The organism is Marinobacter sp. RI1 (assembly GCF_041155085.1).
Lineage (GTDB): Bacteria > Pseudomonadota > Gammaproteobacteria > Pseudomonadales > Oleiphilaceae > Marinobacter > Marinobacter nauticus.
In genome coordinates this window covers 456968-514362 of the sequence record NZ_AP031605.1, presented here as the reverse complement: position 1 = coordinate 514362, position 57395 = coordinate 456968, and the positions used below count along the sequence as shown (strand labels likewise).

Genomic DNA, 57395 nt, shown 5'->3' with positions numbered 1-57395 from the left:
AAAAACTGGCCGCCCGCGATGATTTCCACAATCTGAGCGAATCCCAGCGCAAGTCCATCGACAACATCCTGCGGGATTTCCGGCTCGGTGGTGTGGATCTGCCCGAGGACAAGAAAAAGCGTTACGCGGAACTGTCCCGGGAGCTGGCGGAACTGTCCAACAAGTTCAGCGATAACGTGCTGGACGCCACCCAGCACTGGTACAAACACATCACCGATGTGGACGAGCTGTCCGGTCTGCCCGAAACGGCCATTGAAGGCGCCAGGCAGGCGGCCCGGCAGAAGGAGCTGGACGGTTATGTGATTACCCTGGATTTCCCCAGTTTCTATCCGGTGATGACCTACGGTGACAACCGCAGCCTGCGCCGGGAAGTGTACGAGGCGTTTGTGACCCGGGCGTCAGATCAGGGCCCGGATGCGGCGAAGTGGGATAATACCCCGGTGATGGCTGAGATTCTCAAGCGTCGCCATGCCCTCGCCCAGTTGCTCGGATTCGACAACTACGCCGAGCGTTCGTTGGCCACCAAGATGGCCCGCAGTGTCGATGAGGTGATGGAGTTCCTGAATCAGTTGGCGGCGAAATCCAAGCCCCAGGCGGAGAAGGAGTTCGCCGAGCTGAAGGCTTTTGTGAAAGACGAATACGGCGTCGAGGATCTTCAGGCCTGGGATGTGGGTTATTTCAGCGAGAAGCTGCGCCAGAAGCGTTATGACATTTCTCCGGAAACCCTGCGCCCCTGGTTCCCGGTGGACAAGGTAGTGCCGGGCCTGTTCCGGGTGACAGAGAAGCTGTTTGATGTTCAGATCGAAGCCCATCCGGAGGTGGAAACCTGGCACGAGAATGCCCAAGCCTACTGTATCAGTCGCCACGGCGAGCCGATTGCCTGGTTCTACCTGGATCTCTATGCCCGCCAGGGCAAACGCGGTGGTGCCTGGATGGCGGACTGCCGGGTGCGCTGGCGCGATTTGCGCGGCCGGTTGCAGTTGCCAGTGGCGTTCCTGACCTGCAACTTCACGCCACCGGTGGACGGCAAGCCGGCATTGCTGACTCACGACGAAGTCACCACCCTGTTCCACGAATTCGGTCATGGTCTGCATCACATGCTGACCCAGGTCGAGGTGATGGATGTGTCGGGTATTAACGGTGTGGCCTGGGATGCGGTGGAGTTGCCCAGCCAGTTCCTGGAGAACTGGTGCTGGAATCCGGAGTCGCTGGCGCTGATTGCCAGTCACCATGAAACCGGAGAACCGCTGCCGGAAGATCTGCTGCAGAAACTGTTGGCGGCCAAGAACTTCCAGTCCGGGATGGCCATGGTGCGGCAGCTGGAGTTCTCGCTGTTCGATTTCCGGTTGCACGCGGAATTCGGCGAGCAGGCGCCGACCAATCCGCTCGACATGCACCGGACAGTGCGGGAAGAGATTGCCGTGGTTCAGGCGCCGGAGTTCAATCGTTTTCCGAATGCTTTCTCCCACATTTTCGCCGGGGGCTACGCGGCGGGCTATTACAGCTACAAGTGGGCGGAAGTGCTGGCGGCCGATGCGTTCTCGCTGTTTGAGGAGAATGGTATTTTTGATCCGGAAACCGGCAAGGCCTTCCTGCACAACATTCTGGAGAAAGGCGGCTCGCAGGAGCCCATGGAGCTGTTCAAGGCGTTCCGGGGCCGGGAGCCCGAGGTGGATGCCTTGCTGAAGCAGACCGGCATTACGGACGAAGCGGCCTGATACAAACACGCCCGGTGGTCGTACTGGCCATCGGGTGACTTATCTGGAGTTGAATTATGGCGAGTCCGAAACGCTTTATCGCCGGCGCTGTCTGTCCCCGTTGTGCGGAGATGGACAAGATCATGATGTTTACCGATGACCACGGTGAGCAGGTGCGCGAATGCGTGGCATGCGGGTTTACCGATGCCATGTCCGATCAGGAGCAGCCGGCGGCACCGGAGATCGAGACCCGGGTGAACAAGCGCGACAACAAGGATGATCACACGGTAAAACAGGTGGTGTTCTTCAAGTCCGGTTCAGAAGACTGATCCCCCGGCTTGCCTGGCCGTCTTTGGCCGGCGGCAAACCGAGGGTGTTGCCGGTGCCTCAGAGCACCATGGCGGCCAGCCAGCCGAAGGCCAGCAGTGGCAGGTTGTAGTGCAGGAACGTGGGCACCACGGTATCCCAGATGTGGTTGTGCTGGCCATCCACATTCAGGCCGGCGGTGGGGCCAAGGGTGGAGTCTGATGCCGGAGAGCCGGCATCGCCCAGAGCACCCGCCGTGCCCACCAGGGCTACGATGGCCAAGGGGCTGAAGCCCAGTTGCAGGGCCAGTGGCACATACAGGGCGGCGATAATGGGGATGGTGGAGAATGATGACCCGATGCCCATGGTAATCAACAGGCCCACCACCAGCATCAGCAATGCTGCCAGCGCCTTGTTCTCGCCTATGGCGGCGACCGAACCTTCCACCAGAGTGGCGATTTCGCCGGTTTCCCGCATGACTTCCGCAAAGCCGTTGGCGGCAATCATGATGAAGCCGATCATGGCCAGCATTTTCATGCCTTCTGTGAACAGGTCGTCGGCTTCTTTCCACTTCACTACGCCAGAGACATTGAAAAGCACGAAGCCGGCCAGGGCGCCCAGGATCATGGAGCCCAGCCAGAGTTGCACCACGAACGCTACGGCAATGGCGACCAGCGCCATCACCAGCGTTCTGGGGCTGTATTTCACATCCACACGCTCGGTCTGTTCGATACGCTTGAGGTCATAGCCGCGACCGCCCCGGTAGCTGAAGAAGACCGCAACCAGCAGGCCAAGGAGCATGCCCAGTGCCGGCAGCGCCATGGCAGACATGACGTTCAGGTTGCTGGCGTCTACCCCGTTGTCGGCCACGTTGGCCAGCAGGATTTCGTTCAGATAGATGCCGCCGAAGCCTACCGGCAGGAACATGTAGGGCGTGATCAGGCCGAAGGTCAGCACGCAGGCCACCAGCCGGCGATCCATGTGCAGTTTCGCCATCACGTACAGCAGTGGCGGCACCACCAGCGGAATGAAGGCGATGTGAATCGGCAGGATATTCTGGGATGACATGGCAATGGCCAGCAGCAGGCCGATGATCATGAACCGGATGCCGGTGGCAGCGCCCCCTTCATCCTGCCGGCCGACCATGGCCAGTGCCTTGTCGGCCAGGGCATGGGCCAGACCGGATTTGCCGATGGCGACGGCAAACGCACCCAGGGTGGCATAGGACAAGGCCACGGTGGCACCACCGCCCAGGCCGGTATTGAAGGCATTGATGGTATCTTCAAGGGACATGCCTGCCACCAGGCCACCGGAAATGGCGCCGATGATCAGGGCAACAACAACGTGAATGCGGCACAGGCTCAGTACGAGCATGATCAGTACCGCGGCAACTACGGCATTCATGGCAAACTCCGGGTAGGAATCCAGGGAATACCGACACCTTTTGGGCGCCGGCCGCACGAAAAGTGCGCTAATGTGCAGGAAATGGCCGCCGCAGTCAAAACGGTTGTGTAACCGTTACTCGTCCTCAACCCGCATGAAACGGGGAACCTGTTCGCCGGCCACATCGACGGTTTCCAGAAACATGGGGAGCGGGCGAACCCATAGACTATGGTCGCCGTACAGGCAGCGATAGACCACCAGCGGCTCTTCGGTTTCGCTGTGGCGGGCCACGCCGATCACGTCGTAGTCCTTGCCTTTGTAGTGCCGGTAGCGGCCGGGCTGAACCGTGTGTCTGCGTTCGGGCATGTCTTCCTCTCTGGTGGTAGCGGGGCTTTACCCCTTAATTTCGTCGGACTTGAGCGGGATATCCGTCTACACTGTTTGTGAAGCACGGTTGGTTATGGTGTTTCCCATCAGAACACAACAGTGTAGTTCAAGCACCTCGGGCCGGAAATTACAGACAATAATGAACGGGCGCATTTCCCGCAGAACAGGCATATTCCTTACCTTGCTGCTGTGCTTGGCCTTCAATGCTGCCCATGCCGAGCCGGTATCCTTCCAATGGTTGTCGGTACCTCAGGGGGCCAGGGATGTCGAGGCGGTCCGCGCCATCGGCCCTGACCAGTGGCAGACGGTTCCCGCCGGCCAGACCCTGAACCGGGGATTCAGTGACGACGAATTCTGGTTGCAGGTACGGGTACCGGCGCAACCCGCCAACCGGGTTCTGGAAGTGGGTTATCCCCTGCTCGATGAAGTGTCGGTGTATTGGGAACTGGATGGCCGGATTATCGAATCCCATCACACCGGGGATACCCGGCCGTTCGACAGCCGGCCAATTGTGCACCGCAATTTCGTCTTTCTGGTGCCGTCCAATACCGAGCCGGTCACCGCCTGGATTCGTGTGCAGACCCAGGGCTCCGTTCAGGTTCCCGTCGCGGTCACACCGTCCGCCGAATTTCTTGCTAACGAACAGATTTCCTATGGCTGGCAGACCATGTTCCTGGGGATCGTGGTCGCCCTGGCCCTGTATAACCTGTTTCTGTTCCTGATTGTCCGCCACCAGACCTACCTCTGGTATGTGCTGACGGTTGTCTGTTCCGGTGCTGTGCAGCTCAACTTCAATGGCCTGCTGTTCCAGTGGTTCTGGCCAGACGTGCCGTGGATCAACCGTTACTTCACTGTGCCCGTGGTCAGTGCCGCGCTGATTGCGGCCATCGTTTTTACCATGAAATTCCTGTTGGTCAAGAGTTACTCGCGCTGGGGTTATCGGGTCCTCCAGACACTACTGGCGGTCAATCTGTTGGGCCTGATCTACGGTTTCGTTGGCTCTTACCAGGTGGGTATTATCTGGATAAGTAGCCTGGCTGCGTTCGCGACCCCTGTGGCCTGGCTCATTGGTATCAATGTCTGGCGCAGGGGCCAGATCCTGGGCGGCTTTTATGTACTTGCCTGGACGCCCTTGCTGCTGGGGCATCTGGTGCTGGCGGTCAGCAAGCTGGGCTGGATTCCGCGCAGTCCGTTTACCGAGCTGGCGCCCCAGGCCGGGGTGGCGGTTGAGGTGATTCTGCTGTCGTTTGCCCTGGCCTACCGGATCAACATGGAGCGCCGGCGCCGGCAACAGGCCCAGGAGCATGCCCTGGACGTTCAGCGCCAGGCCAACCTGACCCTGGAATCCCGGGTTCGGGAACGTACCGAGGAACTGGAGCAGGCAAACGAGCAGTTACGGGCCATCAGCCTGACCGACGGCCTGACTCACGTCGCCAACCGGCGCCGGTTTGATGAGAAACTGGAAACCGAGTGGAACCGGGCGTTGCGTCACGAGCATGAACTGAGCCTGATTCTGCTGGATATTGACCACTTCAAGCAGGTGAACGACCGCTTCGGCCATCTGGTGGGAGACGATTGCCTGGTGGCGCTGGCCGCAATTCTGTCCGATGAAGTCCAGCGCTCTGGAGACCTGGTGGCTCGTTACGGCGGTGAGGAGTTCGCCATTCTGCTGCCTACCACAGATGTGGCCGGCGCGCAGCAAGTGGCGGAACGGATGCGGCTGTCGGTCGCCCGAACGCCGGTCAACAGCGGCGAGCACATGTCGCCGGTCAGCCTGACCATCAGTCTCGGTGTGGCGACACTGACCCCCAACCGGCAATCCGATTGTCAGGAACTGATTCGCCGCGCCGATGAGGCGCTCTATGCCGCCAAGTCTGATGGGCGCAATCGGGTGGTGGTCTGGCACCCGAAAGCGGTTGCTCCCACCACCGGCTGACCTCAGTTCTTGAGCTTGTACCGACCCGGCCCCAGGAAAATCAGCGCCAGTGCGGTGAACAGGAAGAAGCCCTGAAGTTCCAGCGCCCAGCCGCCATTGCTGCTCAGGGTCAACAGCTGATGGCCATGCACCAGGGCGATGGCGACGATCATGTTGAAGACAATGATCAGGGCGCCAATCCGGGTCTGGTATCCGAGAATCACCATCAGCGGTGCAATCACTTCCCCGATATAGACGCCGTAGGCCAGGATCGTGGGCAGGCCATGGCTGGCCAGCTGGCCTTCGATAAAGCCAATGCCATTGAGCAGTTTGGCGATGCCGTGGAACAGCAGTAACCCGCCCAGTGTCAGCCGTACAATCAGTTTTCCCAGATCGGCATTATCCAGCACGTTTGGCCTCCTCAGTGTTGTTCGGGAGGGCAAGAATACTGTTTTTCCGGAGGCAATTCAGTGACGTGTTGTTATTAAACTCAGCACGACGGCCCGAGGGCGAAGCGGATGTGGTTCCGCTCCAGCAGGTTTTCCCAGTACTGTCGCATCCAGTCCCAGGCCTGGTTATTGACCTGGTCGATGAAGGGTTCCAGGTCCAGGTCGTAATAATCCGGGGTGCCGGCAATCTGGAGTACGGTAACGGTAATGGCATCGTCCAGCTCATTGGCGAAGGGTTCACCAATGAGCTCGTGCACCAAGAGGTTGGCCCGGGTGGCTTCCAGGTCAATCAGTTCGCTGGCGCGGGTAGAGCGGTTGTTATCGTGCATTTCTTCCATCAACCGGTGGCACAGGTAGGCGCGTATGAGCAGCCCGTCCAGGCCATCGTAGCGCACCAGCAGTACTGAGGGCTGGGTGAAGTAGCGGGTAGCGGCATCAATGAAGGGTTGGAACAGTTCGGTTATGCCGGCTTCCCGGGCACAGGCGTCAACACATTCCACCAGCCTGGGCGCCATTTCAATGTATTCCACCGCGAACTGGAACAGGGACGTTGCCGGTTGATAGCCATCCACCACCACCGAACCCGGCAGCCGGGCAGCTTTCTCTTTCATCTGGCGTAAGAAGGCGCCGGATCGTGCTTCCTGGCGCCTTGCCTGATCGATGATTTCAAGGACGGCCTGTGGTGTCATTTCAGGAGATGCCGAAGTCTGAACAATGTGAGGTCGCAAGGCGCCTCCCGTTCTATCAAGGAGTAACCGGAGGCAGGAAAGCAGGGGCTGGCTACCGCAACATGCCTGCCGTTTCTGACTAGTGTAGCCAAGATTTGTTGCCTTGCTGCCTGTACTGGCAAATTTAACGGTTACGGTGTGTATAGCAGGCTTCAGCGGGCATCAAACCACCGGTCCTCGCGGGTATAGCGCCAGCACAACCAGCCCATGCTTCCGGCTCGCGCCAGCATCAGCGTAATGAGCGCAAACCAGAGCCCGTGGTTGCCCCACCCGGTGGTCAGCCACCAGACCGGCAGAAACACAGCCAGCGCTGAAAACAGCATGGTGTTCTGCATTTCCCGGGTGCGGGTGGCGCCGATGAACACACCGTCAAGCAGAAAACCCCAGACCGAGGCAAATGGCAGCAGCCAGAGCCAGGGCAGGTATTGCCAGGCGGTAGTTCGCACCTCCTCCAGACCGGTCAGCAGGCTGATTAGCCAGCGGCCGCCGAGCACGAACGCAACGGTCAGCAGCAACGCACCCCAGATCGACCAGCGCAGGGCGCTCAGGAAGACCATGCGGAACCGGCGCCGGCTGTTCTGGCCAATGGCCTCACCCACCAAAGCTTCGGCAGCATTGGCGAATCCGTCCAGGGCATTGGAAATCACCAGCAAAAAGGTGATCAGCACGGCGTTGGCGGCCAGGATGATATCCCCCTGCCGGGCACCCTGAGCGGTGAAAAACGCCAGTACCAGCAGCAGGGCAATGGTGCGAACCATGATGTAACGGTTCACCTGCAGAATGGTCAGGTAGTCTGCCAACTGTCCGAACAGCGCGCGGGTCAGTCGCTGGCCTTCGGGCATCCTCCGAAGCACGATGGCAAACCCGATCAGGGCAGCACCGTATTCGGCCATCACGGTGGCCATGGCCACGCCCCGGCTGTTCCAGCCCAGTACCGTAACGAAGAACACGTCCAGCACAATGTTGATGCCGTTGGCGATGATCAGCATCACCATGGGGCCGCGGGGGAACTGGGTACCGATCAGCCAGCCCACCAGGGTGTACTGGCACAGCACCGCGGGCGCACTCCAGATACGGATAGCCGCGTATTCTGCGGCCAGAGCGGCCACCTCAGGGCTGGGATTCATCAGCTTCAGACCGATTCGGATCAACGGTTGGTGAAACAGGATCAGTAATAGCCCGATGCCGATGGCCAGCAGGATTGAACGTAATAGCAGCGCGACCTGAGCAAAGGCATCCCGTTTGCCCCAGGCCTGCGCCGCCAGTCCGGTGGTGCCCATGCGCATGAAACCGAAAGTCCAGTACAGGATGCTGAACAGGTTGGCGCCCACGGCAACCGCGCCCAGGTATTCCGGACTGTGCAGATGGCCGAGCACGGCGGTGTCCACCAGGCCCAGCAGGGGCACGGTGAGATTGGTCAGCATCAGTGGCCAGGCCAGTGCCCACAGGCGTCGGTCAATGATGCCGGGCGCACGCTGCTTATTCTTTATGCTTCTCAAAACTCTGCACTTATCTTATTTGGATTTAAGGATTTTTTAGTCTTTTTTTGATCTGTGTCTATACTCAATTTTGATGTATCCATAAGCAGGCTTTCACTCGGGGATTTCCGACGGTTGCGAGTGCCATCGGTAAATTTCGGAGGGATGACGCAAAATCCGACAAGAATAACACTCTGTGGAGACACAGTATGCGCGTGCATGCCAAGCGGGCAGTAGCCCTAGCCGCTGGTCTGTTGTCACCGGCTGTGGTCGTGGCCGACTGGACCATGAACATGACGCCCGGTGTAACCGGCACCAGTAATCAGATTTTCAGCCTTCACATGACCATTCTCTGGATCTGCGTCGCCATCGGTGTGGTGGTGTTCGGGGTCATGTTCTGGTCCATTTTCGCCCATCGCAAATCCCAGGGCGCCAAACCGGCCAATTTCCATGAGAACACGGTGGTCGAAATTCTCTGGACCATTATTCCCTTTGCCATTCTCGTGGCCATGGCCATTCCCGCCACGGCAACGCTGGTGGAGATGTACGACACCACCGAATCCGAAGTGGATATCAAGATTACCGGCTATCAGTGGCGCTGGCAGTATGAGTACATCAATGAAGATTTCGGTTATTTCTCCAGCCTGTCCACACCCCGGGACCAGATCGAGAACCGCCAGGCCAAGGGTGAAAACTACCTCCTGGAAGTGGACAACCCGCTGGTGATTCCAGTCGGCAAGAAAGTGCGTTTTCTGTTGACCGCCAATGATGTAATCCACTCCTGGTGGGTGCCGGAGTTTGGCGTGAAGAAAGATGCCATCCCCGGTTTTATCAATGAAACCTGGACCCGGGTGGATGAGCCGGGCATTTACCGTGGCCAGTGCACCGAGCTGTGTGGCAAGGACCACGGCTTCATGCCGGTGGTGGTCGAGGCGGTGCCGGAAGAGGAATACAACGCCTGGGTGGCGGAGCAGCGCGAGGCAGCCGAGAAAGAACGCCAGCTGACCCAGAAAGACTGGACTCTGGAAGAATTGATGGCGCGTGGTGAGAAGGCTTATGCCACAGCCTGTGCGGCCTGCCACCAGGCGGATGGCAGCGGGGCCCCCCCGGCGTTCCCCGCGCTCAAGGGTAGCCCGATTGCGACCGGGGATATGACGGCTCACATCGACATTGTGGTGAACGGCAAGTCCGGGACGGCGATGCAGGCGTTCGGCAACCAGCTGAGCGAAGTTGACCTGGCCGCGGTGATTACCTATGAGCGTAATGCCTGGGGTAACAACACCGGCGATATGGTCACGCCCAAGGAAATTTTTGATTACAAGAACCAGCAGTAATCAACGCCAGATAACAACAATCACCAGCCACATCAGAAGGCGGTAACGGGGGTTTTCATGAGTGCGGTTGCAGATACCCACAGCCAGGAACATCACCACGGCCCGGCCAAAGGCATCAGCCGCTGGCTGCTGACCACAAACCACAAAGACATCGGGTCCATGTACCTGATGTTCAGTTTTGCCATGTTCCTGCTCGGCGGCAGCATGGCCATGGTCATCCGGGCCGAACTGTTCCAGCCCGGCCTGCAGATTGTGCAGCCGGAGTTCTTTAACCAGATGACCACCATGCACGGTCTGATCATGGTGTTCGGGGCGGTCATGCCGGCTTTTGTCGGGTTAGCCAACTGGATGCTGCCCTTGATGATCGGCGCGCCGGACATGGCACTGCCGCGCATGAATAACTGGAGTTTCTGGCTGCTACCCTGCGCCTTCCTGATTCTGGTCTCCACCCTGTTCATGCAGGGCGGCGCCCCCAACTTCGGCTGGACCTTCTATGCGCCGCTGTCCACCACCTACGGGCCGCCCAGTACCACGTTCTTTATCTTTGCGGTGCATATCATGGGGGTGTCTTCGATCATGGGCGCCATCAACGTCATTGCCACCATTCTGAACATGCGGGCACCGGGCATGACCCTGATGAAAATGCCCCTGTTCGTCTGGACCTGGCTGATCACCGCGTTCCTGCTGATTGCGGTCATGCCGGTACTGGCCGGTGTGGTGACCATGATGCTGATGGACATCAACTTCGGTACCAGCTTCTTTGATGCCTCCGGTGGTGGCGATCCGGTGCTGTTCCAGCATGTGTTCTGGTTCTTTGGGCATCCGGAGGTGTACATCATGATCCTGCCGGCGTTCGGGGCCATCTCCCACATTGTTGCGGCCTTCTCCCGCAAGCCGCTGTTTGGCTATGCCTCCATGGTGTATGCGGTGGGTGCCATTGCCCTGTTGTCGTTCGTGGTCTGGGCGCACCATATGTTTACCGTGGGTATTCCACTGGCCGGGCAGTTGTTCTTCATGTACGCCACCATGCTGATTGCCGTGCCCACCGGGGTGAAGGTGTTCAACTGGGTCACCACCATGTTCCGGGGCTCCCTGAGTTTCGAGGCGCCCATGCTGTTTGCCGTGGCCTTTATCATTCTGTTCACTATCGGTGGTTTCTCCGGGCTGATGCTGGCCATCGCGCCTGCGGACTTCCAATACCACGATACCTACTTTGTGGTCGCGCATTTCCATTATGTGCTGGTGCCCGGTGCCATCTTCGGCATCTTCGCTTCCGCCTACTTCTGGCTGCCCAAGTGGACCGGCCACATGTACGACGAAACCCTGGCCAAGACCCACTTCTGGCTGTCGTTCATCGGCATGAACCTGGCTTTCTTCCCCATGCATTTCCTGGGGCTGGCGGGCATGCCCCGGCGGATTCCGGACTACGCGCTGCAGTTTGCTGACTTCAACATGGTATCGAGCATCGGGGCTTTTATGTTCGGCGTCAGTCAGTTGCTGTTCCTGTTCATCGTGGTGAAGTGTGTGCGAGGGGGCGAGAAGGCCGCCGCCAAACCCTGGGATGGTGCCGAAGGGCTGGAATGGACGGTGCCCTCGCCGGCGCCCTATCACACTTTCTCGACACCGCCGGAAGTGAAATAACCGGGAGGTCGCCATGGCAGAGCCACAACACGGCAAACGCAGCAACGGTCGGGTGATTGCCTGGTGCATGGCCGGCGTGGTCGGTATGTTTGCCTTCGGCTTTGCCCTGGTGCCCCTGTACGACGTGTTCTGCGAAATCACCGGTATCAACGGCAAGACCGGCGGCCGGTACGAAGCGCAGGTCACCAACCAGGTGGATGCCAACCGCACCGTAACGGTCCAGTTCCTGGCCAGTAATGGCCCGGGTATGTCCTGGGAATTCCGGCCGGTGACCCGCAGCATCAAGGTGCATCCCGGTGAGCCGGTGACCGTCAATTTCTACGCCGAAAACGGCAGCGACCAGGCCATGGTCGGACAGGCAGTTCCCAGCCTGTCCCCGGCTGAGGGCACCCTGTACTTCCACAAGACCGAGTGTTTCTGTTTCAACCAGCAGCCCCTGGAAGCCGGCGAAAGCACAGAAATGCCTCTGGTGTTTATCGTGGATCCGGAACTGCCGGAACACATCACCAAGCTGACACTGTCCTACACCCTTTACGACCAGAGCCAGAAGGCCGAGGTATCGGGTGCCGCCGGGGCAGCAAAAACAACCAACAATAACGGCTAAGCCATCGGAGACAGCTATGGCGGATCACCAGACCTACTACGTTCCCGAACAGAGCAAGTGGCCCATTGTCGCTACCGTTGGCCTGGGGGTCACCCTGTATGGCGCGGCAGCCATCATGGTGAACGGCAACCAGGGTGAAAGCACCACCGGTTCCTGGATCATGTTCTGGATTGGCGCGCTGATCATGGCGTACATGCTGTTCGGCTGGTTCGGCAGCGTTATCCGCGAGAGCCGGGCCGGACTATACAGCGACCAGATGGACCGCTCTTTCCGCTGGGGGATGAGCTGGTTCATTTTCTCGGAAGTCATGTTTTTTGCGGCTTTCTTCGGTGCGCTCTTCTACGTTCGGATGTTCGTGGTGCCCTGGCTGGGGGGCGAGGGTGATAAAGGCAGTAGCAACATGCTGTGGGAAGGCTTTCAGGCCAGTTGGCCTCTGGTCAACAACCCTAACCCTGAGGCCTACCCGGGCCCGAAGGAAGTGATCGGGCCCTGGGGCCTGCCGCTGATCAACACCATCCTGCTGGTAACCTCGTCGTTCACGGTGACCATTGCCCACCATGCCCTGAAAGCGGGTAACCGGGCCAAGGTGAAGCTGTGGCTGGGAGCCACCATTGCGCTGGCGGTGGTGTTCATGTTCGTTCAGGGCTACGAGTACATGCACGCCTATCAGGACCTGGACCTGACCCTGAAGTCCGGCATCTATGGCAGCACGTTCTTTATGTTAACGGGTTTCCACGGGGCGCATGTGATGCTGGGTACTTTGATGCTCGCCATCATGCTGGTCCGGATCATCAAGGGCCATTTCACCGCCGATAATCATTTCGGCTTTGAAGCGGCAGCCTGGTACTGGCATTTTGTGGATGTGGTCTGGCTGGGCCTGTTTGTGTTCGTGTATGTACTCTGAGGCAGGTGAAGTCAGGGTGTCGGGTTCAAGGTGAGATCGCCGGCCCAGAGCGCGATCAGCACCACGGCCAGTAATAGCACGCTGAGCGACACCCGCACCGCCAGTGAGTTCACCACACGGTTGGTTTTACCGCCGTCCCGAATCAGGAAAAACAGCCCGCTGAACAGGCTGATAATGACGGCGAACAGCAGTACGACAATGGCAAGTTTTAACATGAGGAATCCGGTTGTTTCAGGTCCGCAGCCTGTTGAGCATTCTGGTGCCGGGAACAACGCCCCGGTTTGTTACTTCACTATAGCAGAGCGGCGCTAAGTGGGTTTTAGCTCCCGCCGCTGGCAGTTCGACTGGCGCCTGCTGGTCTTCAGCGGTGTCTTTCTGCCTCTGCTGATCAGTCTGGGTGTCTGGCAGCTGAACCGCGCCGCGGAAAAAACCAGTCGGCTGGAGACCTGGAATTCAGAAAGCGCCGGGTGGGACTGGCAGGATGTGGCGGTTGCAGATGGGTGGCAGGAGGGCCAACCGGTCACCCTGACCGGTTGGTACCGGGAGCAGAGCTGGTTGCTGGACAATCGGACCCGGGACGGCCGCGCCGGTTACGAAGTGCTGACGCTTTTTGTGCCGCTCTCAGGCCCTTTGGTGGTGGTCAACCGGGGCTGGGTACCGGCACCGGCCAGCCGCGAACAACTGCCGGAAGTGCAGACGCCTGAGCCTCTGTTTACCCTTCAGGGCCGGCTGGCGGCCTATCCGGAACCTCCTGTGCTGGGGGCGCAGGAACCCGATACACCCGGCTGGCCGAGACGGGTCCAGGCGTTGCCGGAGAGCCGGGTTCGGGCGTTGGGCAACACGCCGGCCCCGATGATTGTTCACCTTGCCGACAGCCAGCAACCGGGTGCATATCGGGCGGACCGGGCGCCGGATGTGATGGGCCCGCAGACGCATTACGGATACGCCGCCCAGTGGTTTGCACTGGCGGTAGCACTGACTATATTGACTCTGGTGGCGAGTTATAAAAAAGACAGCGAAAGACCCAAGGCAGGAGCCGACAATGACAACGACAACGGCTGACTCTCTCTCTCATTCTGATGGCCCGAGCCCGGCTCAGGTCAGGCGGGGCAGGCGCACCGCCATGCTGCTCTTTGCGGTGGGGTTCGGTCCCATGCTGGTGGCGACGGTCATGTTTTACACTGGTTGGCTTAACCCGGCCGGCCAGAGCAATCAGGGACAGTTGGTGCAACCGCCGGTGCCGGTGGCAGAGCTGAATCTGCAAACCGCTGCGGGGGATCCCCTGCAGGCGCGTTTTGGTGTTGATGTCGCCGACCCGAAATGGCTGATGCTGGTGGCCTCGGAGCGTTGCGCGGAAGACTGCGAGCAGCTGCTGTATCTGGCTCGCCAGGTTAACGTTGCGCTTGGCAAGAACGCGCCGCGTGTTGGCCGTGCCGCCTATCTGGGCACGGTACCGGCGGATCTGGAGCGGCGCTGGTCCGATGAGTACCAGTTGATGGAGCGCCTGCAACCGGCCGCTGGCAAGACACCGGCATGGCCCGCCGGGATCAACCCGGAGCAGCAACCGAGAATCCTGCTGGTCGACCCGTTTGGCAATGTGATGATGCACTATGGCAGCGAACACACCGGCAAACAGCTGCTGAAAGATCTGAAGCACCTGCTGAAACTGTCACAGATTGGCTAACGGGAGGCCTGCGGTATGACGGCGATGTCTCCGGAGCAATCCCGGGCAATAGCAAAGAAACTGGCGTTCTGGGCCACCCTGGCCTGTTTGCTGGCGGTGGTGGTGATCATGCTCGGTGCCTGGACACGGCTGGTTCACGCCGGCCTGGGATGCCCGGACTGGCCTGGCTGTTATGGCTTTCTGACCGTACCCCAGGATGAAACCCGCATCGCCATCGCCAATGCCCGTTTCCCGGAGACCCCGGTGGATGTCTCCAAGGGCTGGCCGGAAATGATCCATCGCTACGCCGCCGGTACCCTGGGACTACTGGTATTCGGGCTGGCCATTGCCTCGGTGCGCAATCGCAGAGCGGGGCTTCCGGTCAAACTGCCGCTGTTCATTGCCGGCTTTATCGTGTTGCAGGCCGCGTTCGGCATGTGGACGGTTACCCTCAAGCTCTGGCCCCAGGTGGTGGCCCTGCATCTGCTGGGCGGATTTACCACCCTGAGCCTGTTGTTGTTGCTGACCCTGCGGCTCCGGCGGCGGGCGCGGGAAAGTGAGGCGCCGCGGCCGGCGATGGCGGCGTCCCTGACAAGACTCCGACCCTGGCTGTATGGCGGTTTGCTGCTGGTCATTACCCAGATTGCCCTGGGGGCCTGGACGGCAGCCAACTACGCTGCCGTTGCCTGTACCGATCTGCCTACCTGTCAGGGTCAGTGGTGGCCCGAGGGCATGGATTTTCAGCATGGATTTGATATCACCCAACATGTTGGTCCCAACTATCTGGGCGGCCAGCTGACCAGCGATGGCCGGGTTGCTATTCACGTCAGCCATCGCCTGGGCGCGGTCCTTGTGTTGGGTTATCTGGCCATATTGCTGGGGCTGCTGTGGCGCCAGCGAGCCCAGAGCGGTCTCGACAGGGCCATCGCTCTGGTGGGCGGTGCCCTGGTGCTCCAGTTCTGTCTGGGGCTGACCAACGTCTGGCTGCACATTCCCCTGATCGTCGCCGTTGCCCATAACGCCATGGGCGCCGGCCTGTTACTGTCGATGGTGCACCTGATCTGGCGGCATCATCAGCTGGCCCTGCCAGCACTATCCCCCGCACCTCATACAACAACCATAAACCGGGAGGTTACGGCATGAGCGAGCAAGTGAAGGCGCTGCCGATCCAGAATTCAACGCATGCGAGCCCTATTTCCTGGCGCGATTACCTGGAACTGACCAAGCCCCGGGTAGTGGCATTGATGATTCTTACCTCGGTGATCGGCATGCTGCTGGCAGCACCAGGCATTCCCGGATGGAGCGTGCTGCTGTTTGGCAACCTGGGAATCGCCCTGCTGGCCGGTGCGGCTGCGGTGGTGAACCACGTGGTGGATCAGAAGATTGATACCGTGATGGCCCGCACTCGCAAACGGCCGGTGGCGACTGGCCGGATTGCGCCGCTGGACGCCCTGCTGTTTGCTACCGTGCTGGCGGCTCTGGGTATGGTCGTGCTGGTGTGGCAGGTGAACGAGCTAACCGCCTGGCTGACGCTGGCCTCCCTGGTGGGTTACGCCGGTGTTTACACCCTGTTCCTGAAACGGGCGACGCCACAGAACATTGTCATCGGTGGGCTGGCCGGTGCTATGCCGCCACTGCTGGGCTGGACCGCGGTCACTGGCCAGGTGGAAGGCCACGCGCTGTTGCTGGTTCTGATCATCTTCGCCTGGACGCCACCGCATTTCTGGGCTCTGGCCATCCACCGCAAGGAGGAATACGCCAAGGCTGGTATTCCCATGCTGCCGGTGACCCACGGCAATCGTTACACCGAACTGCATATTCTGCTCTATACCCTGATGCTGCTGGCCGTCAGCCTGCTACCGTTTGTCACAGGCATGTCCGGCGGTATTTACCTGGTGGGCGCCCTGGCGCTAGGCTTGAGGTTCCTGCAATATGCTGTTCGCCTGCTGCGCGGCGACGACCGGCGGGTAGCGCTGAACACCTTCAAATATTCCATCACCTATCTGATGGCGTTGTTTGTGGTGTTGCTGGTAGATCATTTTGTCTTTGTCCCGGCCTGACTGGCCGGGGTTAAGCCTGGTTGGGAGACCCTATGGGGCGGTCGATTCGGATCACGTTGTTTGCTCTGTTGTTGCTGGTGGTGCTGGTGTTCGGCCTGACAGTGGGTCGGCAGATCTTTCTGGTGGGGGGCGAACCGGTACCGGCGCCGGATCTCAGCCAGTACAACGCCTATGTCTACGACCAGCCAAGGCCCCTGGTGGAGTTCTCTCTGACCAACGAGGAAGGAGAGACGGTCACCCGGGAAGATCTCCGGGGCCGGTGGACCTTCGTGTTTGTGGGCTATACCAATTGCCCGGACATCTGCCCAGCTGCCATGGCCAATCTGCGCCGTACCGACCAGTTGCTGTCCCCGGAATTACCCCAACCGGACTATCTGCTGGTCTCGGCAGACCCGGAGCACGATACCCCGGCGAAGCTGAAGGCCTATACCGATTTCTTTGGTGAGCATTTCCACGGCCTGACCGGCGATCTGGACACCCTGCGCCAGGTCGCCAAGAGCGTGAGCGCGGTGTTTGTGCACCGGCAGGTGAATGGGGAGTTGCTGGTGGACCACAGCGGGCATTTTGCCTTGCTCAATCCGGACGGCGACGTTCAGGCGCTGATCCAGCCACCCCACAAGCCGGAGCAGCTGGCCGAAGCCTTTGAGCGCATCTACCAGTGGGCCAACGCCAATCGCCAGCCAGGCTGAGGCGAAGGTCTCACTGACAAGCATTGGTTAGTCACCTACACTACCCGGTTTCCGTTGATAACCTGACGACCGGGCCTATGCCATGACTTCTGCAAATACCCCCACCCCCAGGCAACTGTTTACGGTTCTGCTCGCCGGTAGCCTGGTGTTGCTGGTTGTCCACGGCCTTGGCCGATTCATCTACACCCCGTTGTTGCCCTACCTGGTGGCCGATAACCAGTTCAACGCGCCGGATGGAGCTGCGGTGGCCACCTGGAACTACCTCGGCTATCTGATGGGGGCAATGCTGGCCATCCGTTGGCACAGAATCGACCAGATCCGGCTGATGTTGCCTCTTTTCCTGGCGGTTCATGTGGTGACCACGCTGATCGTGACCCAGACCGACCAGTTGACGGTGATTTCTGTCACCCGCTGGCTGAACGGTGTGGCTAACGGCGTGGTATTCGTCCAGGCGCCAGCCCTGATTCTGGAATGGCTGGTAATGCGCAACCGGGCCTCTCTCAGCGGTCTGGTCTATATCGGTGTTGGTGTAGGGCTGCTGGTGTCCAGCGGCCTGGTTACCGGAACCGCCAGCCTGCTGGAGGGCGCGGAGCGCTGGTGGCCGGCTGCCCTGTTGTCGATTCCCCTGGCCTGGTGGGGTGCCATGCAGTTACGGCAACTGGAGGTACCGGTGCGCCAGCATGATGACGCCGGTAAGGCGGTGGTCAATACCCCGTTGCTGGATCGCGCCAGCATCCCGCTGTTTCTGTCCTATGCCGGGGCGGGCCTGGGTTACATCCTGCCCATGACCTTCCTGCCCCTGTTGGCAAAACTGGAACTGCCTGAGGGCCACGCCTTGCTGGACGGCACCTGGGTGATCGTCGCCCTGTTCACCATCCCGGCGCCCTGGCTGTGGAACAAACTGGGGGCCCTGATGGGAGACTTGCCCGCCCTTCGCCTGAATTTTCTGATTCAGCTGGCCGGTGTGCTGGCCACCGTGGTCTGGCCTGGCGCCTTGGGCTTGGTGTTATGTGCCGCCCTGGTCGGCAGCACCTTTCTGGGCACGGTATTGCTGACCCAGCGCATCGGGCGCGCGCTGCACCCGCATCAGGGCCCGCGCCTGTCGGCAGCGATGGTGGCACTGTATGGCTTTACCCAGATGGTCGGCCCCTGGCTGACCAAACAGTGGCTGGATGCCGGCGGTACCCTGGTGTCGGCTTTCGGCATCGGGGTGGCAGCGCTGGCGTTTGGCCTGGTATTCGCGTTCTTCGTGCCCCGGCCTGAAGCCTGGTATGCCCGCTCCTGAGGCATGGTAAACTGCGGCCACATTCCGGCAAGCACCCAGTACCATGCTCCCGATTGATGGCATCCTCCCAGAACTGACCCGCACACTGGCAAAGACCACCACCGCTTTGCTCCAGGCGCCGCCCGGCGCGGGTAAAACCACCCGGGTACCGTTGGCGCTGCTGGATGCGCCCTGGCGCGATGGCCGAAAAATCCTGATGCTCGAACCCCGCCGACTGGCGGCCCGGTCGGCAGCGCGGTATATGGCCCGGCAACTGGGAGAGGCGCCCGGGCAGACGGTGGGCTATCGCACCCGACTGGATACAAGGGTCTCCGGCACCACCCGGATCGAAGTAGTGACCGAGGGCATACTCACCCGCCTGATCCAGAACGACCCCATGCTGGAAGACTATGCCGCCGTTCTGTTTGACGAATTTCATGAACGCTCCCTGCAGGCCGATCTGGGCCTGGCCCTGGTGCGTGAAAGCCAGCAGGCGCTGCGGGACGACCTGCGCCTGCTGGTGATGTCCGCGACACTGGATACCGCGCCCATTGCCAGGGTGCTGGGGGATGTGCCGGTGATTTCCAGTGAAGGCCGGGCGTTTCCGGTGGATGTCCTGTATCGACCCCTGTCCCGCAATGCCCGGATGGTGGATCACGTAACGGCGGTGGTGCTGGAGGCCCTGGGAGACCAGACCAGCTCGGTGCTGGTGTTCCTGCCCGGGGCCGGTGAAATTCGCCGGGTGGCGCAACAGCTGGCCGGACAACTGCCGGCAAACATGGTGCTGGCACCCTTGTACGGCAACCTTAAGGCTGAAGAACAGGACCGGGCCATTGCACCGGCCCCGGAAGGTGCCCGCAAGGTGGTCCTGGCCACTGCCATTGCCGAGACCAGCCTGACCATTGAAGGCGTTCGGGTAGTGGTTGATGCTGGCCAGCAGCGTCGGGCCGTATTTGATCCCAACAGTGGCATGACTCGCCTGGTCACCGGCCGGGTGTCCAAAGCCTCTGCCGAGCAGCGTAAAGGCCGGGCAGGACGGGTTGAGCCGGGAGTGTGCTACCGGGTGTGGAGCGAGTCGGAGCAGTTCGGCCTGGCTGACTTCACGCCGCCGGAGATTCAGGAGGCGGACCTGGCGCCGCTGGTGCTGGAGCTGGCCCAGTGGGGGGCCCGTTCACCGGATCAGGTGGCGTGGATTGATGCGCCGCCAAAAGCCCACTGGCAGCAGGCGGTGGAGGTATTGCAGTGGCTGGATTTGCTGGATGCTGACGGTGCTATTACCGATCACGGCAAGGCCGCCCGGGATCTGGGGATGCACCCTCGTCTGGCCCATATGGTTCTCCGGGGCAGGGCCCTGGGATTTGGCCAGCTGGCGGCGGAACTGGCGGCATTGCTGGAAGAGCGTGATTTGCTGGGGCCAGGCTCCGGTGCGGATTTGCACGAACGGATCCGGGTGGTACGGGGACAACGGCCACCCCGTGGCCTGGATACGGCCCGGTTACAGGCGGTACGGCAGGCGGCGAAACGGTTGTGCCGGGAGCCGGGGTCACGGAGCGAACCCGTTGCTACCGAGGTGGGCCGGGTTTTAGCCCAGGCTTATCCGGACCGCATTGCCCGCCGCCGTCCGGGCGAGGCGCCGCGCTACCAGCTCAGTAATGGCAAGGGGGCGAGCCTGAGGGACGATGATCCGCTGGCCCGGGAGGACTGGCTGGTGGCTGCGGACCTGGACGGTAAGGCCCGTGAGGCGACGATTTATCTGGCGGCGCCAGTGGATCTGGGGGATCTGGAGCAGGACCTGGCTGCGCACATACAAGAACGGGAAGAAGCCCTCTGGGACGACAAGCGGGGCACAGTGGTGGCGCGTCACGTGCGTAAGCTTGGCGCCCTGATACTGGCGGAAAAGCCGTTGCAACAGGTGGCCCCCGAACTGATCCAGCAGGGTTTGCTGGATGCCGTCCGTCGCAAAGGACTGGACCGGCTGCCCTGGAATGAGGCCGCCCGCCAGTGGCAGGCCCGGGTGCAGTTACTGGCCACACAGTTCCCCGGTCACTGGCCGGATGTGACGGATTCTGCCCTGCTCGCCGGTGTGGAAAGCTGGTTGGCGCCGTTTATGGCCGGCATGCAGCGGTGGTCGGATCTGGCCCGGATTGATCTGACATCCGCTCTGAACAGCCTGCTCGCTTATCCACAGCAACAAGAACTGGATGAACTGGCTCCGGAAGCTCTGGCCATCCCCACCGGCCAGAAGGTGACGCTGGATTACACTGCCGACAATGGCCCGGTGCTGGCTGCCAAGCTGCAGGCCCTGTTTGGCTGGACTGAAACACCGACGGTGGCGGGCGGCCGGGTGCCCGTGGTAACCCACCTCCTGTCCCCGGCCCAGCGCCCGCTGGCGGTCACGGCAGATCTCGCCAGCTTCTGGCAGAACGCCTATCCACAGGTACGAAAAGAACTCCGGGGCCGCTACCCGAAACACCCCTGGCCGGAAGATCCACTCACGGCCCAGGCTCAGCAGGGAACGAAAAAACGCTCCGCAGGCTAACGCGCCCATGGCAGGCTCCCGTAAATTAGCGAATAATAACCGGAGCTTAGCAGCCCGTGGCCGTTACCGGATGATGGACCGGCTCTTTTCCAGATACACCGCGCCTTGCTCTTTCACGGTATCCGGGGCTGCGTGCTCGGAAGCCTTGTGCACTTTCTCCAGCCGCTCGGCAATGTCCTCCAGCTCATGGTCCAGTTTGCCCAGGGCATTTTCCAGAGTGTAGGTGAGCTGATGGACTTCACTCATGGCCTCTGGTGTCAGATCACCGGCCAACACCTGCTCAAGCCGGTTGTTGTACTCGGAGAAATTGGCCACCGCCTGTTCCAGGGTTTTCGAGGGTTCGCCTTTGTAGTGATCGTACTCATCATCGGCGAAGGCCGGAAGGGTGAACAGCAGGGTGGCAGCGGCCAGCATCAGGTGTTTTGTCATGGTCAGTTCCTCATTAGTGATAACTAATGCGAATTATTGTCAGTATCATTAACTGTGACCATGAGATCGGTCAATTTACGCATAAAATAACCCTTGCCAGGGTTCCAAAGCTGGATAAAATGCAGCCAATTTTCACTCTGTGCGGCTGTCACCATGCACCTTGTCTCATTCAACGTGTTCCGTACCCTTGGCTTTCCCGACACCACTGTACTGAAGCCCGAGCATTTCCTTCGCCACAAGCCGCTGTTGCAGGAGGCGGACTGGGTACTGTTCCCGGAATACTGGCAGATCAACGCCCTGGTGCATGGCTTGAAGTGCCGGGTGTTCCCCAGTATCGCCAGTTATCGCATTGGTCACGACAAAGTGGAAATGACCCGCGCCTTTCAGACCGTGGCGCCGGAACACACACCCTGGACCTTGATTGAAGCCAATGGTCCACAGGAACGTGACATGCTGTGGGACACCATGGCCCTGCCCTTCGTGGCCAAACTACCCAAGGCCAGCATGGGCGAAGGTGTGTGGTTGATCGAGTCCCGGGCCGACTGGCTTAAGTATTGTGATCGCACAGACGTTCTCTACGTGCAGGAATACCTTCCGATTGACCGGGATGTGCGGGTGGTTGTGGTGGGTGATCGCGTGGTGACCGCCTACTGGCGTACCCAGGCGGAGCAGGGGTTCTACAACAACGTCGCCAAGGGGGGCCAGATTGTGACTGGTGATGTGCCGGCGGCGGCTACCGATCTGGCCCTGCGCCTGGCCCGGGAGCTGGAAGTAGACCATGCCGGCTTTGATATCGCCCTGGTGGAAGGCTATCCCTATGTGCTGGAATTCAACCGTCTGTTCGGCAATCAGGGCCTGGGTCAGGGCAGTGATCTGAAAGATGCCATACTGGATTATCTGCAGCGCCAGAGCCGACCCCAGGACCCGGATGGCCCCACCGAGCCAACGCCGCTGTGGCCAGTAGCGGTGTGACACAGAATACTGTGCCATAGGTCCGGTTTCGGTCACCGGATTTATGGGTATAACTGCGCATTTGCGGTGATTGGAAAAAGGCCCGATGATCGCGCCATTCACGGGTAATACAGCCAGTCTGTGCTACCCTTTTTTTATGCCCGTTTACCCTGTGGAGGGACACACCACCCATGATCCAGACGCCTAACGCCGATATCGCCGACTACTACAGTGCCGAGACTTTCAAGCGGATCAAGGACTTTGCCGACGGCAAGGAAACCCCGTTTGTGGTGATCGACACCCAGACCATTGACCGTCAGTACGAAGAGCTGGTGGAAGGGTTTCCTTACGCCAAGGTCTATTATGCGGTGAAGGCCAACCCGGCCCCGCAGATTCTGACCATGCTGCGGGACAAAGGTGCGAATTTTGATATCGCTTCGGTGTATGAACTGGACAAGGTGATGGCCCTCGGTGTGACCGGCGACCGCATCAGTTACGGCAACACCATCAAGAAGGCAAAAGACATTCGCACCTTCTACGAGAAAGGTGTGCGCCTGTACGCCACCGATTCCGAGGCGGACCTGCGCAATATTGCCAAGGCAGCACCGGGCTCAAAGGTGTATGTACGGATCCTGACCGAAGGCACTCTGACCGCCGACTGGCCGTTGTCCCGCAAGTTTGGCTGTCAGACCGATATGGCCATGGATCTGCTGATCCTGGCCCGTGATCTTGGCCTGGTGCCTTACGGTGTGTCGTTCCACGTGGGTTCCCAGCAGCGCGAAATCGGTGCCTGGGACGCTGCCCTGAACAAGGTGAAGGTGATTTTCGAGCGCCTGAAGGAAGAAGACGGCATCGAGCTGAAGATGATCAACATGGGCGGTGGTTTCCCGGCCAACTACATTACACGGACCAATGAACTGGGGGTGTACGCGGAGGAGATTGCCCGTTTCCTGCACGAGGACTTTGGTGACGACCTGCCCGAGATCATCATTGAGCCGGGGCGGTCACTGATTTCCAATGCCGGTGTGTTGGTCAGCGAGGTCGTGCTGATTTCACGAAAATCCCGTACCGCCCTGCACCGCTGGGTGTTTACCGATGTCGGCAAGTTTTCCGGGCTGATCGAGACCCTGGACGAGTCCATCAAGTTTCCGATCTGGACCGAGAAAAGCGGTGAAGGTGAGGATTGTGTGATCGCCGGACCGACCTGTGACAGTGCCGATATCATGTACGAGCATCACAAGTACCCGCTGCCGCTGAATCTGGCGATCGGAGACCGGATGTACTGGCTGTCGACCGGGGCCTATACCACCACCTACAGTGCCATTGAATTCAACGGCTTTCCTCCGTTGAAGGATTACTACATCTGACCGAAGGTCAGTGAGGTATCTCAGAAAGGATCAGCTCGCGGGCTGATCCTTTTTTCGTTTCAGGTCCAGGGTGAAAGCCAGGGGTAACACCAGCAGGCTGTAGGCCACCATGGCCATCACGGCATGACGGGTGTCGCCAGTCCAGTCGGCGAGCAGGCCGCCGAGCATGGGTACTGAGAAGGCCATGGTATAGCCCACCAGGAAGGTCCCGGCAGACAGCCGCCCGGTTTCGGCGGAGTTCACCAGCAAAGGCGGCAGCGCCACCAACAGGATCAGCAGAATGCCGGCCACGAAGCTCATCAGCGTCGCGCTGGCAATGAACCACCAGCCTTCGAGTATCAGAGTGCCAACGGTGCCGGTAATGCTCAGAACCGCCATGACGACAATGAAGGTGCGGCGGCCGACCCAGGCCCGCGCCATTTTCAGCATTACCAGGGAGGCGAAGACCTGAGCAATGTTGTACCAGAACAGGGCCTCGGACAGCAGGCCGATACGCCCCTGTTGTTCCAGCAGGTTACCCATGTAGGCGTTGAGGCCGAAGAACATGGAGCCGGAGAGCCCCAGTAGCAGGCCCAGGCGCAAGGTAAGCGGGTTTTTCCAGTCGGGCAGCCAGGCGGCTTTGCGTGCGGGCCGGGCCAGGTCCCGTTTGGGCAGAAACAGGGCGGCGACTACCAGCAGGGCCGGCAGCGACCAGGCCAGCATGGTGGCGCGCCAGCTGTTGTCCAGCAACGGCATAAGAACCGGCAGGGTAATGCCGGCGCCGATGAACTCACCCATGAGCATGCCGTTCATGTAGATGGCTGAGCCCAGAGCAATGTGATGGGGTTCCAGCCAACGCGGCAGCAAGGCTGGCAGCGCTGGTTGCATCATCGCCACACCCAGGCCCATGACGGCGCTGGCTATCATCAGGGTGAAGGTGTCCGGTACCAGACCACGGCCGGCCGAGCCGATGACCATGATTACCATGGCCAGTGCCAGGGTGTTCCTTGGGCCGATGCGGGAGATGGCCAGCGAACCGGGCATGGCGCCAATGGCCAGCATCAGGATGGGCAGTGTGGTCAGGGCGCCGGTCAATGCCTGGGTCAGGGCCAGCTCATCGCCAATGAAGGGTGCCAACGGCGGGGCCACCAGCACGGGTATGCGCAGGTAAACACCGGCCAGCCAAAGCAACACCGCCACCGGCAGCAATCGGGCTGGCGGTGGCGGTGTGGTCGCGGCGGTTTGAAATGCCACGGCGGAGCGAATCAGTCTTCGCTGGTATCCGGCAGGTAAGCACCGTCTTCGTCGTGCACTTCCCGGCCGGTTACCGGCGGGTTGAAGGCGCAGATCAGGCGCATGTCTTCAGTGCCGCCGTACAGGGTGTGACGGTCGTGCTTGTCGAGGGCGTACAGAGTGCCATCGGTGATTTCGTGCACTTCGCCGGTGGCGAGGTCCTTGATGCGGCCGTTACCCGCCACGCAGTAAACCGCTTCCAGGTGGTGCTTGTACCAGAAGGTGTGCTCGGAGCCGGCCTTGATAATGGTTTCGTGGAAGGAGAAGCCCATGCCATCTTTCTTCAGCAACAGGCGGCGGCTGGTCCACTGCTTGTCGCTGACTTCACGCTCGGTACCGATAATGTCTTGCACTCGTACGATTTTCATTCGCATTCCTCATTTTGTGATGGAATAGCCATACAGTATAAACATGCGGCTCAGGCTCGATTCAACCGCCAGTCGTCGTATGCCGCCAGGGCGTGCTCGATGGCGGCGGCAAATTGTTCCCTCTGCTGATGGGTCAGAGCTCGTTGTTTCCGGCACCGTTCGAAGGCTTTCTGGATTTCCCGCCGGCTGGCTTTGTCGAGCTGTTCCAGCCAGTGATGGTCGGCCGGTTCCAGTTCCAGCAAATCCCGCCCGGCGTGGTTCCGCTGGCTGATATGCCACCAGTGATCCACCGCCCGCCCTAACACAACATAGCCGAACTGGCTGTCCTGTACAGGCCCGAAGCTGGCGGTTTTCAGGCCGTCCTTCATGGGCCCGATGCTCAGTGCCGGCAAAACCAGGCGATCCCCGTAGAAGTAACTGCCGGCAGCGCCAATCAACCCTCCGAGCAGGGCGCCGGTGCCCAGCGACGAGCCAAACGTTACGGCATCAATGCCGGCACCGCTCACCGCTCCGGCACCAAAGCCCGCGGTGGCCAGGTACCGCTTGCTGACCGCCCAGTGCTTGCGGGTGTCCTCGGAAAACAGATCGTGCTGGCTGTGCCATTGGAGTTCGGCTTCCTGGCGGCGGATGCGCTGATGCTGGTACAGGTGCTCGATGTCGATCCTGAGGGCCTGTTCCCGCTGGCGTTGGTGCCGGTACCAGCGATCCCGTAGGGTCTCGGCGAGGCTGGCATCGCTGGTTTCGGCGATCTGGTTGAGCGTCAGTGTGCGCCGTTCCTGATAGGACATCAGGTCTTCCAAGGCTCGGGCAACCAGGCCCGCCGCCTGGCGTCGGCGCTGGCGGCGCTGTTCGGACAGGAACCGGGTGGCCCGTTCCAGCGGCGCCTCCCAGTCCGGTTCCAGCTGGCCGAAAGCCCGTAACAGGCTAAGATGTTGCTCAAAAGGGGCGCGAACAGCATCGAACTTGCGGACAACCTGAAAGAACTGGCCCAGTGCGGCCTGCCAAGTGTCGCTGTAATCATCCTCACCGATACTGTTGATCAGCGCCAGGCTCGGACGCCCGGTCCAGCGCAGGATGGTCATTTCCGCCTCGTGCTCGGCACTGTAGGGCACCGAGCCATCCACCACGTAGATGATCCCGGCGCCTTCCACGATCGGTGCCAGCAATTCACATTCATCGACAAACCGGTCATCGCCCCGGTGCTGGAGCACAAAAGCCCGCACGGTTTCCGGGTGATCCGAGGCGGAAATGCTGTGGGCTTCCAGCCACTGTAATACCCGCCGTGGGCGCTGGAAACCAGGGGTGTCCACCAGGGTATAGAGTTTCTGGCCATCAACGCTCAGTGGATAATCCTGCCGGGCCCGGGTGGTACCGGGTTCCAGGGCAATGGCGATAGCGTCGTTCTGGGACAGGGTGGCGACGACACTGGATTTGCCCTTGTTCGGGTGGCCGACCACGGCGAATACCGGAGCATTGGTCATGGTTGTGCGCTCCCGGCCAGATAGGGGTTGGGCTCGTCGACAGGTGGCAAGGCTACCGAGGCAAAGCCCGGAGCCAGGCGTTCTGTAAACCGAAGCCAGGGCTGAACCAGGTGGGCCTGCGGTGGCTGGTTCGGATCGCTCGCCAGCGGCAGCAGGGTTACCCGGCTATTCGAGGGCCAGCGCTCCCGGGCGGTCTCCAGAAAATCGTGCAGCTCGCCGGTGGGCGGCTCCCAACTGCGGGTGACGACAATGACTGCCGGATGTTCCTGGCCGGCCAGATGGACGCTTACTTGTGCCAGTACGTCTTCATCCTGGGCCAGACTGGCCCGGCCTCCGGCCCGGAAAATTCGGCAATCCGGTGCCTGCAGGCGTTGGGGCAACTCCGGTTCGCCGGCACCGGCCCAGCAGATCATCAGCGGGGTGTCCGGCAGTTGGTCTGGCTGGGCCCGGGTGCGGGTGTCTGGCAGGTCGGCGGCATCGTTGTGGCTGCTACCGGTATCCAGGGTGGCGGTTTCCATCCGGTATAACAGAGCCTTCATGCCGGGATGGCCGGCCAGCAGCCGAGTGGCACGACGGCGTAGCAGGCTTTGACTGAGAACCAGCAACAGCACACGCGGTATCACCGTCCAGGTCAGCCATAACATAACCACGAAGGGCCACCACTGGCCCCAGCGTGAAGGCTCGACTCCGGTTGTGACAGGAGCGGCGCGAAAGAACCGGGTTACTTCCACCAGCTCCAGGGATGGCACGGCGGAAGGCCACAACCAGGACCAGGGCGCCGCCAGGGCGCTGACCAAATGGTGGTAGCCGGAAGCGGCGGTATCCAGAGTGGTGCTCCAGCCAAAGGCCAGGTCCTGGACCACCACCATGATCAGCAGCGTGGCCAGGCCGGCAAGACCAAAAGCAACGCCGCCGGCGTGGGCCGCCCGCGCCATCAGTAGTGGCTGGAGCCGGGCCCGGGTCGGGCTGGCGTGGTCCAGGTGCAGACGTTTCAGCAACCAGCGCCAGGGTTGCCAGCCGACTATGGCCTGTACCGTGGTGGCCAGTGCCAGCAGCAACTGGAACAGCACAAAGGTCAGAATCACGGTGATGTTGATGCGCTGGCCGCCGTCATAGAACAGCAGGCCCAGCATGGTCACGATGCCCATCAGGCAACCGGCACCGGTGAAGCCGCTGGTTGCCCGGCGCCAGAGTTTCAGTTCCCGACGGCCAGCCGTCACGGTGCCGCCGGGGCCGGACAGTCGATCCATGTGTGCCAGCCAGCGCGAAGGGCTGGGCTTTATTCCCTGCTGTTCGCAGTCCAGAGCAAAGCGCCGGTCCCGGCGGTGGAGAAAGGCGGGGGGCTGATCCCTGTCCCGCTGGACGCGGTCGTCAAAATCCAGCAGCAGACGAAGGGGGTTCGGGCTCATGCAGTGTCCTGATGCAAGTTCGGTCGTGGGTGCTTTGCTGTTAGCATATAGGCAATTACGATCCTGATACCAGCCAATGGACGCGCCATGCCCCATCACCTGATGAATCTGCGCCATGTACCCGACGACGAGGCCGACGAGATCCGGGCTTTGTTCGAGGAGCATGAGGTGCGCTACTACGAGACCCCGCCCAGCCGATGGGGCATCAGCATGGGCGGCTTCTGGGTTCACGATGCGGACGAAGCGGAGCGAGCCAAGGCGTTGCTGGAGGAGTATCAGCGTCAGCGTTTCGAGAGGCAGCGCCAGGCCTATGAGCAAGGCCTGGCCCGCGGCGAAATCGGCGGCATCGGCTCCATGTTTCGACGCTATCCGCTGCGGACTCTGGCGGCCTGCCTGGCCATCGCTGCAATTGCGGCAATCAGCTTGCTGCCCTTTGTCCGAATAGGCTAGTTTCGCTGCCCGTTGTCTGGTTTTTCAGACAGTGTTCGGTCTGCCGGACAGTCTGCGGCCAGCGGCGATGCTGCGCGCGTGCCATGCCATTGCACGCGCAACCGCTGTCCGGAATTCCGGAATAGCCCCCTCTCAAGTGCCAGTAATTTTTCATTTTTCTAAATATATTCATGGTCTTGTCCGGTTGGCACAGGATCCGCATGGGCCGTGGCGCCCATGGGGCCGATTCAACAACAACAAACAAGGACCGACCATGAAACGAATGATGCTCTGCACCCTGATAGGTGCTGCCACGGTAACGCTCACTGCCTGCAAGAAGGACGAGGTGTTCAACTCCTTGCCTGATTTCCTGGTGAGCGATGTCCAGCAGTTTGCTTACGATGGCAATACCGATGATCTTCTTACCGCTGGCCTGGGGCCGGAGGGTCTGGCCAGTGCCACACCACCGGCGTTTGTCGATGCCCTGAATCCGACACCGGCGGAGTTGCGCCGACTGGCCATCTACAACAATTACCGGGCGCTGGTGGATACCGCACCCGGAGGAGGTTATGGCAGCCTGTTTGGCCCGGCCGTGGGTAACGCCAGTGGCCGAATTCCGGGCCAGGAATTCATTGCGCTGATGCAGGTGCCGGGCGCCACGGTGCCGGTGACGGTAATGGCCCAGGTGCCCGACAGCTTTGATCCGGATTTTCCGTGCATGGTAACCGCGCCCTCCTCGGGTTCCCGCGGGATATACGGCGCCATTGGCACCGCCGGGGAGTGGGGCCTGAAAAAGGGCTGCGCAGTGGTTTATACCGATAAAGGCACCGGTACCGGCGCCCATAACCTCGCCACAAACACCGCCCAGTCCGTGAACGGAACACTCACCATGGAACCTGAAGAAGCCTTGTTCCGGGCAGATCTGGACGCTCAGAGCCGGGATGATTTCAATAGCCAGTGGCCGGATCGCTTCGCCTGGAAACACGCCCATTCCAAACAGAACCCGGAGGCGGACTGGGGCCGGCATGTGTTGCAATCCATTGAGTTCGGCTTCTATGTGCTGAACACACTCCATGGCCGGGAACTGGGTAATGGTGAAACTCTCCGGACCATCAACCCGAGGAACACCCTGGTGATTGCCTCCAGTGTTTCCAACGGTGGCGGAGCCTCGGTGCGGGCGGCGGAACAGGACGAGAAAGGCCTGATTGATGGTGTGGCGGTGTCTGAGCCCAATGTGAATCCGGCTGTGGACCGGAGTTTCAGCATTCATCAGGGCAATGGCCCTGCGCTGACGGAACACAGCCGCAGCCTGCTGGATTACACCACCGCGCTGGCGGTGTACCAGGGTTGTGCCAACCAGGCCCCCGGCATCCGCGATCTTGCCCCCCTGAACGGCATGTTCAACCCGCCGGCGACTGGCCAGAACATCTGCCACTCCTTGTTCAACAAGGGGCTGGTGTCTGGCGCAACCAAGGATGACTGGGCCCTCGATGCGCAACGGATCCTGAACGAGGACTTCGGCGTGCAGCCGGAGCAGAACCTGCTGGCGCCGGTGCATTTTGGCCTGGCGGTCGCCCAGAGCATTGCCATGACCTACGCCAATGCCTATGGTCGCGCGGGTGTTGAAGACCGGGTGTGTGGCCTGAGCCTGGCGGCGACCGGCAGTGCCGGCGCGGTGGTGCCACTGGCGCCTGCGGCCGAGGCGGCGCTGTTTGCAGCGAGTAACGGCATTCCGCCCTCCGCTGGTGTGAATCTGGTCTACGACAACGCCGAGGGCCAGCCCACGAACCTCGCCGTTAGCGCTTCGCCCAGTTCCAGCCAGGTGGATTACGGTCTGGACGCCCTGTTGTGCCTGAGAAGTCTTGCCGAAGGCAGGGATGTGGTGACCGGCGAGCCCCTCGAGGGCGATCGGGCCGAGCTGCATGAAGCCATTAGCCGTGGCATTTCAGCGGTGCGGGCCAGCGGAGACCTGCAGCGCAAGCCGACGGTGTTTGTCACCGGGCGGGCCGATGCCATCCTGCCCATCAACCACACCTCCCGGCCCTATGTCGGCCTGAACCAGGCAGTGGAAGGCCGCCACAGCAACCTGCGCTATTACGAAATACTCAACGCCCATCACCTGGACGTGCTCAACGGCTTTCCGGGCATCGGTGACCGCTATGTGCCGTTGCATCACTACTACTTCCAGGCACTGGATCTGGTGTGGGCCCATCTCGTCGAGAAGCAGCCGCTGCCGCCCAGTCAGGTGGTGCGCACGGTGCCCCGGGGCAGCCTGACCACGCCCCTGACCCTGGCGAACCTGCCGCCCATTCAATCCGAACCGGCGGAAGCGGACCGGATTGTCTTCACCGGTAACCAGTTGCAGATCCCGGACTGATTACCGACGGTTGAAATGCCACCTTTGGAGGTTTGCCCCCGCACCGGGGGCTTCCTATACTCCCGTGACGGCGTCCGGAAATCCGGACGCCCAAGGATTGCCCATGAAACCATCCCCACCCGTGAGCACGCGGACTATGAGCGAGTTGTTTACCAACAAGAACAAGAGCGGCCTGACCCGTGACCTGATCGAAGCCCTGTTCCCGATGTTTGAGGAGGCCAGTGCCGGTGCCATCGCTGTTGACCGTGAGACCAACATCACCTGGATCAACAGCAGCTATTCCCAGCTGCTGGGCCTGGTGGACCCTTCCCACGCCATTGGCAAACCGGTGCGCAAGGTGATACCGCAGACCCGGATGCCAGAGGTGATTGAAACCGGCAAACCTCTGTTGCTGGACATCATGGAGCACAATGAGCAGCAACTGGTGGTCACTCGGTTGCCGTATTACGACGATCAGGGCGGCATTGTCGGTGCTGTTGCCTTCGTGCTCTACGATGACCTGCAACCACTGACACCGCTGGTGTCCAAATACCGGCGCCTGCACCGGGATCTGGCTGCTGCCCGCAAGGCCCTGGCGAAGAAAAGCCGTGGCACCCGCTACAGTCTGGGCGATTTTGTCGGTGGCAGTCCGGCGGCCCTCGAAGTAAAGCGCCGGGCGCGACTGGCGGCAGGTCGGGACATGCCGGTACTGCTGCTGGGGGAAACCGGCACCGGCAAAGAGGTGTTAGCCCAGGCTATCCATGCGGTGTCGCCCCGGGCAGATAAGCCCTTTGTTGGTGTGAACGTGGCTGCGGTGCCGGAAAACCTGCTGGAGGCGGAATTCTTCGGTGTCGCCCCGGGCGCGTACACCGGTGCAGACCGTCGTACCCGGGAGGGCAAGTTCCAACTGGCCAACGGGGGCACGCTGTTTCTGGATGAGATGGGGGATATGCCGCTGCCGTTGCAGGCCAAGCTGTTGCGGGCATTGCAGGAGGGCGAGATTGAGGCTCTGGGCTCGAATAAGGTTACGACCGTGGATGTGCGGGTGATTGCGGCCACCAGTCGCAACCTGGAGGCCATGATTGCCGAAGGCAGCTTTCGTTCAGATCTCTATTACCGGCTGAATGTGCTGGAGATCAATATCCCGCCCCTGCGGGACCGATTGGCCGATCTGGGCGTGCTGTGTGAAGCCCTGCTGGGTGAAATCTGTGAGGGCCAGGACATGCGTGGCGAAATTACCGATGCCGGCGTCGCGGCCCTGGGCAGTTACGACTGGCCGGGCAACATCCGGGAATTGCGCAACGTGCTGGAGCGGGCCCTGACCATGAGCGAAGACGGTGACCTGCTGGATGCCGATGCCATCTTCAAAGTGTTACCCCGTGCTGGCCAGCGTCTGGTCTCTCCGGTTCCCGCCCGCTCTGTGCGGCCGCTGGCCCGCATTGTAGCTGAGGCCGAAGCCCAGGCCATTGAAGAGGCCCTGGTGACCTGCCGTGGCAACCGTACCAAGGCCGCCCGGCTGCTGGGGATTTCCCGTTCTGTACTCTATGAAAAACTGGCCAAGATGTCCTGAAATCCGGACATCTGTCTGGCTATCGGGACAACTACGTACTACTGAGGTCTATATGTGTCTTTATATCCGGACGGTTTCTTCGGTTGATCCTCACAAGAATCTACCTAACACTTTGAAAAACAATAACTAATTTATTCTGGTATGCCCCGTGCTTTGGACCGTGTGCAGGACGTCAGAACAATGCAGACAACAAGACTGGCGTTACCCGTTGGACCCGCGAGACCCCCTGTCCGTCTGTTCCTGCATTGTCTGACTATACTCAGATAAGGCCGTTAAAGGCCGCACACAACAACAAAGCAAGGAGACTTGCCAATGAAACTTCTCAAGGCTCTCACCGGTGTTGCCGGTGCGATTGCTCTCACCACCGGTTCTGCCTTCGCCGATGATCTTCGCTGGAAAATGCCGGTTGCTTTCGCCACCAACCTGCCTGGCCTGGGTTCACCAGCGGCCTGGGTAGCCGATAACCTGACCACGGCTTCTGATGGCAGCATTCAGGTCCGTGTTTACGAACCCGGAAAGCTGGTTCCACCATTCGATATTCTCCAATCTGTCTCTGATGGCAAGGTCTCCGCCGGTTACACCTGGATCGGGTACGACCAGGGCAAGGTGCCGGCGATTCCACTGTTTGCGGCCGTGCCTTTCGGAATGAAGCCCTGGGCCTACATCGGTTGGTACTACTACGGTGGCGGCCACGAGTTGTTGCAGGAAACCTACGCCAACAAGGGCTTCAAGGTACACGCCCAGCTGTGTGGCATTATCGGGCCCGAAACGGCGGGTTGGTATGCCGAGCCGATTGAGTCGCTGGAAGACTACAAAGGCCTCAAAATCCGCTTTGCGGGCCTGGGCGGCAAGGTTCTCGAGAAGCTGGGTGCGTCTGTCACCATGATGCCGGGTGGTGAGCTGTATCAGGCACTGGAGAAAGGAACCATTGATGCCACGGAATTCTCCATGCCTGCCATTGATCAGATCCTGGGCTTCAACCAGGTGGTCAAGTACAACCTGTTCCCCGGCTGGCATCAGCAGTTCACCGCACAGTACATGCTGATCAACCAGGATGAGTGGGACCGCACCACTGAAGCCCAGAAAGCGCTGGTTGAAGCCTCCTGCACTGCAGCCACTACTCGTGGTCTGGCCGAAGGTGAGTACAAGAACGGCAAGGTTCTGGCGGAGTTCCAGGACAAGGGCGTTCAGGCCGACCAGATTCCCCGCGATGTCCTGCTCAAGCTGAAAGAAGTGACCGAGGAGGTGCTCAAGGAGGAAGCATCCAAGGATGCTGACTTCAAACGTGTCTATGAAAGCCAGCAGGCGTTTATGGAAACCTACAAGGTGTGGGATACCCGCGCCTACGTTCCGGCGGATCTCTAAGGTCCGGGGCTGACTGCGGGGGCCGGGCGATGACCGGTGCCCCCTGATCGAGTCTGGATGGCCCCGCGGGGCCATCCCTGTTTACCCGTAGGCTTTCTGAACGAGGAACGGTTGTATGGCAGTGTCTGATAAAGGCTCACCGCCTGAGGTGCACGCGTCGGCGTCGGACGCCGGTCAATTTATTCATCACCACACCGAATTTCCGACCACCCGGTTCAGCCAGGTTCTGGACGGTGTGATTTCTGCGATAGGCAAGAGTGCTTCCTGGCTCTGGTTTGTGGTCACCGGCGTGATCATTTATGCCGTGGTGGGCCGCTATGCGTTTGGTATGGGGTCGGTCACCCTGGAGGAAGTCCAGTGGCACCTGGCCGGCGCTGGTTGGTTGTTGGGACTGGGCTATACCCTGGTAACTGATGATCACGTGAGGGTGGATGTCATCCATGAGCGACTGTCGCTCAGGGGCCAGGCCTGGATTGAACTGTTTGGCCTGCTGTTTCTCTTGTTGCCGTTTCTGGGATTGGCGGTCTACGAGATGATTCCCTATGCAGTGAGTTCCTGGGAGCAGGGCGAGACCAGCCAGGCACCGGCGGGCCTTCCTTACCGCTGGATTCTCAAGGGCATTCTGGCGCTGTCTTTTGCCCTTCTGATCATAGCGGCCCTGTCCCGTCTGCTGAAAGTGACCGCTTTGCTTTTCGGCTTTCCGAAGCCAATCCGGGTCGAATCCGGTGAGAACAAGAAAGAGGATGCGTCCTGATGGAGCTTGAAACCCTGTTTGTAATCGGCATGTTCCTCACCTTCGGGGCATTGCTGATGACCGGTTATCCGGTTGCGTGGGTATTGGGTGGCACCGCGGTTATCTGGACCGTTGTTGGTGTTGTCGCCGTTGAGAATTTTGGAGCCAATCTGTGGTTCGATTATCAATCTTCCATGGGTCTTGTGCCCGAGCGAATCTGGAAGGTGGTCAGTAGTGAAACTCTTGTGGCCCTGCCCATGTTTATCTTCATGGGCATCATGCTTGACCAGTCCGGCGTGGCCGAGCGACTGATGAACAGCATGGTCAAACTGTTTGGCGCCGTGCGCGGCGGCTATGCGGTGACCGTCATTGTTATTGGCGTCCTGTTGGCCGCGACCACCGGTATCATCGGGGCTTCCGTGGTGCTCCTCGGTATGTTGTCCCTGCCGGTAATGATGGAGAACAAGTACGACAAGGGCTTTGCGGTGGGTACGGCGTGTGCCACCGGGACCCTGGGGATTCTGATCCCGCCCTCCATCATGCTGGTTCTGATGGCTGACCGGCTGGCGGTCCCCGAGGCGTCCGTAGGTGACCTGTTCATGGGTGCATTCTTCCCCGGACTTATGCTGGGCGCCATGTATGTGGCCTACGCCATCATCCGCCCGATGCTGCAACCGAATATTGCGCCGGTGCCAGAGGGTACCGAGAAAGTGAGCTGGGCCATCGTCTGGGATGTGGCGAAGGCAGTGGTGCCAACGGCCGCATTAATCCTGGGTGTATTGGGCTCTATCTTCGCCGGCATAGCCACTCCAACGGAGGCCTCCGGTGTTGGCGCGTTGGGCGCTCTGCTTCTGGCTCTGATGTCCGGCCGGCTGAACCTGAATGTGCTTAACTCCTCCATGCAGCAGACCACCCGCACGGCGGCTTTCATCTTTGCCATTTTCCTGGGTGCGACTGCATTTTCTGTCGTGCTGCGCGGTCTGGGTGGCGATCAGGTAATTGAAGACGCCCTGCTGGGCCTTCCTTTCGGACCCTACGGCGTCGTTCTCACCATTCTTCTGGGTGTTTTCCTGCTGGGATTCTTCCTGGACTGGGTGGAAATCACCCTGATCATTTTGCCGCTGGTGGCGCCGGTCGTTCAGCAACTGGGTTTCGATCTGGTGTGGTTCACCATTCTGTTTGCCATGTGTCTGCAAACGTCTTTTCTGACACCGCCGGTCGGGTTCGCACTGTTCTACATCAAGGGTGTCGCACCGCCGGAGATTAAAGTCACCGATATTTATCGTGGTGTTATTCCGTTCATCATTATCCAGCTGGTCGCTCTGGCCATCGTGTTTGTGGTTCCGGAAATCGCGACCTGGCTGCCGGGTGTGGCATACGACTAAGGAGAAAATAACAATGCGTCTGGAAAACCGGATTGCCCTGATTACCGGTGCTGGCCGCGGCATTGGTCGCGCCATTGCCGAGGCTTATGGCCGCGAGGGAGCTAAAGTCGCTGTGGCTGACCTAACACTTCAGGCTGCACAGGATACTGTGACTGCCATCGAGCAGGCCGGCGGTACCGCCATCGCCCTTGAAATGGATGTGACTGATGAAGATGCAGTTGACGTAAACGTCAATTATGTGGTTAAACAGTGGGGTGGGCTGGACATTGCCATCGCCAACGCTGGCATTCAGCATATCGATGCGGTGCACAAGCTTGCGTATGCGGACTGGCGCAAGGTCATGAACGTGCATCTCGACGGCGCCTTTCTGGTGACTCGTGCGGCACTCAGGCATATGTATGCCAGCGGTGGTGGCACCATGCTGTATATGGGGTCTGTACACTCATTGGAAGCCTCCCCTCTGAAGGCACCCTATGTCGCCGCCAAGCACGGCATGCTGGGCCTGTGCCGGGCGGTGGCGAAAGAAGGTGCGGAGCACGGGGTGCGCAGCAACATTATCTGCCCCGGCTTTGTACGGACACCGCTGGTGGACAAGCAGATACCGGAGCAGGCCAAAGAGCTGGGCATTTCCGAAGAAGAAGTGATCAGCAAGGTCATGCTCAAGAACACCGTGGACGGGAAGTTCACCACCCTGGAAGACGTATCAGAACTGGCGGTGCATCTGGCAGCCTTCCCGTCCGCTGCCCTGACCGGCCAGTCGATCGTGGTCAGCCACGGCTGGCATATGCAGTAATTTTCTGGAGAGACGGATGAGCAACACAGAACAATCACCGGTTGTCTGGACCCCGGACCAGGACACCCTCACCCGTTCCCGCATGGGCCAGTTCAAGGCCTGGCTGGAGCAACAGGGCTTTGGCCCCTTTGATGATTACCACGCCCTGCACCAGTGGTCGATTACCGAACTGGACACCTTCTGGCAGAAGGTCTGGGACTACTGCGGCCTGGTCTGCGAGACACCGGCCAAACAGGTGCTTGGCAACCGGGAAATGCCGGGTGCGGAATGGTTCCCGGGCATGAAACTGAATTTTGCCGCCAACCTGCTGCGGCTGGCGGACGGCGACCATGCTGATAGAGAAGCGGTGGTGGCCTACTGTGAAACCCGCCCGGTACTGCGCAAGACCTACGCCGAACTGAAAGCCGACGCCGGTGCTCTGGAAGCCTTCCTGCGCAGCAAGGGCATTGCCAAGGGCGACCGGGTGGCGGGTGTGGTCACCAATGGCTACGAAGCCCTGGTGGGTATGCTGGCGGCCACCAGCCTGGGTGCGATCTGGAGCTCCGCATCACCGGACTTCGGCATCGGCGCCATCAACGACCGCTTCGGCCAGATCGAGCCCTCAGCCCTCATTGTGGTCAACGGCTACGGCTATGGCGGCAAAGTGTTCGCGCGCCAGGCCGACTTCGCCGAGCTGATCGCGGGCCTGCCCTCCCTGAAGGTGGTGGTCAGCATTGCCCAACTGCCCGATGAAGCACCGATCTCCGGCGAACTGGTTACCACCTGGGAGGATGCCCTGAAAGCCGGTGAAGGCGAGGCTCCCTCGTTCACCCCGGTCGATCCGGATCACCCTGTGTACATCCTCTATTCCTCGGGCACCACCGGCAAACCCAAGTGCATCGTGCACGGTACTGCCGGCTTGCTGGTTAACCACGCCAAGGAACTGATGCTCCATGGTGATGTTGGCCCGGAAGACCGCTTCCTGTACTTCACCACCTGCGGCTGGATGATGTGGAACTGGCAGGCCTCTGCCCTGATGACCGGCGCCGCCGTAATCACCGTCGACGGCTCCCCGGGTTACCCGAGTCTGAATTTCCTGTGGGAAACCGTAGCGAAAGAACGGGTCACCCACTACGGCACCAGCGCCCGTTTCATCGCCGGCTGCCGCAAAGCTGAACTGCAACCGGCGAAAAACCTGGACCAGAGCCACCTGCGCGTGGTGTTCTCCACCGGCTCCCCGCTGTTGCCGGAAGACTACGACTGGATCTATACCGACGGTGCTCCCAACGTATTGCTGGGCTCCATCGCCGGCGGCACCGACATCTGCGGCTGCTTTGTGGGATCAACACCACTGTTACCGGTGCGAAGAGGTGAAATCCAGTGCCGCTTCCTGGGCGTGGACGCGGTCGCCTACGGCGACGACGGCCAGCCGGTCAGCGAAGGCCGGGGCGAACTGGTCTGCCGCCAGCCGTTGCCCTCAATGCCGGTCAGCTTCTGGCAGGACCCGGATGGTGAACGCTACCGCGATGCTTACTTCAACACCTTCCCCGGCGTCTGGGCCCACGGCGACTTCATCGAATTCACCGAACACGGCGGCGCCATCATCTACGGCCGCTCCGACGCCACCCTCAACCCAGGCGGCGTGCGCATCGGCACCGCCGAAATCTATCGTCAGGTGGAAACCGTTGACGCGGTTAAAGACAGCCTCGTGGTCGGACGCCAGATCGACGGCGACGTGGAAGTGGTGCTGTTCGTGGTTCCGGCCGAAGGCCAGAACGTCACCGACGACCTGGTCAAAACCCTGAAAACCCGAATCCGCGAAGGCGCCAGCCCCCGACATGTGCCCAAACACATTGTCGAGGTGCCGGACATTCCCTACACCCGTAGCGGCAAAAAAGTGGAACTCGCGGTGGCCCGGCTGATCAACGGCTCCAGGAAAGCCGACAACCGGGATGCACTGGGCAACCCGGAAGCGCTGGACCGGATTCGGGAACGTTTGGCGCAAGCAGGGTTGTTGCCCGACTGATTCTGGATAAAGGGGAATGTGAAGTGTGCCGATATGGGCTGTTTTGTCGACAAAACAGCCCATATTTGCGAACTCTGCGACGATGAAATTGGACTACCCGTACATCGTTTGGGCGTGGCAGGGGGAGAGCTTTCCAAAACCTTGCGGAGCCATGGATGGCGGAGCAGAGCGTACAGGGAGGTATTCACAGCGTGTTTTGGAAAGCTCTCCCCCTGTCACGCTTACCCCATACCTGATAAATGTTAGAAAGTTTCGTAAATTCCCGCCATTTCATCGTCCTGTCACGGAAGATCAGGCATTTTAAGTCCGTTCTTATACTAAGATCGTAACCAAAATTTTGTAAAAAATGCTATCTTAGTAGGTCTATCAAAAGTTCCGAATCAGTCACTGGCCCGACCGGACGTTCACAAGACGCCCGACCGCGCCATGACCGTCCTGAACCCACCCAATAGCCTGAGGACGAAAATGACATCATCCAAAGCCAAGATTGTCTACACGTTGACCGACGAGGCACCCGCCCTCGCCACCCGGTCACTGCTTCCCATCCTGGAAACCTTCGCCAAGCCGGCTGACATCGACTTCGAAACCAGCGACATCTCTCTCGCGGCGCGTATTCTGGCAGGCTTCCCGGACTACCTTGAGGAAGACCAGCGGGTTCCGGATGCCCTGGCTGAATTGGGTGAGTACACCAAGGATCCGGACGCCAACATCATCAAACTGCCGAACATCTCCGCCTCCATTCCGCAGCTGCGTGCCGCGATCAAAGAACTGAACAAGCAAGGCTACAAGGTGCCCGAGTACAAGGAGCACCCGGAGACCGACGAAGAGAAAGAAATTCACGCCCGCTACAGCAAGGTGCTGGGCAGTGCCGTTAACCCGGTACTGCGTGAAGGTAACTCCGATCGTCGCGCGCCGGCCGCGGTCAAGGCTTTCGCGCGTAAGTACCCGCACACCATGGGCGAATGGAGCCCGGCCTCGCGTACCCACGTGGCGCACATGCGCGGTGGCGACTTTTACTCCAGCGAGCAGTCCGTGACCCTGGACAAGGCCACCAACGCCCGCATCGTGTTCGAGAACAAAAAGGGCGAACAGACCGTTCTGAAATCCGACCTGCCGCTGCAGGAAGGCGAAGTGCTCGACGGCATGTTCATGAGCAAGAAGGCGCTGGTGAAGTTCTTTGAGGACGCCATCGCCGACTGCGAGAACACCGGCGTGATGTTCTCCCTGCACGTGAAAGCCACCATGATGAAAATCTCCCACCCGATCGTGTTCGGTCACGCGGTGAAGGTTTTCTACAAGGAGCTGTTCGACAAGTACGGTGAGCTGTTCCAGGAAATCGGTGTTAACCCGAACAACGGCCTGTCGTCCGTGATCGAGAAGATCAAGCAACTGCCGGAATCCAAGCAGGAGCAGATTCAGGAAGACCTGCACGCGTGCTACGAGCACCGTCCGGAAATCGCCATGGTCGATTCTGTTAAAGGGATCACCAACCTGCACGTGCCGAGCGACGTCATTGTCGACGCCTCCATGCCGGCGATGATCCGTAACTCCGGCAAGATGTGGGCCCGTGATGGCAAGCTGAAGGACACCAAGGCGGTGATGCCGGAGTCCACCTACGCCACCATCTACCAGGAAGTGATCAACTTCTGTAAGACCCACGGCGCGTTTGACCCCACCACCATGGGTACCGTTCCGAACGTGGGCCTGATGGCGCAGAAAGCCGAAGAGTACGGCTCTCACGACAAGACCTTCGAAATGAAGGAAGACGGTGTCGTGCGCGTTGTGGCCGAAGACGGCACTGTCCTGACCGAGCACAAGGTTGAGGAAGGCGATATCTGGCGTGCCTGCCAGACCAAGGATCTGCCGATCCGCGACTGGGTCAAGCTGGCGGTTAACCGTTCCCGCTCCAGCGGCATGCCGGCCGTATTCTGGCTGGACGATGAGCGTGCCCACGATGCCCAGCTGATCAAGAAGGTCAAAACCTACCTGGCTGAACTGGACACCGAAGGTCTGGACATTCGCATCATGTCTCCGGTTCGCGCCATTCGCTGGACCATGGAGCGTCTGATTCGCGGCCTGGACACCATCTCTGTCACCGGCAACGTGCTGCGTGACTACCTGACCGACCTGTTCCCGATCCTGGAGCTGGGTACCAGCGCCAAGATGCTGTCGATCGTGCCGCTGCTGAACGGCGGTGGTCTGTACGAGACCGGTGCTGGCGGTTCCGCACCCAAGCACGTACAGCAGCTGATCCAGGAAAACCACCTGCGCTGGGATTCCCTGGGTGAGTTCCTCGCTACCGCGGTGTCGCTGGACGAACTGGGCGAGAAGCATGGCAATAAGCGTGCGCGCCTGCTAGGCCAGACCATGGACAAGGCTACTGAGCGCCTGTTGGAGAACAACCAGTCTCCGTCGCGGGTAACCGGCGAGCTGGATAACCGTGGTTCACACTTCCACCTGGCCCGCTACTGGGCGGAAGAGCTCTCCAAACAGGATGAAGACAAGGAACTGAAAGAATTCTTCACCAAGCTGTCTGCCCAGTTGGAGGAGAACAAGGACAAGATCCTGGAAGAAATGACCGTGGTGCAGGGCCATCCGGCCGATATCGGTGGTTACTACCACCCGCCCATGGAGAAGGTGTGCGAGGTTATGCAGCCGAGCGCCACTTTCAACAAGATCCTGGCCGAGGCACGGGATTCCGTGAAGTAAGGCCAGTGTTTCAGCCGGGCCACGGGCCCGGCATGAATCCCCGAAACCCGGTGCGCTTGAAGCTCACCGGGTTTTTTATTCGTCCGGTTCTTCCTGGTAGCCCTGTCCGGTCTCACCGGCCTTGCGCAGCTGGAGCAAAGTCATCGGCGGGCCGATCAACTCGAATACCACCGTAGCGCCAATCACCAGCGGCAGAATGTAGCCAAGCTCCGGCAGCCGTTCGGTGGCCACCAGGGCGAGGCCCAGGGCAACGCCGGCCTGGGGCATCAGGCAGGCACCGATACGTTGCCGGGTTTCCGGAGCGGAGCCGGCGAGCAGGCCGCCCAGGTAACCACCGGCCAGCCGGCCGCCAATGCGGGCCAGTACATAGGCCAGGCCAAGCGCACCGAGGGTGGGTAGCGCCAGCCAGTCGAGCTGGTAGCCGGCCATGAAGAAAAACAGTGCCAGGAAGGGCTCGGAAATGCCTTCGATGGAACGGAACGGCCGAACGTGATGTCGGGCTCGGTTCGCCACCACAATGCCCAGAGTCATGCAGGTCAGCAGGTACGACAGGCCAAACCAGCTGGCCAGCCCCGCCGCGACAAAGACAAACCCGGCGGATTCCAGCAGCATGGGTTCACCCGGCCGTAGCCGCCCTGTCAGCCAGGCCATGGGAAACCCCAGTACCATACCCAGCAGCACCGAGCCTGCCACTTCCCAGAGCCCGTGCAACATGGCCGTGGGGCCGCTCAGGTCGCCGTTGCCCAGCAACAGACCGGCCGCCACCAACAGAACACTGAACAGTATGGCGCCCCAGGCATCGTCGATGGCGACCACCTGAAACACCAGCCGGGTGAGCGGACCGTTGGCGCCCGCTTCGCGCAGGACATCCAGGGTCGCTGCCGGTGCCGTGGCGGTGGCGATGCCGCCCAGCAGCAGAGCTGCCGGCAGGTTGCCGGTTACGGCCCAGACCGCCAGGATGACGGCCATGGCGGTCAGCAACGTGACGGCCAGGCTGACAATCAGCGCTTCTTTTCCCTGCCTGAGATCCCGTGCCGACATCCGTTCACCCAGCAGAAACCCCACCATCGCCAGGGTTAACTGGGTAATCAGGCTGAAGCTCTGGTCTGCGTTATCCGGCAGCAGGTCAAGAAGATCCGGTCCAGCCAGGGCGCCCAGCAACAGCAGCAGGGTCACCCGGGGCACGTGTACCTTCTGGCCCACGGCGTGCGCAGCGAGTGCCAGTAGCAGGGTGCTACCGATAAGGACCAGGTCGCTGGCGTGACTCACCCCCTTACTCCTGTTGCAGCGGAGCGAACCGGGCCTGGGTCAGTCGGGCCAGATCGGCGGGCGCCAGTTCGATTTCCAGGCCTCGTTTGCCGGCACTGACAAAGATCGTTTCGAAGTCTTCGGCGGACTGATCAATGAAGGTTTTCAGAGGTTTTTTCTGGCCCAGGGGACTGACCCCACCCAAGACGTAGCCGGTGGTGCGCTGCACCAGCTGTTTGTCGGCCATGACGGCTTTCTTGGCGCCGGCAGCCTTGGCAATCTGTTTCAAACCGAGCATGGCGGTGACCGGTACGATGCCCACCCCCAGATTCTTACCATCGAGGCTGACTACCAGGGTCTTGAACACCTGGGCCGGGTTCGCACCGATTTTTTCCGCCGCTTCCTCCCCATAACTTTCCGCAGCCGGATCGTGCTCGTACTCGTGGATGGTGTAGTTCACCCGGGCTTGTTTGGCGGCGTTGATTGCAGGGGTCATGACGGTTCCTGTTGGTTGGATCGAACGTAGCACCGATTAAAGCATGTGCCGCCAACGAGTTCATCCTTCCCGGAACACCGGCCAGCGGTCGGTAATCGCTCCCCGGGTCGGATCGAAGACGGCCAGGTCTCCAAACTGCAGGAAGACCGATTCGCTCTGGTGCGGCCGCAGGAACACCCGGTCGCCCTCTGCCAGATCGAGCCCGTCGGCGAAATTCAGCATTTCCTGATTACTGGATCGGCCGTAGACCGGGTTATCGGTTAATCCTGCCGGTGACACCGGCGTTGCCGGCCAGTTGCCGCCGTAGATGAAAGCCGTGCGGGCCCGGTTCGGGTTCCACAGTGCCTGCAGCCTGCCCAGCCCGGGTGCGCCGGGAATTCGGGTGCTTTCCAGCAGCTTCAGGACCGGCGTGGCAATGAACGCCGCGGGCCGGTGGTCAGACAGTGTTGGCAGGTCGAAATCCGTGGGCATTACCAGGCCGGAACCGGCGGAGAGCTCATTCACGGGCAGCTCGCCGGACAGCCCGCGATAGAGCTGATAGGTGGTGGATCCCCCGGTGTTAAGTGTCAGGTCTGTCAGTGAGCGTCCCAGGTGTTGCTCGGCGGTGGACACGTAATCCTGATACCGCGCCATGGCCCGGTCCCGCAGCCAGGCCGCTGGCCCCGGTGCTTTCATGATATGAGGTTCGTAGCCCATGAACCCGCTGAAACTGAGCCAGGGCGAGCGTTCAATCATGGTGAGGACCCGAGCCAGGTCACCGGTGTCGGTAAACCCGCCACGATGCAGGCCAACATCGATCTCCAGGTTAATCCGCAGCCGGCGTTGTTGTGCCCGGGCGAAGCCTTCATAGGCCTCAAGCCGCTGCCGGGAATCCACCAACCATTGCAGTTGCTGTTCTGGCCGAAAGCCGCTGGTACTGAATGTGAGCTGCTGGTAGAAACGGTCAACGGCGGCCACCGGAAGCGGCTTGCCCATCAGCACATCCGCCTGAGGCAGGGCCTCGGCCACGGTGTTGAGAAAGGGTTGGTGGAAAACCATCAGCCGGTTGCTGCCGGTGGCCGCCATGATTCGTTGCAGAAGCGCCAGTGACGGCAGTGATTTGACCACAATGCGGTAATGGTATTCGCCGTTCAGGTGGCTGTTCAGGGCCGACAGGTTGTGCTCCAGCCTGGCCTGATCCAGCACCAGCGTGGGGGTTGCCTGGCCGGCTTCAGTAAGGGCAACGTCCAGAGCCCGGAAATAGAGGTTATGTCCGTCCCGGCGGGCTTCTGGTCGCAACCAGGCCAGGGCGCCGGCGGCACCCAGGGCGGTGGCGCCGAGCAGAAGCCGGCGACGTTGTCGAACGAAGGCATCACTGTGGGCCATGGTTACGCGCTCTCCCCCGCCGTCTCGAACAGGCCGGCCAGGTAAGGATTGAGAAACCGCCCGCCCGGGTCCAGGCTGCGCCGCACCTCCAGAAAATCCTGCCATCTGGGATACAGGGCCCTGAAATCGCCGGACTTGAGGGTGTTGAGCTTGCCCCAGTGGGGCCGGCCGCCGTGCCGCAGCAAAATCGGCTCCAGCGCTGTGAACATGGGTTGATAGTCTTCCTCGAAGAACCGGTGTACTGCAATGGAAACGGAATCACGCTGGTAAAACGGGCTGAGCCAGGCATCGTCTGCCTTCACAAAGCGAACCTCGAAGGGAAAGAACACCTCGGGAAATTGTGCTTCCACTACAGACACAATCTCCCGGAAGGCCGCCTGCCAGTTTTCCCGCGGCAAATGGTATTCCATTTCATTGAAACGGACATTGCGGTCGCTGGTGTAGTTCTGCCAGGACGCGGCCACTTTCACTTCTTTGTCCAGGGAGCGGATATAGCCGCCCAGGATCAGCCGGCGTAACCGGGGCGACCAGGCCAGGTAGTCCCGCGCCCGTTGAAGATCCCGGGCGCCGTCGTTCTGGTCCAGCTGGGTGGTGGCCGATACCGGTTCGTCGGTCAGATCATGCTGGCTGGTAAAACCCATGCCGGAAAAAGGAATGTAATAGAACTCGTAGTTGCGATGCTGGTCGGCGCGGGCATCGGCAGCATCCAGAATGTCGTCCAGTGGCAGCCACTCGGTGGTCTTGCGCAACCGGTAAGGTCGGGTGTTCTGCAGGGTCACGTCGGTCACAATGCCCAGGCAGCCGAGGCCAACCCGGGCGGCGTGGAAAATCTCCGGGTGCTGGTGCCGGCTGCATTCCAGCAGTTCGCCCCCGGCGGTCATCAGCGTGAGGGCTTCGACATAGCCGGACAGGCTCATCAACCCGGCGCCGGTGCCATGGGTCGCGGTGGCCAACAGCCCGCCCAATGCCTGTTGATCGATGTCTGGCATGTTGAACAATGCCTGGTTGATGGCGTCCAGCGGCCGGCCCACCTGCCCCAGCAGAGTTCCGGCAGCGATGCGGGCCTGGCACTGCTGATCATCGTGGCTCAGAACACCGGTCATGCGCGCCAATGAGACCAGAATGCCGTCGGTGGGTACCAGGGCCGAGAATGAGTGCCCGGACCCCACGGGCCGTATGGTAGTCCCCGCATGGTCAGAGTTCTGCAGCAGATGCCGGAGCTCGTCAATGTTGGCCGGAGCAATCCGGTTTTCGGGCAGGCAGGTCTGGGAGCCGGACCAGTTTCGCCAGGGCAAAGGGCTTTGTGATGGCTCGCCCGCAGCCGGCAATGCGCTCTCACTGGCGGTGGCACCGGTCAGATGGCTGGCGATGGCAGTGCTGACCAGTAACTGCAGGAAATGGCGCCGTTGCATCGTCAGTGGTCCTCCGCTTCGGCGGGTGTGGCCATAAAGCGAATCAGCTGGCGGAACTGCTCGGCGTTGCAGTCCATACAGAGCCCGTAGGGTGGCATGCCACCGATGCCAGAGACCACGTTATCCACGAGGGTTTCCATGCCTTTGGCCAGCCTTGGCTGCCAGGCCTCGCCGTGGCCGGTCAAGGGGGCATCCGAGGTGCCGCGGGCGTGACAGGTCTGGCAGGATCGCTGGTAAACCGCGGCCAGTTCCGGGCTCGCCGGGCTGCTGTTGGCGGCATGGGCCTGAACGGCAGCAGATGGGCTGTGACCGCCATTACAGGCAGCCAGGCCGATGGTAATGGTGGCCACAATGGCCCGAGGCAGATGCTGGTGCAATCTCATTCTTGTTATCCGTAACGCGATTATGTGTCACGTTTAGTGTCATCGATCCCGACTGAAACTGCAAATCCTTCTCGACTCATGAGCCGTAACTGTCTATTTTTTGTATAGGAAGCTTGAGGCGACAAGGAAATTGGCATGCAGCCAGAACGGCCGGATTATCCGGGGCTGACCCGACTGAAGGAAAGCCACAGTCCGCGAAGACGTGCGCTGTGGGCAACTCTGGTGTATCTGGTGGCCGGGTTTATCTGGATTACTTTCTCGGATCGTATCGTCGAGCTCTGGTTTCCAGATGCCCGCATGTTGTCGTTGGTGCAGACCTGGAAAGGGGTCCTGTTTGTGGTGGTGACCGGCCTGGTGCTGTTCACGGTGATTCTGCGCCAGCTCAACAAGGACCGCGTGCTGCTGTCCCTGCAAGCCGACCAGCGCCGGGCGCTCCGTCGGCGTGAACGACAGCTGACAGTGCTGATGGATAACCTGCCGGGTATGGCCTACCGCTGTCTGCCCGACGAAGACTGGACCATGTTGTTCGTATCGGCCGGGTGTGCCGATCTCACGGGGTATCAACCTGAGGAGCTGATTCGTAATCGAATCACCAGCTACGCGGCCCTGATGGATGAGGAAGACGCCGGACAGGTCGCGCAGGAAGTGGAAGCGGCGGTCCGCAAAGATGAGTCTTTTTCCGTCGAGTACGCCATTACCCGCAAGGACGGACGGAAGATATGGGTCTGGGAGCGGGGCTGCGGAGTGCTGGATGATGACGGCACCATGGTGCTTGAGGGCATTATTCTGGATATTTCCGACCGCAAGCAACTGGAAAACGAGCTCGAAGCACTGGCGACGCGGGACTCACTGACCGGCGTGCTCAACCGCCGGGAGTGCTCACGGGTGCTGATCGAAGAGCTGGAGCGGGCGCGTCGGTACAACCGTCCCCTCGCGTTATTGTGGATCGACTTTGACCACTTCAAGGAAATCAACGATACCTGGGGTCACGCTGCAGGGGATTCCGTGCTCTGTTCCATCAGCAGTCTGCTCGAGGACAGCGTCCGCAGTGTTGATACCCTGGGCCGTTTCGGGGGCGAGGAGTTTGTCCTTATTCTGCCAGAAATGGACGTTGCGGAAGCGGAGGAAACGGCAGAGCGGTTGCGCCAGCGTGTCTGTAATCAGCCGGTGGCCCTGGAATCCGGCCACAACATTCGATTGACCATCAGTATTGGCGTGGCGGTCTTTCCCGACCATGGCGATACCCTGGATGCACTTTGCGCTGCCGCCGACAAGGCGATGTATCGGGCCAAAAAACAGGGTCGGAACTGTATCGCCATGGCACAGGCGGTTCAGCCAGTCCATAATGGTTTCAGATAGTCACGTTTTCCGGCCCCGTTCGAAAAACCTCTGGCGCACCAACCAATAACAAGACTGATAAGGCGTTTATCATGCATTCACTCGCCCGCCGTGCCCTGCATACCTGTAATGTGCCTCGGGACCTGAACCCGGTGACATTTTGCGACACCGCCGGTGAACATCCGGATCGGGTCGGGCTCGACAGCAATGCCGCCGAAGCCGTCTGGCGCAGTGTTGAGGCCCTGTACAGAACGGGTGTGCATCCCGGTATTCAGTTGTCACTGCGTTATCGGGGTGAGCAGGTATTGCACCGGTCGATCGGGCACGCCCGGGGTAATGGTCCCCACGATCCGGCCTCGTTGCCGCGCATTCCCATGACCACCGACACCCCGATCTGTTTCTTTTCCGCCTCCAAAGCAGTCACCGCGTTACTGATGCATATGTTGTCCGAGCAGGGGCTGGTCAACCTGATGGACCCGGTGTCCTACTATTGCCCGGAATTTGCGCGTAACGGCAAGCGCACGATTACCGTGCACCAGATTCTCTCCCACCGGGGCGGTATCCCCGCGATACCCCGGGAAACCCCGATCGACGTGCTTTGGGACCGCGACGAAATCTGGCGGCTTCTGTGCGCCGCCAAGCCAGTCGAAGTGGACGGCGCCAAGGTGGCCTACCATGCCATTACCGGTGGCTTTGTGTTGCAGCGGGTTCTGGAAAAGGTAACCGGCGACACTATCGAAAGCTACCTGGATCGTTACCTGCGCCGCCCCATGGGTATGAAATGGTTTACCTATGGCATAGCTCCCGAACACCTGCACGAGCTGGCCAGCAATTATGCTACCGGGCCGACGCCCCGGTTTCCGGTGTCCTGGGTGGTGAACCGCGCCTTGGGCGGTGATATCCGGACGGTGGAGAAAGTCACCAACGACCCCCGCTTCCAGGAGGCGGTGATCCCCGCCGGAAACCTGTGCGGCACGGCCGAAGAAATGGGGCGCTTCTTCCAGATGATGCTCAATGGTGGCAGTTGGGATGGCAAGCGCATCTGCAGCGAACTCACGGTTCGCCGTGCCATCCAGCAATTTGGCTCACTGCAGATGGACAGGACCATGCTGGTGCCCATGCGATTCAGTGCCGGCATGATGCTGGGCAGCAATCCTGTTGGCCTTTGGGGCCAGCAAAGCCGTTATGCGTTTGGCCATGTCGGGCTGATCAATAAACTGTGCTGGGCGGACCCGGCCCGGGACATTTCCGTCAGCTTGTTGAACACCGGTTTTCCGATTGTGGGCCATCACTTACCAGCCCTGGCCCGTTTCGTCTACACTGTCTGCAAACAGTTCCCGGTGTTGCCGGAAAACCAGCGGAGACTGGTGGCAGCCTGAGCGTTTCATTAAGACGCCAGGCCTTGGCGCTCAAGGCCTGACGCCAGAATCTGTCAAAAAAAGTGAAAGCTTGTTCATTGTAATTGCACTTTGTCTGACAGTTCGGCACACTTGGCATCAATCAATAAGGATGTTTTCCACACTCATTGGACGAGGTTAACTATGGAAAAGCCGCAATTTCCCCCGCCTGAGCAGCGTAGCGTCAAGCTTGATCAGCACGACAGTGTTCGTTCCCACGTGCAGCAGCAGATCTGCGATGAGGTGCAACGCCTGGAACGTCGTATTGAAACCCTGCGCCTGACCAAAGCCCCCCACGCAGCCATCATGATTTCCACATACGAACGGATGATCTGCCGAAAAAAGGGCTTTCTGCAGAACTGGGACCTGTAACCGGCCCGGTTCTGCAGAGACGATTGCTACTGTCGGTCAGGAGTTGATACTGCATTCCAGGACATCAGGAATTCCGTTTCCGGCTGATTGGCACAGTTTGCCGGATTGCTGACGGTTGGAATGTCATCGGCGTTCTCGTAATCGGCTGGATCTTCCTCCGGATCCGGAATTCTTGCCGGTTCGTCGTTGGAGACGAACAGATGGACCGTGCTCATGCCGTAATCCAGTTCAATGCGGAGACAGTCCGGGCTGTCGTCCTCCATATTGAAGCCGTGTCGACTGAAATCGATGACCGCCTGCTCCGGGCTTTTAATATACAAGGTATCTTTCTGGGTAGTTCCGATGAATTCCTGGCGCAGTTCGATGCCGCCGTAATCCCGTGACACGTAGTCTGCTGTCGCGTATTCCGGCTGGTTGTAGCCAATGGCGCTGAATGAGGCTGCATTGAACCTCGAGCCTGCGAGAACGCTCAGCAGTTGTGGCTGTTTATCCCTGTCTTCGGCGTCGACGCTGCGGGCAACGTGCTGGATAGTGCGATAAACATGCCCGGTTTCGCTGCCAGCCTGGTAACGCCAGTCCAGGGTCTGATAACGCCATTCCCGGGCATTCAGAGGTCGGTTTTCAAGGGTTGCAGCCTGATCGGTAAATCGGATGGAGGCCTGGTTGGCCCTGGAGTTATAGGTTCCTGATTCATCGGCTTCAATGCGCCTGCGGATATAGCCCCGCCCTTCATCAAAATTATCAACGCGCCCTACGCTGATCACCTGATTCATCAGATCGAGAGGGTTACGAACCTTGCGGTAGCTTTTTCCGTCGCTGGTGGGTTCGGCACCGATAAACCGGTCGATATGGCGACGGATGTCGGCAGCCGTTGCCTGGTACTCCGCGGTCTGGTCCGCGCCGTTCGGCTCGATACCGGGATAGAAGTCAGCAAAGCGGGTTTTGCTCAGAGTATTCGGGGCACGGTCTGTATCCGCCAGGTCGAAGGTGCTGAAGGTGAGATCGACATTACTGGCCGGATTTAACGTCGACGAGGAATCGCCGCCACTGTCGACCCGACACCCGCTGAGTGTCAGTAACGTGAGTGAAACAGCAGCAAAAAGGCAGGAATGTCTCATTTCAGGTGACCCCGGGGTGCGAAAAAGCGTGTGAACGGCTAAAGTGACGAGTGCTGACAATAAACGATAAAGCACGCAGCTACCCGCGCGGAGATCACATTTTGCAGCAACGGTTTGCCCATATCCCGGTGCGGACGGTGGTTCTTCTCCTGTTTCTGGCCGTTCTGGTTTTGCCATCTGTGGCGAAGGCCCAGAATGCCTGCCGGGATGGGCAGATCATGCTGGATCACAACACCGGTAGCATTCCGGATCTGGGCGAGTGCCTCTGGTACCTGGAAGATCCTGAGCAGTCACTGACGATTGACGAGGTTCGCGCCGCAGGCGAGGACAGGTTGACCCGTCATCAGGGTGGCGTACTCAACTTCGGTTATACCGGCTCCGCCTACTGGACTCGCTTTGACCTGAGCACCCGCCGTTTGACCTCCCGCTCGGACTGGATACTGGAGCTGGCGCTGCCACTGGTGGACGACGTTCGGCTGTATCTGGTTCGGGATGGGCAACTGGTGGAACAACGCCAGACCGGGTATCTGGACAGCTGGGACGACCGGGATCTGGCCGTGCCAAACCCGACCTTTCGGCTCAGATTGTCGCCAGACACCGTCACCACGGTTTTCCTGCGCATTACCAACACCAACACCTTCCGCCTGCCGATTACCCTCTGGCACCCGGACAATTACATAGAAAAGGTTTCCATCGACGAAGCCGTGCGCGGGCTGCTGCTGGGTGCCATCCTGGCTATCCTGGCTTACAACCTGTTTGTGGCGGTGTCGGTGCGGGAGCGCAGCAACATCTACTACGTGCTCTACCTGGTATGTGCGGCGGTATTCATCGGTACCGAACAGGTGCACGGGGTTCAGTTGCTGGATAGCCGGCCAGCCTTGCTCAACAAGGAATACCTCCATTTCCAGATTATTCTGACCTGGTTCTTTGGCCTGTTAATGGCCCGTTCGCTGCTGGAAACCCGGCAACGCTCGCCCGATCTGGATCATGTACTCCGGTTATGTCTGACCTCTGTCGTCACCACCTTTGGTTTGTCGTTTTTCATGCCCTATTCGGTGGCCATGGAATGGATTGTGGTCGGCTCGATTCTGCTCAGTATCATTCTGATTGTGGTCAGTTATCTGTCCTGGCGCTATTACAACCCGGCAGCACGCTCTTATTTCTTTGCCTGGACCCTGGCCCTGATCGGGTTTGGTATCTATGCGCTGACGGTGATGGGTTACCTGCCGCTGAATACCTTTACCAGCTATTCGCCACAGTTCGGCCTGACGGCCCAGATCATCCTGTTTTCCTTTGCCCTGGCTGACCGAATCAAGCAGGTTCAGGGCGAGGCCCTGGCCTGGAACCAGCGCGCTCTGGCGAACCTGAGGCGTTACCAGTCACTGTTTGATAACGCCATTGAGGGCGTGTTCCAGATGTCACCGGAACGGCGGTTTGTAACCGCCAACCCGGCCATGGCCGAGTTGCTGGGCTACAGCAGCAGCCGTGAGCTGCTGGCGCGTAATCCGGATGTGCTGGAAACCTGCATTGCCGATGAGCGGTTGCGGCGTCTGGTGGTCGAGCAACTGGAGGCCCGGGGTACGGTGAAGGGTATTGAAGCGCGTTACCTGACCCGTCAGGGCGAGGAACGCTGGGCCACCATTTCCCTGCACACGGTGTATGATGCCGAGGGCCTGCCCATGCATCTCGAAGGCACCTGTATTGACGCCACTGAGAGCCATCAGCGCCTGCAGATCGAGCGGGAGCGGGAGCAGGAGCGGCTGGAAAAAGAGCTGGCCCGGAATTCCGCTCAGGCCAAGAGCCAGTTCCTGGCCAATATGAGTCATGAAATCCGGACCCCGCTGGCGGCAATCATCGGCTATGGCGAAACCCTGCTGGACCCGGATCTGAACGAAACCGAGAAACGCAGCAGTGCTGAAACGGTGGTTCGCAGCGGGCGGCACCTGCTGGAGCTGGTGAACGATATCCTCGACCACTCAAAGATCGACGCCAACAAGCTGGATGTTGATGTGGTGCCGGTCAATCTGCCGGAGTTGCTGGATGAAATCCGCGCCTTCTTCGCCCCCCGGGCCCGGGAAAAGGGCCTGGATTTCAGTATCATCTGCGATTATCCCCTGCCCGAGAAGATCCGGACCGATCCAACCCGTTACCGACAAATTATCATTAATTTGTGCGGAAATGCCCTGAAGTTCACGGAAAATGGGTCTATCTCCCTGATTGTTCGCTGTGACCGGGGCGCCGAGAAGCTTTACGCCCGGGTGGTGGATACCGGGATTGGCATGAAGCCTGAACAGCTGGACCGTCTGTTTGACCCCTTTGCCCAGGGCAGCACCGCAATTTCCCGCCAGTATGGCGGCACGGGGCTCGGCCTCAGTATATCCCGGAGGCTGGCGGAACTGCTGGGCGGCGATATCCGGGTGTCCAGCACCTATGGTGAAGGCAGTGAATTTGAAGTGTGCATCAGCACCGGTGAACTCGCGCAGGTTCATTTCCTGCGGGATGCCTCGGAATTCAGCCAGCGGCGCCGGGCCATTGCCATGGTCATGGCGCCCCGGTTGTCGGGCCGCATCCTCTGTGCCGAGGATAACGATGTAAACCGCCGGCTGGTGTCGTTGCTGGTGGGGCGCACCGGTGCCGAGCTGGTGCATGTCAGTAATGGCGCGGAAGCCCTGGAGCGCGCCACCCGCGAGCACTTCGATCTGATTCTGATGGACATCCAGATGCCGGTGATGAATGGCCGGGATGCCACCCTGGCGTTGCGGGAAGCAGGTGTTAACACCCCGGTGGTTGCGCTTACGGCCAATGTCATGGCCGAGGATATCGCTGAATATCGTCTGGCGGGATGCAATGATCACCTGGCCAAACCCATCGACAAGCAGCGCTTTTACGAGGTATTGGCCCGTTACCTGGCGTTGTCGGCGGAAACGGCGGTGGGTTCCGGTCACCGGTACAGCGGCAAGGTGCTGGTGGCCGAAGACAACGATGATAACCGTGGGCTGGTGGAGCGGATGCTCCGCCGCACCGGCGCAGAGCCCTTGCTGGTGACCAATGGGGAAGAGGCGGTTCGCCGGGCTCTGTCGGAAACCGTGAAACTGGTGCTTATGGATCGCCACATGCCCGGCATGGACGGCGTTGCGGCCACCCGGCTTTTGCGCCAGGCGGGCTTCCGGCGGCCGATCATTGCCTTTACCGCTGGTGATCAGGCAGAGAATGAAGCCTTGCTGGAGGCCGGTTGCGACGGGGTGCTGAACAAGCCCATTGACCACGCCCACCTGCAGGCCCTGCTGGATCGCTATCTGCCGGTGGAACAATGGGTCGGCGAGGCGGTTGACGATGACATTGGTCCGCTGGTGAACCGTTTCCTGGATGGCCTGGCTGAGCGCAAGCGGCGCATGGAGGCCGCGCTGGCCCAGGGACAGTTGCAGCAATTGCAGTCCGAGAGCCATCAGATCAAGGGCACCGCCGGTGCCATGGGCTATCCGTTGATGACAGAACAGGCAGGGATACTTGAGCGATGTGTACGCTCAAGCCCCGGAGAGAGGGGGATGATTCGACAGGAACTGACCATCCTGAACGCCATGATTGACCGGGCCCTTGAGGGTCACCAGAGGTCGTCGAAAACCACAAAGGAACAGGCCAATGAGCGATAACCAAAAACAGGAACATTATTCCCTGAGCATGATGTATGGCACATACGCCGACATACTGTTCGTACTGTTTCCGTTTCTTGTCATTGCCATGCAGCGGCTCTGGGATGGCAACCTGTACCAGTCCCTGATGCGGCCCGACCTGAGTATTGCTGCGGCGATTCTGGCCGGCCTGGCTATCGGCAAATTTGTGCTGGGGTTGGTGACCAATCGCGATCTGGGGCGCTACAAAGAGCGGATTGTGTTTTTTATTGCCCTGACGCTGTTCGTGGTCCTTGGGCCGGCCATCATCCTGATCCTGAGTATGACCGGGAACGCGGAGATTCCGGGCTTTGTGGCTTTTGTGCAGCCGGTACTGCTGATTGTCTCCATTTCCCTCTATACAACGGCAGTCAGCATTGCCAATATTCTCACCCGGGTGACCGCGCCACCGTCCGTCGGTGACCATGGCGGGCCCACCGGTGATGAACCGGTTGATGTCCGCCCCGGGCCCGCACCTCTGGACTTGCCGCGCCGAACCGGCAACGATACCTACTGAGCCAGGGCACAGAACAGGAGAGTGTAATGAGTGATCTCAGAGTACTGGTGGTCGAAGATGAGCCGGTGATGCGGGAGCGTCTGGTCGACATGCTTTACAAAGCCGGTGCTACCAGCGTGTCTGAATGTGCAGATGCTGCCTCTGCCAGGGCGGCGTTCGAGGCCAGTGAGTTCCAGATCATTCTGCTGGATCTGGGACTGCCGGATGGTAACGGTCACGAACTGATGACCCGTTTCAAACAGGTTCGGGAGAACCAGCATATTGTGCTGGTCACGGCAGACGATTCCATTGAGAGTATTCAACGTGCCATCAGTGCCGGCGCCAATGGCTATGTAGTGAAGCCCTATTCCCAGGAAAAGATTTACGATGTGGTGAACAACTACGCCATGGTCCATGGCGGTGATCTGTCGATGATGGATGGGCTGAACCGGCATCATTGACCGGTCCAGCCTGCGGTCGTGACGGCAAGCCTGATCAGGCTACCTGGCGGGCAATCCAGGAGTTGTAGCGGGTCGCAAGAGCCCGGACATATCGGGCTTCGGCGCCGTCCAGATTGCTGAGTACGCCTTTGAAAATCCAGCCCCGCTCGTACAGACCCAGCACCCGCTGCTCGTCATCCAGGTTGACTCGCTGATTGAGTTTCTTGCAGATTGCATCCAGCAGCGGCAGCTTCTCCGGGCGCTTGATCGGAGCCTGACGATTGGCCATGGGCTGGTTCGCTGCACGTGATGTCGGATGTCTTCTCATGATGTTCTCCTTGTCGTTTTGCGGCTGCAAAAACAGAAAACCCCGGAGCCTCACAGGCAACCGGGGTCTGGCGGAGAAGCTGCCCCGGTTACCGCAACGGCTCCCGGGACTGACCGAAAGCCGTTAGCTGTCTTTCACCATGGCACGCACGGTCTGCCCAATCAGGCAACCGGCGGCTGAGTATACGGTGTGCTTTGAAATCATCCTGGTCATATCGGCTCTGTGGATTCGGTTGAGTCATCAGTGTATCGGCAATTGGACGGTTTGCAATAGCCCTGTTCATTCGGCAAACCCGTACAGACGCACCGGCGGGAAATCCTCATACTTCGCCTTGTCACGTGTTTTTACGTTGTGCAATCCGCGATACCTGCCTGGCAGGTATCGGATGGATCTCTCCTTTCTACGCAGCCCGATGGGCTGCGTTTTTTTTGCCATCTCGGAAAGTTCGTAGCCACTACTTCGTACAGCCATCTATGGCGGCTTTGGCGATAATTCAATCACTCAATACATCCAGTTATCCAATTGATATCCAGAGGTTGAAACCGAAGAAAATGCCCGAAGAACCCGGACCTGCCCGTAACAAGTTCCGTTCTGATTTTATTGTCGAGATTGCCCTGATTGTCGCGGTTGCCGTTTATCTGGTGATGGCGCAGGGGCAAGTGGTGGGAGAGAACCTGTCCTTTACGGTTACTGGCGCCGCGCTGATGGCACTGGCCACCTACTGGACACTTCATACCATCCGAGATGGCCTGGAAGTTATTGCACTGCGGCTTCGCCCCGGCAAATAACCCGTTCCCAGGTTTTGTGCAGGATGAGTGCATCGTTGGCTGCCCGGTGCACGGGCAGCCCGAGTTCGGCAATCACCTGCTGGCGGATGCCTGACCAGTGGCGTACCTGGCCCGGGTCGAGCAGCATGGAAATGGATTCCAGTTGAAACGCCGGAACCTCACCGGCGGCCCGGAACAGCCTGTGTAGCCAGAAGCTGTCAAAGGTCCAGGCGTCACAGAATACCTGCTCCGGCAACAACTCGTTTAATTGCTGAGCCACCTCGCTAACCGGCATGCCTTCCTGCAACAGCCGTTGCCTTGAAATTCCGTGAATGGTTTCCGCGCTTTCAGACCAGTCCTGCCAGAGCACATGGGGCTGAATCAGCCAGCTGTGCAGTGCCCCGTCGGGCATGCAGATGCCTACCTCAATCGGGTAGCTGGCGATCAGGTCGAGGCTGGACGCCTCAAAGTCAATAAAGGCCGGGCTGAAGTCTGAGCTCATTGAATCGGTGCTGGTGCTTTGTCGTTTTCTTTCGAGTTTACCCCTGATCTTGCCAGGACGCGAACCCAACTCGGTTTGTCACTGTTACAATATGGCCACGCTTTGTAAAAGCCCGATGACACACCCTTCTGAAAAACTGGTGCTGACCCCTCATGACTGACTCCGTTGTCGTTATCTATTCCGGTGGTATGGATTCTTTCACACTGTTGCACCTGGCCCGCGCCAGGGGGCTCAAGGTACATGCCCTGTCTTTCAACTATGGCCAGCGCCACGTGCGGGAACTGGATGTGGCCGCCGACGTTTGCCGGGCTGAAGGTATCCCCCACAAAGTGATTGATATCCGTGCCATGAGTGAGGTGATGTCCGGCTCGTCTCTGACGTCCGACATCGAGGTGCCTGAAG

Annotated in this window: 52 protein-coding genes (2 of these 52 running past the window's edge); 33 read left to right on the top strand and 19 right to left on the bottom strand. The window is 60.0% G+C overall.

What is annotated here, in order from left to right; all coding sequences use genetic code 11:
* Together prlC and ACAM27_RS02310 are read left to right on the top strand one after the other, a co-directional pair.
* Positions 1-1718, top strand: the 3' portion of a protein-coding gene (gene prlC / locus ACAM27_RS02315) for an oligopeptidase A (protein WP_369612478.1). The gene continues 328 nt to the left of window position 1, outside the view; 1718 of the gene's 2046 nt are visible here — the last part of the coding sequence; its start codon lies beyond the left edge, outside the window; the stop codon is at positions 1716-1718.
* A gap of 56 nt (positions 1719-1774) precedes the next feature.
* Complete coding sequence (locus tag ACAM27_RS02310; RefSeq protein WP_011783635.1) at positions 1775-2026, top strand: YheV family putative zinc ribbon protein; 252 nt, start codon at positions 1775-1777, stop codon at positions 2024-2026.
* 58 nt (positions 2027-2084) lie between these two features.
* Here the strand turns inward: ACAM27_RS02310 and ACAM27_RS02305 are convergent, their stop codons facing one another.
* Both ACAM27_RS02305 and ACAM27_RS02300 read right to left on the bottom strand, forming a co-directional pair.
* Positions 2085-3407 carry a Na+/H+ antiporter family protein gene (locus ACAM27_RS02305; RefSeq protein ID WP_369612477.1) on the bottom strand — a complete coding sequence of 441 codons (1323 nt, stop codon included), beginning with the start codon at positions 3405-3407 and terminating at the stop codon, positions 2085-2087.
* A 114-nt stretch (positions 3408-3521) separates the two neighbouring features.
* Positions 3522-3752, bottom strand: a complete 231-nt coding sequence (locus ACAM27_RS02300; protein WP_011783637.1) for a DUF1653 domain-containing protein — start codon at positions 3750-3752, stop codon at positions 3522-3524.
* 160 nt (positions 3753-3912) lie between these two features.
* Here ACAM27_RS02300 and ACAM27_RS02295 point away from each other — a divergent pair, with 160 nt between their 5' ends.
* Complete coding sequence (locus ACAM27_RS02295) at positions 3913-5709, top strand: diguanylate cyclase (RefSeq protein ID WP_278801918.1); 1797 nt, start codon at positions 3913-3915, stop codon at positions 5707-5709.
* A 2-nt stretch (positions 5710-5711) separates the two neighbouring features.
* Here the strand turns inward: ACAM27_RS02295 and ACAM27_RS02290 are convergent, their stop codons facing one another.
* The 3 genes from ACAM27_RS02290 to ACAM27_RS02280 all read right to left on the bottom strand — a co-directional run bounded on the left by ACAM27_RS02290 (position 5712) and on the right by ACAM27_RS02280 (position 8364).
* Positions 5712-6098 (bottom strand): DoxX family protein, encoded by a 387-nt coding sequence (locus ACAM27_RS02290; protein WP_014420036.1) that lies wholly within the window; start codon positions 6096-6098, stop codon positions 5712-5714.
* An 80-nt stretch (positions 6099-6178) separates the two neighbouring features.
* Positions 6179-6826: a hypothetical protein gene (locus tag ACAM27_RS02285; RefSeq protein WP_031211724.1), complete on the bottom strand. Its 648-nt coding sequence runs from the start codon at positions 6824-6826 to the stop codon at positions 6179-6181.
* Positions 6827-7017: 191 nt separating this feature from the next.
* Positions 7018-8364 carry an MATE family efflux transporter gene (locus ACAM27_RS02280; protein WP_014420038.1) on the bottom strand — a complete coding sequence of 449 codons (1347 nt, stop codon included), beginning with the start codon at positions 8362-8364 and terminating at the stop codon, positions 7018-7020.
* A 188-nt stretch (positions 8365-8552) separates the two neighbouring features.
* Between ACAM27_RS02280 and coxB the strand changes: the two genes are divergently transcribed.
* The 4 genes from coxB to ACAM27_RS02260 are packed head-to-tail and all read left to right on the top strand — an operon-like array spanning position 8553 to position 12826.
* Positions 8553-9677, top strand: coding sequence for a cytochrome c oxidase subunit II (coxB, locus tag ACAM27_RS02275; protein ID WP_206854241.1), 1125 nt, complete (start codon positions 8553-8555; stop codon positions 9675-9677).
* A gap of 57 nt (positions 9678-9734) precedes the next feature.
* Positions 9735-11318: a cytochrome c oxidase subunit I gene (gene ctaD, locus ACAM27_RS02270; protein ID WP_011783643.1), complete on the top strand. Its 1584-nt coding sequence runs from the start codon at positions 9735-9737 to the stop codon at positions 11316-11318.
* 13 nt (positions 11319-11331) lie between these two features.
* Positions 11332-11922, top strand: coding sequence for a cytochrome c oxidase assembly protein (locus tag ACAM27_RS02265; protein WP_022992666.1), 591 nt, complete (start codon positions 11332-11334; stop codon positions 11920-11922).
* Positions 11923-11938: 16 nt separating this feature from the next.
* Positions 11939-12826: a cytochrome c oxidase subunit 3 gene (locus ACAM27_RS02260; protein ID WP_278801932.1), complete on the top strand. Its 888-nt coding sequence runs from the start codon at positions 11939-11941 to the stop codon at positions 12824-12826.
* 11 nt (positions 12827-12837) lie between these two features.
* Here ACAM27_RS02260 and ACAM27_RS02255 read toward each other — a convergent pair whose 3' ends face one another.
* On the bottom strand, positions 12838-13041 hold the full coding sequence (locus ACAM27_RS02255; RefSeq protein ID WP_222447435.1) for a twin transmembrane helix small protein: 204 nt from the start codon (positions 13039-13041) through the stop codon (positions 12838-12840).
* Positions 13042-13138: 97 nt separating this feature from the next.
* Between ACAM27_RS02255 and ACAM27_RS02250 the strand changes: the two genes are divergently transcribed.
* The 7 genes from ACAM27_RS02250 to hrpB all read left to right on the top strand — a co-directional run bounded on the left by ACAM27_RS02250 (position 13139) and on the right by hrpB (position 21041).
* On the top strand, positions 13139-13888 hold the full coding sequence (locus ACAM27_RS02250; protein WP_369612476.1) for an SURF1 family protein: 750 nt from the start codon (positions 13139-13141) through the stop codon (positions 13886-13888).
* The gene (locus tag ACAM27_RS02245; RefSeq protein WP_222447436.1) at positions 13869-14510 is read left to right on the top strand and encodes a hypothetical protein; all 642 of its coding nucleotides are present in this window, start codon (positions 13869-13871) and stop codon (positions 14508-14510) included. Before ACAM27_RS02250 ends, ACAM27_RS02245 begins: the two co-directional genes overlap by 20 nt.
* 15 nt (positions 14511-14525) lie before the next feature.
* The gene (locus ACAM27_RS02240; protein ID WP_369612475.1) at positions 14526-15632 is read left to right on the top strand and encodes a heme A synthase; all 1107 of its coding nucleotides are present in this window, start codon (positions 14526-14528) and stop codon (positions 15630-15632) included.
* Complete coding sequence (cyoE, locus tag ACAM27_RS02235; protein ID WP_222198185.1) at positions 15629-16549, top strand: heme o synthase; 921 nt, start codon at positions 15629-15631, stop codon at positions 16547-16549. The genes ACAM27_RS02240 and cyoE overlap by 4 nt, the downstream gene beginning before the upstream one ends.
* A gap of 32 nt (positions 16550-16581) precedes the next feature.
* The gene (locus tag ACAM27_RS02230; protein ID WP_222198186.1) at positions 16582-17238 is read left to right on the top strand and encodes an SCO family protein; all 657 of its coding nucleotides are present in this window, start codon (positions 16582-16584) and stop codon (positions 17236-17238) included.
* 82 nt (positions 17239-17320) lie between these two features.
* Positions 17321-18523 (top strand): YbfB/YjiJ family MFS transporter, encoded by a 1203-nt coding sequence (locus ACAM27_RS02225; RefSeq protein WP_369612474.1) that lies wholly within the window; start codon positions 17321-17323, stop codon positions 18521-18523.
* Between the two features lie 43 nt (positions 18524-18566).
* Positions 18567-21041 carry an ATP-dependent helicase HrpB gene (hrpB, locus tag ACAM27_RS02220; RefSeq protein WP_369612473.1) on the top strand — a complete coding sequence of 825 codons (2475 nt, stop codon included), beginning with the start codon at positions 18567-18569 and terminating at the stop codon, positions 21039-21041.
* A gap of 63 nt (positions 21042-21104) precedes the next feature.
* On the opposite strand, the gene ACAM27_RS02215 is transcribed toward hrpB, so the two are convergent.
* A complete protein-coding gene (locus ACAM27_RS02215; protein WP_011783655.1) occupies positions 21105-21470 on the bottom strand; it encodes a DUF6746 family protein in 366 nt (121 codons plus the stop codon).
* Between the two features lie 153 nt (positions 21471-21623).
* Here ACAM27_RS02215 and ACAM27_RS02210 point away from each other — a divergent pair, with 153 nt between their 5' ends.
* Together ACAM27_RS02210 and ACAM27_RS02205 are read left to right on the top strand one after the other, a co-directional pair.
* Positions 21624-22442, top strand: a complete 819-nt coding sequence (locus ACAM27_RS02210; RefSeq protein WP_369612472.1) for a RimK family alpha-L-glutamate ligase — start codon at positions 21624-21626, stop codon at positions 22440-22442.
* Between the two features lie 170 nt (positions 22443-22612).
* Positions 22613-23788: a type III PLP-dependent enzyme gene (locus ACAM27_RS02205; protein WP_023008100.1), complete on the top strand. Its 1176-nt coding sequence runs from the start codon at positions 22613-22615 to the stop codon at positions 23786-23788.
* 30 nt (positions 23789-23818) lie between these two features.
* Here ACAM27_RS02205 and ACAM27_RS02200 read toward each other — a convergent pair whose 3' ends face one another.
* From ACAM27_RS02200 to ACAM27_RS02185, 4 genes are read right to left on the bottom strand one after another with little or no spacing between them, the layout of a single operon-like run.
* Entirely contained in the window at positions 23819-25021 is a 1203-nt protein-coding gene (locus ACAM27_RS02200; RefSeq protein ID WP_369612471.1) for a CynX/NimT family MFS transporter, read from the bottom strand.
* Between the two features lie 11 nt (positions 25022-25032).
* Positions 25033-25428, bottom strand: coding sequence for an ectoine synthase (locus tag ACAM27_RS02195; RefSeq protein WP_022991806.1), 396 nt, complete (start codon positions 25426-25428; stop codon positions 25033-25035).
* Between the two features lie 50 nt (positions 25429-25478).
* A complete protein-coding gene (locus ACAM27_RS02190; RefSeq protein ID WP_369612470.1) occupies positions 25479-26909 on the bottom strand; it encodes a GTPase/DUF3482 domain-containing protein in 1431 nt (476 codons plus the stop codon).
* Entirely contained in the window at positions 26906-28318 is a 1413-nt protein-coding gene (locus ACAM27_RS02185) for a DUF2868 domain-containing protein (RefSeq protein ID WP_369612469.1), read from the bottom strand. The genes ACAM27_RS02190 and ACAM27_RS02185 overlap by 4 nt, the downstream gene beginning before the upstream one ends.
* Before the next feature lie 87 nt (positions 28319-28405).
* Between ACAM27_RS02185 and ACAM27_RS02180 the strand changes: the two genes are divergently transcribed.
* The 9 genes from ACAM27_RS02180 to ACAM27_RS02140 all read left to right on the top strand — a co-directional run bounded on the left by ACAM27_RS02180 (position 28406) and on the right by ACAM27_RS02140 (position 41663).
* Positions 28406-28768, top strand: coding sequence for a DUF6164 family protein (locus ACAM27_RS02180; RefSeq protein ID WP_369612468.1), 363 nt, complete (start codon positions 28406-28408; stop codon positions 28766-28768).
* A gap of 253 nt (positions 28769-29021) precedes the next feature.
* Positions 29022-31124 carry a 3-hydroxybutyrate oligomer hydrolase family protein gene (locus ACAM27_RS02175; protein ID WP_369612467.1) on the top strand — a complete coding sequence of 701 codons (2103 nt, stop codon included), beginning with the start codon at positions 29022-29024 and terminating at the stop codon, positions 31122-31124.
* Between the two features lie 103 nt (positions 31125-31227).
* Positions 31228-32673 (top strand): sigma-54 interaction domain-containing protein, encoded by a 1446-nt coding sequence (locus tag ACAM27_RS02170; protein ID WP_374730296.1) that lies wholly within the window; start codon positions 31228-31230, stop codon positions 32671-32673.
* 312 nt (positions 32674-32985) lie between these two features.
* The gene (locus ACAM27_RS02165; protein ID WP_011783665.1) at positions 32986-34038 is read left to right on the top strand and encodes a TRAP transporter substrate-binding protein; all 1053 of its coding nucleotides are present in this window, start codon (positions 32986-32988) and stop codon (positions 34036-34038) included.
* 115 nt (positions 34039-34153) lie between these two features.
* Positions 34154-34792: a TRAP transporter small permease subunit gene (locus ACAM27_RS02160; protein WP_011783666.1), complete on the top strand. Its 639-nt coding sequence runs from the start codon at positions 34154-34156 to the stop codon at positions 34790-34792.
* Positions 34792-36156 carry a TRAP transporter large permease subunit gene (locus tag ACAM27_RS02155; RefSeq protein WP_011783667.1) on the top strand — a complete coding sequence of 455 codons (1365 nt, stop codon included), beginning with the start codon at positions 34792-34794 and terminating at the stop codon, positions 36154-36156. Before ACAM27_RS02160 ends, ACAM27_RS02155 begins: the two co-directional genes overlap by 1 nt.
* 13 nt (positions 36157-36169) lie before the next feature.
* The gene (locus tag ACAM27_RS02150) at positions 36170-36949 is read left to right on the top strand and encodes a 3-hydroxybutyrate dehydrogenase (RefSeq protein WP_121208060.1); all 780 of its coding nucleotides are present in this window, start codon (positions 36170-36172) and stop codon (positions 36947-36949) included.
* A 16-nt stretch (positions 36950-36965) separates the two neighbouring features.
* Positions 36966-38954, top strand: a complete 1989-nt coding sequence (locus tag ACAM27_RS02145) for an acetoacetate--CoA ligase (RefSeq protein WP_369612466.1) — start codon at positions 36966-36968, stop codon at positions 38952-38954.
* Positions 38955-39419: 465 nt separating this feature from the next.
* Complete coding sequence (locus tag ACAM27_RS02140; RefSeq protein ID WP_369612465.1) at positions 39420-41663, top strand: NADP-dependent isocitrate dehydrogenase; 2244 nt, start codon at positions 39420-39422, stop codon at positions 41661-41663.
* Positions 41664-41738: 75 nt separating this feature from the next.
* Here the strand turns inward: ACAM27_RS02140 and ACAM27_RS02135 are convergent, their stop codons facing one another.
* The 5 genes from ACAM27_RS02135 to ACAM27_RS02115 are packed head-to-tail and all read right to left on the bottom strand — an operon-like array spanning position 41739 to position 46567.
* A complete protein-coding gene (locus ACAM27_RS02135) occupies positions 41739-42932 on the bottom strand; it encodes a cation:proton antiporter (protein ID WP_369612464.1) in 1194 nt (397 codons plus the stop codon).
* Between the two features lie 4 nt (positions 42933-42936).
* On the bottom strand, positions 42937-43407 hold the full coding sequence (ybaK, locus tag ACAM27_RS02130; protein WP_369612463.1) for a Cys-tRNA(Pro) deacylase: 471 nt from the start codon (positions 43405-43407) through the stop codon (positions 42937-42939).
* A 60-nt stretch (positions 43408-43467) separates the two neighbouring features.
* Complete coding sequence (locus tag ACAM27_RS02125; RefSeq protein ID WP_369612462.1) at positions 43468-44772, bottom strand: DSD1 family PLP-dependent enzyme; 1305 nt, start codon at positions 44770-44772, stop codon at positions 43468-43470.
* Between the two features lie 2 nt (positions 44773-44774).
* Positions 44775-46184 carry a D-arabinono-1,4-lactone oxidase gene (locus tag ACAM27_RS02120; RefSeq protein WP_369612461.1) on the bottom strand — a complete coding sequence of 470 codons (1410 nt, stop codon included), beginning with the start codon at positions 46182-46184 and terminating at the stop codon, positions 44775-44777.
* 2 nt (positions 46185-46186) lie between these two features.
* Positions 46187-46567, bottom strand: a complete 381-nt coding sequence (locus ACAM27_RS02115) for a cytochrome c5 family protein (protein WP_023008089.1) — start codon at positions 46565-46567, stop codon at positions 46187-46189.
* A 135-nt stretch (positions 46568-46702) separates the two neighbouring features.
* Here ACAM27_RS02115 and ACAM27_RS02110 point away from each other — a divergent pair, with 135 nt between their 5' ends.
* From ACAM27_RS02110 to ACAM27_RS02100, 3 genes are all read left to right on the top strand, one after another.
* Positions 46703-47926 carry a sensor domain-containing diguanylate cyclase gene (locus tag ACAM27_RS02110; protein ID WP_023008088.1) on the top strand — a complete coding sequence of 408 codons (1224 nt, stop codon included), beginning with the start codon at positions 46703-46705 and terminating at the stop codon, positions 47924-47926.
* 71 nt (positions 47927-47997) lie between these two features.
* Positions 47998-49284, top strand: a complete 1287-nt coding sequence (locus ACAM27_RS02105; RefSeq protein ID WP_011783677.1) for an EstA family serine hydrolase — start codon at positions 47998-48000, stop codon at positions 49282-49284.
* Between the two features lie 162 nt (positions 49285-49446).
* Positions 49447-49674 (top strand): hypothetical protein, encoded by a 228-nt coding sequence (locus tag ACAM27_RS02100; protein WP_022991822.1) that lies wholly within the window; start codon positions 49447-49449, stop codon positions 49672-49674.
* Between the two features lie 26 nt (positions 49675-49700).
* Here ACAM27_RS02100 and ACAM27_RS02095 read toward each other — a convergent pair whose 3' ends face one another.
* Entirely contained in the window at positions 49701-50792 is a 1092-nt protein-coding gene (locus ACAM27_RS02095; protein WP_023008087.1) for a hypothetical protein, read from the bottom strand.
* A 101-nt stretch (positions 50793-50893) separates the two neighbouring features.
* Between ACAM27_RS02095 and ACAM27_RS02090 the strand changes: the two genes are divergently transcribed.
* Genes ACAM27_RS02090 through ACAM27_RS02080 form a run of 3 tightly spaced genes read left to right on the top strand, consistent with a single transcriptional unit; the run spans position 50894 to position 55417 of the window.
* On the top strand, positions 50894-54442 hold the full coding sequence (locus ACAM27_RS02090; RefSeq protein WP_369612460.1) for a 7TM diverse intracellular signaling domain-containing protein: 3549 nt from the start codon (positions 50894-50896) through the stop codon (positions 54440-54442).
* Positions 54432-54977 (top strand): hypothetical protein, encoded by a 546-nt coding sequence (locus ACAM27_RS02085; RefSeq protein WP_011783681.1) that lies wholly within the window; start codon positions 54432-54434, stop codon positions 54975-54977. Before ACAM27_RS02090 ends, ACAM27_RS02085 begins: the two co-directional genes overlap by 11 nt.
* A gap of 26 nt (positions 54978-55003) precedes the next feature.
* Complete coding sequence (locus ACAM27_RS02080) at positions 55004-55417, top strand: response regulator (RefSeq protein WP_011783682.1); 414 nt, start codon at positions 55004-55006, stop codon at positions 55415-55417.
* A 34-nt stretch (positions 55418-55451) separates the two neighbouring features.
* On the opposite strand, the gene ACAM27_RS02075 is transcribed toward ACAM27_RS02080, so the two are convergent.
* Entirely contained in the window at positions 55452-55724 is a 273-nt protein-coding gene (locus ACAM27_RS02075) for a hypothetical protein (RefSeq protein WP_031209774.1), read from the bottom strand.
* Positions 55725-56275: 551 nt separating this feature from the next.
* On the opposite strand from ACAM27_RS02075, the gene ACAM27_RS02070 reads away from it, so the two are divergent.
* Entirely contained in the window at positions 56276-56512 is a 237-nt protein-coding gene (locus tag ACAM27_RS02070; protein WP_014420082.1) for a hypothetical protein, read from the top strand.
* Here the strand turns inward: ACAM27_RS02070 and ACAM27_RS02065 are convergent.
* The gene (locus ACAM27_RS02065) at positions 56481-56993 is read right to left on the bottom strand and encodes a hypothetical protein (RefSeq protein ID WP_141066741.1); all 513 of its coding nucleotides are present in this window, start codon (positions 56991-56993) and stop codon (positions 56481-56483) included. The two genes, ACAM27_RS02070 and ACAM27_RS02065, sit on opposite strands and share 32 nt — an antisense overlap.
* A gap of 152 nt (positions 56994-57145) precedes the next feature.
* On the opposite strand from ACAM27_RS02065, the gene queC reads away from it, so the two are divergent.
* Positions 57146-57395 carry the start of a 7-cyano-7-deazaguanine synthase QueC gene (queC, locus tag ACAM27_RS02060; RefSeq protein WP_022991829.1) on the top strand. It continues 416 nt past the right edge of the window, so the window shows 250 of its 666 coding nt (coding positions 1-250); the start codon lies at positions 57146-57148; its stop codon lies off the right edge, out of view.

Excerpts from the sequence above, each read along its gene's own strand:
- ACAM27_RS02260 (WP_278801932.1), top strand. The coding sequence starts at position 11,939 with ATGGCGGATCACCAGACCTACTACGTTCCCGAACAGAGCAAGTGGCCC.
- cyoE (WP_222198185.1), top strand. The coding sequence starts at position 15,629 with ATGAGCGAGCAAGTGAAGGCGCTGCCGATCCAGAATTCAACGCATGCG.
- ACAM27_RS02305 (WP_369612477.1), bottom strand. The coding sequence starts at position 3,407 with ATGAATGCCGTAGTTGCCGCGGTACTGATCATGCTCGTACTGAGCCTG.
- ACAM27_RS02295 (WP_278801918.1), top strand. The coding sequence starts at position 3,913 with ATGAACGGGCGCATTTCCCGCAGAACAGGCATATTCCTTACCTTGCTG.
- ACAM27_RS02080 (WP_011783682.1), top strand. The coding sequence starts at position 55,004 with ATGAGTGATCTCAGAGTACTGGTGGTCGAAGATGAGCCGGTGATGCGG.
- ACAM27_RS02105 (WP_011783677.1), top strand. The coding sequence starts at position 47,998 with ATGCATTCACTCGCCCGCCGTGCCCTGCATACCTGTAATGTGCCTCGG.
- ctaD (WP_011783643.1), top strand. The coding sequence starts at position 9,735 with ATGAGTGCGGTTGCAGATACCCACAGCCAGGAACATCACCACGGCCCG.
- ACAM27_RS02210 (WP_369612472.1), top strand. The coding sequence starts at position 21,624 with ATGCACCTTGTCTCATTCAACGTGTTCCGTACCCTTGGCTTTCCCGAC.
- ACAM27_RS02175 (WP_369612467.1), top strand. The coding sequence starts at position 29,022 with ATGAAACGAATGATGCTCTGCACCCTGATAGGTGCTGCCACGGTAACG.
- ACAM27_RS02095 (WP_023008087.1), bottom strand. The coding sequence starts at position 50,792 with ATGAGACATTCCTGCCTTTTTGCTGCTGTTTCACTCACGTTACTGACA.
- ACAM27_RS02125 (WP_369612462.1), bottom strand. The coding sequence starts at position 44,772 with ATGGCCCACAGTGATGCCTTCGTTCGACAACGTCGCCGGCTTCTGCTC.
- ACAM27_RS02145 (WP_369612466.1), top strand. The coding sequence starts at position 36,966 with ATGAGCAACACAGAACAATCACCGGTTGTCTGGACCCCGGACCAGGAC.
- ACAM27_RS02185 (WP_369612469.1), bottom strand. The coding sequence starts at position 28,318 with ATGAGCCCGAACCCCCTTCGTCTGCTGCTGGATTTTGACGACCGCGTC.
- ACAM27_RS02265 (WP_022992666.1), top strand. The coding sequence starts at position 11,332 with ATGGCAGAGCCACAACACGGCAAACGCAGCAACGGTCGGGTGATTGCC.
- ACAM27_RS02115 (WP_023008089.1), bottom strand. The coding sequence starts at position 46,567 with ATGAGATTGCACCAGCATCTGCCTCGGGCCATTGTGGCCACCATTACC.
- ACAM27_RS02195 (WP_022991806.1), bottom strand. The coding sequence starts at position 25,428 with ATGAAAATCGTACGAGTGCAAGACATTATCGGTACCGAGCGTGAAGTC.
- ACAM27_RS02100 (WP_022991822.1), top strand. The coding sequence starts at position 49,447 with ATGGAAAAGCCGCAATTTCCCCCGCCTGAGCAGCGTAGCGTCAAGCTT.
- ACAM27_RS02160 (WP_011783666.1), top strand. The coding sequence starts at position 34,154 with ATGGCAGTGTCTGATAAAGGCTCACCGCCTGAGGTGCACGCGTCGGCG.
- ACAM27_RS02300 (WP_011783637.1), bottom strand. The coding sequence starts at position 3,752 with ATGCCCGAACGCAGACACACGGTTCAGCCCGGCCGCTACCGGCACTAC.
- ACAM27_RS02215 (WP_011783655.1), bottom strand. The coding sequence starts at position 21,470 with ATGACAAAACACCTGATGCTGGCCGCTGCCACCCTGCTGTTCACCCTT.
- ACAM27_RS02240 (WP_369612475.1), top strand. The coding sequence starts at position 14,526 with ATGACGGCGATGTCTCCGGAGCAATCCCGGGCAATAGCAAAGAAACTG.
- ybaK (WP_369612463.1), bottom strand. The coding sequence starts at position 43,407 with ATGACCCCTGCAATCAACGCCGCCAAACAAGCCCGGGTGAACTACACC.
- ACAM27_RS02065 (WP_141066741.1), bottom strand. The coding sequence starts at position 56,993 with ATGAGCTCAGACTTCAGCCCGGCCTTTATTGACTTTGAGGCGTCCAGC.
- coxB (WP_206854241.1), top strand. The coding sequence starts at position 8,553 with ATGCGCGTGCATGCCAAGCGGGCAGTAGCCCTAGCCGCTGGTCTGTTG.
- ACAM27_RS02170 (WP_374730296.1), top strand. The coding sequence starts at position 31,228 with ATGAAACCATCCCCACCCGTGAGCACGCGGACTATGAGCGAGTTGTTT.
- ACAM27_RS02310 (WP_011783635.1), top strand. The coding sequence starts at position 1,775 with ATGGCGAGTCCGAAACGCTTTATCGCCGGCGCTGTCTGTCCCCGTTGT.
- ACAM27_RS02225 (WP_369612474.1), top strand. The coding sequence starts at position 17,321 with ATGACTTCTGCAAATACCCCCACCCCCAGGCAACTGTTTACGGTTCTG.
- hrpB (WP_369612473.1), top strand. The coding sequence starts at position 18,567 with ATGCTCCCGATTGATGGCATCCTCCCAGAACTGACCCGCACACTGGCA.
- ACAM27_RS02190 (WP_369612470.1), bottom strand. The coding sequence starts at position 26,909 with ATGACCAATGCTCCGGTATTCGCCGTGGTCGGCCACCCGAACAAGGGC.
- ACAM27_RS02110 (WP_023008088.1), top strand. The coding sequence starts at position 46,703 with ATGCAGCCAGAACGGCCGGATTATCCGGGGCTGACCCGACTGAAGGAA.
- ACAM27_RS02205 (WP_023008100.1), top strand. The coding sequence starts at position 22,613 with ATGATCCAGACGCCTAACGCCGATATCGCCGACTACTACAGTGCCGAG.
- ACAM27_RS02285 (WP_031211724.1), bottom strand. The coding sequence starts at position 6,826 with ATGACACCACAGGCCGTCCTTGAAATCATCGATCAGGCAAGGCGCCAG.
- ACAM27_RS02070 (WP_014420082.1), top strand. The coding sequence starts at position 56,276 with ATGCCCGAAGAACCCGGACCTGCCCGTAACAAGTTCCGTTCTGATTTT.
- ACAM27_RS02140 (WP_369612465.1), top strand. The coding sequence starts at position 39,420 with ATGACATCATCCAAAGCCAAGATTGTCTACACGTTGACCGACGAGGCA.
- ACAM27_RS02075 (WP_031209774.1), bottom strand. The coding sequence starts at position 55,724 with ATGAGAAGACATCCGACATCACGTGCAGCGAACCAGCCCATGGCCAAT.
- ACAM27_RS02230 (WP_222198186.1), top strand. The coding sequence starts at position 16,582 with ATGGGGCGGTCGATTCGGATCACGTTGTTTGCTCTGTTGTTGCTGGTG.
- ACAM27_RS02120 (WP_369612461.1), bottom strand. The coding sequence starts at position 46,184 with ATGCAACGGCGCCATTTCCTGCAGTTACTGGTCAGCACTGCCATCGCC.
- ACAM27_RS02255 (WP_222447435.1), bottom strand. The coding sequence starts at position 13,041 with ATGTTAAAACTTGCCATTGTCGTACTGCTGTTCGCCGTCATTATCAGC.
- ACAM27_RS02150 (WP_121208060.1), top strand. The coding sequence starts at position 36,170 with ATGCGTCTGGAAAACCGGATTGCCCTGATTACCGGTGCTGGCCGCGGC.
- ACAM27_RS02180 (WP_369612468.1), top strand. The coding sequence starts at position 28,406 with ATGCCCCATCACCTGATGAATCTGCGCCATGTACCCGACGACGAGGCC.
- ACAM27_RS02245 (WP_222447436.1), top strand. The coding sequence starts at position 13,869 with ATGACAACGACAACGGCTGACTCTCTCTCTCATTCTGATGGCCCGAGC.
- ACAM27_RS02085 (WP_011783681.1), top strand. The coding sequence starts at position 54,432 with ATGAGCGATAACCAAAAACAGGAACATTATTCCCTGAGCATGATGTAT.
- ACAM27_RS02155 (WP_011783667.1), top strand. The coding sequence starts at position 34,792 with ATGGAGCTTGAAACCCTGTTTGTAATCGGCATGTTCCTCACCTTCGGG.
- ACAM27_RS02165 (WP_011783665.1), top strand. The coding sequence starts at position 32,986 with ATGAAACTTCTCAAGGCTCTCACCGGTGTTGCCGGTGCGATTGCTCTC.